Genomic DNA, 56,739 nt, shown 5'->3' with positions numbered 1-56,739 from the left:
AGTCGGTCATCACCCATCATCATCCTTGTGGCACCTGCAGGATGGGCAAGGATGCGAATGCCATCGTCGGTTCGGACTTGCGGCTAAAAGCGCTCGATAATCTATTTGTCGTGGATGCTTCAATCATGCCCAATCTTACGTCAGGTCCAATTCATGCTGCGGTTCTGGCAATCGCCGAGACATTCGCTCGGGCCGTAGCATGACGCCAGCTAAAGTATCCGTGTTGGTCAAGCCATGGATGCGGCCCATTTGCGTCCATCCCTGAGCAGGGCATTGGCCAGCAGGATGAGTTTTCGCATGATGGCTGTGATGGCGACCTTTGAGGCTTTGCCGCCGGCTTTCAGCAGATCGTACTTTGCCTTGAAGTCAGGGTTGAAGCGCATGGCGACGAGAGCTTGCATGTAGAGCGCTTGTCGGACGTTGGCGCGGCCGCCGCGAATGAAGGCGCGTCCGGTCCACCGCCCGGATTGCCGTGCGACGGGGACGAGACCGGCCAGCGAAGCGGCCTGGCCGTTCCAAGCATGCCGAGCTCTGGCATGTCGATGAGGAGCGCGAAGGCGGTTATGGCCGAGACGCCCGTGATCGAGACGAGGATGTCGAAGCAGCGGGCAAGGTCGGGATCGGCCTTGATGCCAGGGTCCATAGTGGGCACCAAAAGCATGTCTGGTTGGGTCGATCAGAAGCTTCCAATTGCAGGCGCGGATTGGTATCGCCGTAGCGCCGTTCAATCCCCCGGCTTCAAGTACGCATCGGCAGGCCGGGTGCCGAATTCCCAGGGTTTCTGCTCGCCTGCGAGCATCACGCCCATGCCAGTCACGTCGATCAGGTTCACTGTCTCGCCATAGATGAGAATCCCGAGCAGAACAGCGGCGACGGGCGAGCCGAAAGCCTAACGCGGGCGAAGCCCCGATGTCGCGCAGCAGGCGCATGTAGAACGTATAGCCCACTAGCGAGCCAGACAGCACGAGGAACAGCCACCCGGTCGAGGCTTTACAGCCTCATCTGTCGGCCAGTGCTGCGGCGGCACCGAGCTCGATCACAAGGGAAGTAAGCATCAGGGCCACCCCACCGATCAGCGTAGTTGAGCCTGCAACCAGTTCAGCTGGGTAGTGCTGGAGTATTGGAGCCGCGCCAATACGGAGCCCGCCGCATAAAAGACGATTGCTGGTATGCGGCTCCTGGGCGGGCGCCCCCGCCTCCACTTCGTCAATACAGTCGATGCCAAACGTGATCGTTGGGCGAGATCTTCTTGCGAACTACTTTGATCTGATCGCCCGGAGTGAGCGCACGCAGCTCATCGATCCGGCAGTCGTTGACGACCTTCGCAGAGCCGCGTCACGACATCCGCAGGCGGCGGAAGCCGCGCTTGACCGCGCCAAGACATTCCGCGAGGCATTGTTCTGTGTGCTCCAGTCAGAAGCGGCAGGCTCGGAGCCGCCGGAGCACGAGAGAGAACTCTTTCGAGCATCTGTGGCCAAGGCGTTGACCCAGCGGACACTCGTATGGAGGGCTCAGAATGGGCGTGGCATTGGCTGGAGATCCAGTGAACTGGACACTGTCCTCCATCGTGTCGCTTGGGAATACGGAACTGCTCGATACCTTTCCGCCGATGGAGCTTTTTCAGTTCCATTCGAAATTCGGAACAAATACTCCCTGTCGGAGAAGAGCAACCGCCCGCAATTTGAGAAGTTCATCGCGTCGCATCCGGCGTGGCGGCAGGTGCATTCTTATGTGAAAAGCGACGACTTCGTGTTTTCGGTTTCTTGGGCGTACCAGTGATTTCAAACAATTTGAGCAGACCTATCGTTAGATATCGATAAGCGATCGAGGAATGTGGCCCTATCTACGAAGACGCACGGCCTTCCCGGATGGCGGAAAAATAGGCGTCCGTACCCACCTGCCCCCCTTTCATCGCGATTTCGAGGCCGTCTATTTCAGGCAGGCTCGAATGTGTCGTGCAGAGCGGCGAACCGGGCGACTCGGGCAACGGCATACGAAGCGTCAGGGCATCGATGCCGAGTTGGCCGAGTGCGTGGCTCGAGGTATCGCCGCCTGCGATCACCGCCCGTTTCAGCTTCTGCCGGACGACGAGTTGTCTCAGGATGTCGCCGAGCGCAAGGCCGATCCGATTGCGCGCACCTTCATCCCTGTCGATTTCCGCACCGCGATCGGCCTCCGGACCGAGCGCGGTATAGAGCAGGGCACTGCGGCCGGACGACAGCGCGGCAAGGCCGGCGGCGACCGCGCGATCCGTCGCCTGTTCGCCCATGAACAACAAATCGATCGGATCGACCGGGATCGTTTGGAACCCGTCGGAGCCAGCATGCTGGATCTGCCTTTCCGTCGTCGGCGAGACGCTGCCGGACACCACCGCCAGCCTGTCCACCGGGCCCGGTTCTGGAAACAGGGCCGTTCCCGATACCGTGCCGTCTGCCTTCCACGCCTCGATCAGCGCGTATTCGACGCCCGAGGAACCCACCATGAAGCCGCTTCGTCTCGCCGCGCGCCACAAGGCTGCGCCGGCCGCCTTCTGCGTATAGGCGTCCGCGACATCGAGCAGAAGGATGCCAGGTTTGTCCAGCGCCGCCTCGATCCTGTCGGCGGCATCAGGTTGGGCAAGCGCGACCAGATCGATAAGCCGCGACGGCAGATCGGTCTGCTTGCCGAGATGCCGCAACAGGTCGGCCTCCTGCATCGGGGTCACCGGATGCCGGCTCATCACCGGATGCCGGTCGATGCGGAATATCTCGCAACGGTAAGCGGCGAAGAGATTGCCGAAGGCCGTGTAACGCTTGAGTTGCGGCGCGCCGACGACGAGGGGCACGCCCGCCCGGCCGAAAACGCCACGGCCGATCTCGATGGCGCGGCCGATGCTGCCGATCGTCGGGCTGGAATCGAAGGTCGAGCAGACCTTGTAGTGGGTGACCGTGCTGCCCAGCGTCTTCAGCCAGCCAAAGGCCGGCGTGAGATTGGCATCCATCCAGGCCGGCGGCTCGCTGCGGCTGGTTCCGGCTAGACCCATGGCACGGCAGTTCCCGAAACGCGCCAGAAGCCCGGCATCGGGGATTTTCGTGAACAGCACGGTCGGCACGCCGCCAAGCGACAGGGCTTCCATGACGTCGGTCGAGCCGGTCAGGTCGTCGCCGTAGTAGCTGAGGAGAAGGCGCTCCGACATCGCTTAAAATCAGGCCGCGTTCGGGTTTGCGCCGAATTTCTTCAGCGACTGGGCGAGTTCGGGATGGGTGCGGGCATAGTCGGCAAGCTCGATGCCCTCGACCGTCGCCTGCCACGCCTGCTGCACGGCGCGCACGCCGGCCGCCGGACCGCCGGGATGGCTGACGATGCCGCCGCCGCAGAGATACATGAGATCGACGGTGCGGCCGGTGCGGCGATAGGTTTCCGGCGCCTGGCCGCCCCATTGGCCTGACCCCGCCACCGGCAGCGGGCAGTCGTCAGGCGAAAACAGCGGCGTGGAGACTGCTTTGAAGGATTCCACGAAGGACTCGTCCGGCTCCCAGTATTTGACGCCGATGCCGTTGATCTGGAACTGATCGACGCCGAGCAGCCGCCAGAATTGCTGGTAGACTGAAAAATCCATACCGAGCCCGGGATGGCGGGTCAAAATATCCCAGCCGTTGCGGTGCGCGTGCAGGACGAGGTGCGAGCGCTTGCGCAGGAACGCCATGCCGCCCATGCCGATCGAGTTGATGTTGATGACGGCGCAGTTGCCGCCCGCTTTCACGACGAGATCGTGGTTGCGCATCATCTCGTCGGGATCGGCATGCGAGATGCCGAAAGCGTACATCACCTTCCTGCCGGTCTTCTGCTCATGATCGAGGATCAGGGGCATGATCGCATTCACCCGCTCGCCAAGCGGCGAATAGGCCGGGCTCATCAGCTTCTCGTCGTCCTTGATGAAATCGACGCCGGACTTCACGAGTTCACCGACCATTTCCGCAGTCTCATGCGGCCGCAGGCCAAGCGCGGGCTTGACGATGGTGCCGATGATCGGCCGGCCGTCGACGCCGGTCAGCGCGCGGCTGCCGGATATGCCAAATTGCGGCCCCGGATGCGCGCCGCGAAACGTGTCCGGCAGCTTCAGGCCGACGATGCGGATGCCGGTCAGTTCCTTGATCGAATAGGCGCCGCCTATGGCGATCGTCATCAGGGCGGACAGGTCCGTGCCGACCGCGTCCAGCGGGAAGGCGATGTCGGCCTCGGCGCGATGAAACGGACCGCCTTCCGCCGGAAACGATGCTGTCGCCGACGTTTCGAGAGGACGCACGGCGAGCACCCGCGCCGCGACCCGCGCCTTCAATTCCTCGGTTTCACCCGGCAGCGCGACGAACGTTCCGGTCGACTGGTCGCTGGCGATCTTGGCGGCCAGCGCCTCGACGCTGCCCGGCGTTTCGATCCGGTAGGTTACGATGATCTGCTGGTCGGCCATCTCGTCGCGGCTTTCAATTGCGAGCTAACTGGTATAATGAGTATCTCACTGAAGCAAGTGGAATGTGGCTCGCCGGCCCTAGTCGGACTGTCGGTTTGATGATGAGATTGAGCTTCGCCACCGCCTGAGTCTGCAAGGTGCCCATGACCGCTTCCGAACCCATCGTGCGGCGCAAACTCTCCGACGAAGTTTTTTCGCGGCTGGAGCGCATGATCACCAGCGGCGAACTCGGACCAGGCGACGACCTGCCTTCGGAGCGTGAACTGATGGAGCGCTTCGGCGTCGGCCGGCCGGCAATCCGCGAGGCGATGCAGGCGCTTGCCAATCTGGGCCTCGTCGCCATTTCGCACGGGGAACGCGCAAAAGTGCTCCAGGTCAGCGCGCGGTCGCTGCTGCGCCAGGTCGATCTGCCGGCGAAGATCATGCTGTCCTCCTCCACGGACTCGCTGGAGCACCTGAAAAGCGCCCGCATCTTTTTCGAGCGCGGCATGGTGCGCGAGGCGGCGGAGAAGGCGACCGCCGAGGAAATCGCCGGCCTGCATTCGATCCTAGACCACCAGCGCGCCAAGCAGGGCGATTCCGACGCATTCATCGCCGCCGACATGGCGTTCCACACTCGGATCGCGGCGATTTCAGGCAATCCGATCTACGCCGCCGTCAGCGAGGCGATGCTTGGCTGGCTGAAGGAATATCACACCGAGGTGCTGATCTGGACCGGCAAGGAGAATTTTACCCTCGATGAGCATGAGGAGATCATCGAGCGGATCACGGCCCATGATCCGGACGGTGCCGAAAAAGCGATGATCAAGCATCTCGAGCGCTCGCGCGCACTCTATACGCAAAGGGCCGCCGTAGGCGCGGCATAGAGGCTGATTGCATCCGGCTCACGCCAGCAGGGTGCGTATGTCCACCGGCTGCCGTGTGGAAGCCCCTTCATAAGCGGCCTCGACAAGCGCAAATGTCTTCAAATTGTCCGCGCCGGACGTGTCGGGCTCGCGCCCGCTGCGCAGGCAATCTGCCCAGTGCTGCTGGATCGCCGCGACGCTCTCCTGGATGTTGTGCCAGGGCCGCGACGCCCAATCGAGAAGCGGCGGCGAAACGTCGGCGACGGACGTACCGCTCCTGCCGGTAACGGTCAGCCGGTAGCCCTGGGCAAGGCGGATCGTGCCTTCACTGCCGTCGATCTCGACCAGCGTCTCCGGGAACGGTTCGACCCCCAGCTTCGTCGCATAGCTGCAGTCGACCACCGAAGTGCCGCCGGATTCGTGGTCCAGCAGCATGGTCGCCACATCCTCTCCGGCGATGGTGGGGTTGACCCGGGTCGTGCGCGCGGTCAGCGACGCCACGTCGCCCAGCAGGAAGCGTGCAATGTCCAGAATATGGATGCCGAGATCCTCGATGATGAAACGCTTGCCCTTCGCCAGATAGGGCTGGCCGGAAAACACGTCGAAGCCGGAGCGGAACGAGATGCGGCCGAAGAACGGTATCCCGATCTCGCCACTGTCCAGCACGCGCTTCACCGCCTGGATCGGCGATTGCCAGCGGAAATTTTCGTGGATCATCAGCGGCACACCGGCCGCTTCGCACGCCGCCACCATCGCCTTGGCATCGTCGAGCGTCGGCGCGAAAGGTTTCTGGCAGATTACCGGTAGTTGGCGCGCGGCCGCCAGTTCGACCAGCGCGCGATGGCTGCCGACCGTCGTTGCGATGTCGACGAAGTCGAGCTTTTCCTTCGCCAGCATCTCGGCGGCGTCGGAGTAGCGTTGCTCCACGCCGAATTGTTCACCGACGATCCTCAGCCGTTCAGGATCGCGGTCGCAGATGGCCGTGATCGAAACGCCGTCGGCATCGCGCCAGCCAAACATCTGGTTGACGGCGAAGAAGCCGCAGCCGATCAGCCCGCCCTTCAGCTCCGCCATAATCAGCCGGCCTTGGCCATCTGCATCAGCGTCACGCGCTGCTGCAGCTTGCGTTGCGCCTGGTCGACCACGACCGCGACGATGATCACCAGCCCCTTGATGACCATCTGCCAGAACGAACTCACGCCCATCATCACCAGCCCATCGGACAATATGCCGATGACGAAGGCGCCGACGATGGTGCCGCCGATCGCGCCGCGTCCGCCCGACATCGAGGTGCCGCCCAGCACCGCCGCCGCGATGGCGTTCAGCTCGAAGGTCTCTCCGGTCGCCGGATGCGAGGCCATCAGTTCGGACGAGATGATCAGCCCGACGATGCCCGCGCAGAAGCCGGAGAACATGTAGACGAACATCTTTACCATGTTCACGCGCACGCCGGAGATGCGCGCCGCGCGCTCGTTGCCGCCGACCGCGTAGATGTGGCGGCCGAGCGGAGTGTATTTGGCGAGATAGGCGGCGGCCAGCGCCACCACGATCAGCAGCCACACAGAAACGGGCAGGCCGAGGATGCGGCCCGCGCCGAGATAGCCGTAGCCGGTATTGCCGAGGTCGGGATTGCCGACGAGGTTCGGGAAGGTGCGCCCGTCCGAGGAGAGCAGCGCCGCGCCGCGGGCGACATAGAGCGTGCCCAGCGTGGCGATGAAAGGCGCCACGTTGAGTTTGGTTATCAGCAATCCGTTTATCGCGCCGATGAGGATGCCGACGAGCAGCGTGATCAGGATGATCTCGGGCACGTTGAAATAGACGGTGTAGCCGATCTGCAGATCGATGCCGTTGAGAACTAGGAATCCCGCCACCATCGCGCAGAGTCCGACGATGGACCCCACCGAAAGATCGATTCCGCCGGTGATGATCACGAAGGTCATGCCCATGGCAAGGAACGCATTCAAGGCCACGTGCTTCGACATAAGGATCAGGTTCGCGGTCGACAGGAAGCTCGGCACCGCGAGCGAGAAGAACAGGATGACCGCGATCAGCGCGATGAAGGTGCGCGCCTTCATCAGCGTCAGCAGGATCGAGCCACTGCCCGGCGCGCCGGCTCCCGCGCGTGCTGCCGCCTCAGACATGGGTTTTCCTCTCCGATTTTCCCGACGGTCCGTGGCCCAGCGCGGAAGCGGCGACGATCGCCGCCTCAGTCGCATCAGCGCGTTCGAACATGCCCGTCAGTTTTCCGTTGCTCATCACCGCGATGCGGTCGGACAGCGCCATCACCTCGTCGAGGTCGGAGGTGGCGAACAGGATGCCTAACCCCTCGCGCGACAGTTTTCGCATCGTGCGGAACACGTCGGCCTTGGCGCCGACGTCGATGCCGCGGCTGGGCTCGTCCATAAGCAGCACCTTGGGGCCGGTCAGCAGCGCCTTGCCGATCACCACCTTCTGCTGGTTGCCGCCGGACAGCGACGAAACCTCGTTGTCCGGGTCGGCGACCTTGATCGACAGTTCGCGCACCATGCCGCGCACGGCCTCGCGCTCCGCCTTGCCGTCGATGTGGAAAAGCCGCGCAAATTTTTTCAGGCTCGACATCGTGAGATTGCTCGCGACCGACAGGATCGTCACCAGTCCCTCCCGCTGCCGGTCCTCCGGGATGAGCGCCAGGCCACGCCGAATGCGCCCGGTCGTGTCGCGCTCGCGAACCTGCTTGCCGTCGAGATAGATCTTGCCCGTCGAATGTCCGTGCCTGCCCATGATGCAGTCGAACAATTCGCTGCGGCCGGCGCCCATCAGCCCATAGATGCCAAGAATCTCCCCCGCTCTCAACGACAGCGAGACATGGTCGACCGCCAGTCCGCCGGTCGCGCGCGGCAGGCTGATCTCCTCGGCGCGAAACACTTCCGCACCGGGCTTATGGTCGTCCGCCTTGGCGAAATCCTTGGCGTCCGAGCCGATCATCTGCCGCACGATCCACTGAGTGTCGACGTTCTTCATCTCTTCCTGCCCGGTGATGCGGCCGTCGCGCAGCACCGTGATGTAGTCGCCTATGCGGATCAGTTCTTCCAGCCGATGCGAGATGTAGACGATGGCGACGCCCTCAGCCTTCAGATCGGCAATCACCTTGAACAGGATCTCCACCTCGGCGGCGCTAAGTGCCGAAGTCGGTTCGTCCATGATCAGCACGCGGGCGTCGAGCGACACGGCCTTGGCGATCTCGACCAGTTGCTGCTGGCCGATCATCAGGTCCTCGACCATCATATCGGGCCGGATGCCCGCCTGCAGCCGGTCGAGGAACGCGCCGGAGCGGCGCTGCTGCTCGGCGTGATCGATCTTGCCCAGCCGGTTGGTCACCTCGCGGGTGGCAAAAATGTTCTCAGCCACCGAAAGATTGCCGAACAGGTTGAGTTCCTGGAACACCATGCCGATGCCGCGCGCCACCGCGTCGCCCGACGAGCCGAACGACACTTCCTCGCCGTCGAGCAGGATGCGCCCGCTAGTCGGCTTCTCGACGCCGGCGATTATCTTCATCATGGTCGACTTACCGGCGCCGTTCTCGCCGACCAGCACGTTGACCGCGCCGCGCCGCACGTCGAAGCTGGCGTTCTTCAGCGCAATCGTGCCGGAATAGACTTTCGAGACGTCCTCCAGCCTGATGATCACATCGTTCGCGGCTGTAGTCATGGGGCCGGTCCGATCTCGGCTTCGGCCGGCGTCAGCAACGGCAGGTCGCTCCCGCTTGCCGGTACATAGGCGCCCAGCAGCTTGGCCGTGCGGCCGTCAAGTGCTTCGCGCGGCAGCTTCGACAGGACCCTCCTGTCGGAATAGGTGTTGAACGCCTTGCCGTATTGGGCGAAGTCGATCTGGTTGGTGAATTCGTTGAAGTTCACGAAGTCGAGCACGTCGCGCAGCGCGGTGCCGCGCAGTGCCGGCCCGATCTGGGCGCGCAGGTCGGCCTTGCCGTCGCCGTCGACATCCACGTCGATCGAGCCGGCGCGGGACTGCGTGTTGGAGGCGACGATCTTGCCTTCGGCTCGCGCCGCATAGGTCCAGGGCGAGTTGGCCTGCTTTTTCGGATTGCCGTATTTGTCGCCGGCGGCCTTGGCGTCGGATTTCGCCAGCGCATTGACCTCAGCGAAGGGACCCGCCTTCTGGCTGAGATAGGGGATCACCTTCGCGGTCCAGATGTCCTCGACCATCTTGTCCGGATTGAAGGTGTTGGCCGCCGCCGCGCGATCTTCCTCGGTCGGCGTCGGCAATATCTTGCAGCCGGCGAGCAGCGCCAGCGTTGCTGCGAGGGAAATGGCAATTGGGCGTGCGGCCATAGCAGTTATGTCTTGCCAGTGTTCGTAGCCGCGTATCGGCAATTGATCACCCCCTCCGGCCCTGTCGGGCCACCTCCCCCATCGAGGGGGAGGAGGTCAGCGAGTCCGGCGGGTGGGGTGAGGTCCACTCCGTCGCAGTATGCGATGCGTCGCTCAGTTGGTCAGCGCAAACGTCTCAAGCTTGGCCGCATTGTCGCCGTTGACCAGCACGCAGTCCATGAGCTGCTTCTCTTCGGCGGGACCCTTGCCGGTCTTGATCCAGGCATCCGCCTGCTCGACCGCCATCTGCGCCTGCGCATAGGCCGGCTGCAGCACGGTAGCCTTGATGCCGCCCGCCTTGATCGAGTCGCGGACGTCGTTGGAGCCGTCGAAGCCGACGACGATCACGTCCTTGCGGCCGGCGGCCTCGAGCGCCGCCCAGGCGCCCATCGCCATTGTGTCGTTGCCGGAGATGACGCCTTTGATGTCGGGGTTGGCCTGGAGGATCGATTCCATCTTGGAGAACGCTTCCGTCTGGCTCCAGTTGGCCGACTGCTGGGCGACCATCTTCAGATCCGGGTACTCGTCGATCACGTCATGGTAGCCTTTTGAGCGGATGCCGGCGTTGGTGTCGGACTCCTTGCCGACCAGCTCGACATAATTGCCCTTCTCGCCCATCAGCTTGACGAACTCCTGCGCGCCGAGCTGGGCGCCCTGGTAGTTGTTCGACACGATCTGTGCGGCTGCGACGCCGGTGGCGTTGATCTCGCGGTCGATCAGGAAGGAGGGGATGCCGGCGTCCTTGGCCTTCTGCACGGCGGCGACGGTCGCGTCCGCTCCGGCATTGTCGAGCACGATGGCTTTCGCGCCGCGGCCGATGGCAGTGTCGATCAGTTCCGACTGCTTGTTGGCGTCGTCGTCATGCACGAGCACGAGCGCCTCATAGCCCAGTTCCTTGGCCTTGGCCGCCGCACCGTCGGCCTCTGCCTTGAAGAACGGGTTGTCATGCGACGGCGTGATGATGGCGATCAGGTCGGCGGCGTAGGCCGGAGCCGCGACGCCCATTGCAAGCATGCCGGCGAACGCGGCAAGCGTCAGTCTGCGATTGATCTTCATATTGAGTCCTCCCGTTGAAAAAATTGGTCCGATCGATTGTATGAGGGCAGTCCGCCCGGCGATCAGGTGATGCGCCGGATGCTTTCGGCGATTTCCTGCGGCTCGAAGATCTTCTTCCAGTCGTCGCGCATCAGGACAGGCTTGCCGAATTCGATGGCCTTGTTGCAGGCGTCCGAGAAGGCGCCTTCGCGCTCACCGAAGATGACCGAGGCAAGCACGTTGATGTGGCCGAGCAGGAAGTCGAGCGCAGCCTGCCGGTCGACGCCGCGCCTGACCACCTCGTCGACGCCCTCGCGCATGACCTCGAGCAGCGAGGCGCACATGGTCTCGGCCAGCGCCGGCTCCAGCATGGCGAGCTGCTCGACGGTGACGCGATGCGAGCGCATGACCGGCGCCCAGATCGTCCTGGCGATGGCTTCGCCCTTGGCGTAGTCGGCTTCCGGCCCCTGCATCAGGGCGCTGACAATGTGTTGCTTGGCCTTGATGCCGCCGAAATAATCTTTCTTCGCCTCCATGTCCGTTTCGTCGTTGAACAGCGGCGGATGGCACGGATGCGTGATGAAATAGGTGAGGTCCGGACGATCAGGCAGGTGGCCGGCAGCGGGTGCGGCGGCGTCAAGCACGATCACCATGGTGCCCGATTTCAGTTGCTTCTCGATACCTGCGGCGACCTTGCCGATATGCGTGTCCGGCACGGCGAGGACGACAACCTCGGCCCCGCGGAGCGCCTCCTCGACGGACACGGTGTCCAAGCCGAGGCCCGTCTTCAGCCGCTCGCGGCCGGCCTCGCTCACCTCGACATGGCGGACAGCGTAGGGAGATCCGCGAAAATTGCTGGACAGGCGGTATCCCATTTTGCCGCCAGCGCCAAACAGCGCAACCGTTGTCATAGACCGCTCCGAAAAACCGTGCAGAACCCACCTCTTCTAACTGGTATAATGAGTATGTCAGCATAGCGCAAGGCCGATTGGGAGTGTCTGATAGGGCATTTGCGTCGGAGAGACGATTTGGCGGACGATCGCAGAGGCGATCCAATGTCCAGCAGGCGTTGCCTGGCGTAAAACCACACGGCAAATGAGGGGATGATGAACGCCGCCCCCGAACGGAATCATGAAACGATCCAGATTGTCTTCGCGCTGTTCCGTTCAGCCATGCCTTGACGGCCCGGCCGACGGCCGGGCGAAGGGCTGATCTTCATGTCTGTCCGCCAAACCGGCGTCGGCGCGACCGGCAGGCGACGTTGCGCGTCATGACGTGTCGGAGCGCGGGCTATCCAGCACGAACAAAGCCAGCGCATGGACGTGGGCGAGGATTTCGTCGATCTCGCGGATGTTGCGGGGATGGGTCGCGACGGGGTCGTAGCGGGAAAGTCGGCCGCCGGGCGGACGTCCGGTTCGCAGCGGAGAGATGCGCCAGAACCGGCCGGAGGCGGGTTTTTCCCGCGCGGCGGCGTCGCGCCGCGCTTTCCACCGGGCGAAGCGTTTTGCCTGGGCCGGCAGGTCGTCGAGCGCCCGGCCGAGCGCCTCCAGACGCAAGGACAGCCGCGCCGCATCGATCGGATCGTACGCCGATGGCGGCGGCGGGAGGGAAAACGGCTCGGCCACGCCAGGGACCGAGATGCGCGGGGCGGCGTGCGCGGGCACATGGCGGCACCGGTGGCGGAACGGACGCGGCAGCGGATCGAGCAGCGGCAGGCAGATCGTGCGTGGGCGGGCGGCACGGATGGCGGCGGCTCGCCTCGCGGCGGCGGCGCGGGCAAGATCGGCACGCGGCACAACGATGGCGATGCCGAGCCCGCGCAACAGGGGCTCCGCGGTCTTGGGCTTCTGCTTGCGTTGCGGCGGCAAAGCCACCACGATCCCGCGCGCTGCCACGATGATCAGCCGCCGCGCCGCCGCTTCGGCCGGACGCAGCAGCCTGAGTATGGCGCAGTGGAGATGGCGCGGGAGAGTAGGCCCGCCGCTCATCGCGGCCATGGCGACGAGCATGGCGAGCAAGCGCTTCAGCGCCTGGCGCTTTTCCTCGATTGCCGCAAACCAGTCCACCGCCGCCTCCTTTCCTGCACGCGCGGCGCCATTATCGTTCCGGCGGGAGAAGCGGGGGAGGATGTTGAGGAAAATTATCCTGCCAGATACTGACAACAGGTGCGCCTGTTTTCAGCCGATCACGTCCAACGGCGTCGCCGACATCACGGCCGACGTGGCGCTCGTCCCCCACTCTGTGGCATGGTCGGGATCGCCGCACTCCGAAATCGGACGGCTTGAATGCATCGGAATCGTTGCCGCGATCTCGGGAAGGACGAGCCCGCTCTTCGGTCGAGGGAACAGGACGATCCATGATGTCGTCCTGGCTGCCCAACAATCCCTCAGCCCCGCGCAACCAAGGCGCGGAGCGGTGGGAGGCTACCGGATGTTACATCGCGGCGACGCAGCCGTCACAGCACGAGATCGTCGACGGTTATGGTGGGAGAGCCGGCCAGCGAAATCTGGAAGTCGACGGACTTGTCGCCGTCCAGGTCGCCGTAAAGGTTGGCGCCGTTGAACCGCAATTCGCCGGCAATACCTTTGAAAGCGGCCGTGCCGATATAGGAAAAGGCCTGATCGCCGGCCAGATTGACGTTTGCGTCGATGGCGGCGAGGTTGATCGTGTCGTCGCCATGCGTGAAGTCCGTGATGTTGTCGCAGTTCGCGCCCACCGGACTGTCGATGGCGCTCGTGTAGAGGAAGACGTCGTCACCGAGGCCGCCGGCCAGGCCGTCGCGGCCAGCCCCGCCGATCAGCGTGTCGTTTCCGTCGCGGCCGAACAGCGTGTCATTGCCATCATTGCCCGAAAGCGTGTCGCCCCCGGCGCCACCATAGACCGTGTCGGTGCCGCCCTGGCCAGTGACGTTCTGGCCAGTCGCCACATTGGTCAGGTTTATGACGTCGGTGCCCGATGTGCCGCGGATCTCGTCGATGCCCGTAATGCTGGCGTTTGTCAGGTTCGTGGTGCCGGCGTTGGACAGGAACAGCCTGTCGGGATTGCTGCCGGCGCTGATCGTCTCGAAGGCATCTAGCTGCGCGGTCGTCAGCGTCACGTCGTTGGCATTCAGCCACAATTGCTCGACGCTGACGATCTTCGCCGCGGTGATATCGACGGCGCCGACGGCACCGAGGGTGGAGAAATCGAGCCTGTCGAGATCGTTGCCGCCGTTGAGCGTCTCCGCGAGGCCGCCGATGTCCGATATCTGGTCGATCTGAAAAACGTCGTATCCCACGCCACCGTTCAGCAGGTCGGCGCCCTGCCCGCCGAGAATCGTGTCGTCGCCGTCGCCGCCAATGATCGTGTCCGTGCCGATATCGCCCCACAGCCTGTCGGCGCCGTATCCACCGGTGAGCGTGTCGTCGCCGGCCCGTCCGTCGATGAACTGCGCATTGGCGACACCGGCGATGGTGATCACGTCATTGCCGGAAGAACCACGGAATTCATCGATGCCGGTGATGGTGGCATTCGTCAGGTCGGCCGTGCCGGCCGCGGCCAGGATCAGACGGTCGGGATTGCTGCCGGCGGAAAGCGTGGTGAATGCCCCGAGTTGCGCCGCGGTCAGCGTAACGTCATTAAAATTCAGCGACAGCATTTCGACGCTGCTGATCGTCGCCTTCGTCAGGTCGACCGCGCCCTGCGCATTGAGCGTGGCGAAATCCAGTTGGTCGGTATCCGTGCCGCCGCTGAGCGTCTCGGCCAGGCCGGAAATGTCGGCCACGAACGACACGCGGAAAATGTCGTTGCCGGCCGACCCGCCCATCACGTCGAGGCCCACGCCGCCGTTGAGGATGTCGTTGCCGTCTTCGCCGTAGAGCTTGTCGTTGCCGGTCTCGCCGGTGAGCGAATCATTGCCGGCACCGGCTTTCACCACGTCGGCATCCGCGCCGCTGTTGATCGTATCGTTGCCTTCACTGCCGGTCACGGTGTCGGCGCCGGCGAGCGTGTTGACGGTCTGTCCGTTGGCCACGCCCGTGAAGATGAAATTGTCGACGCCCGAGGTTCCGCGAAATTCGTCGATCCCGAATATGGACGCGCCGGTGAGGTCGACCGTGCCTGCCGCCGACAGGAACAGCCGGTCGGGATTGCTGCCCGCGGAGATGGTATCGAAGGCGCCGAGCTGAGCCGCCGTCAAGGTAACGTCGTTGGAATTGAGAAACAGACGCTCCACGCCGGTGATCGTCGCCTTGGACAGGTTGACCGCACCGAATGCGCCTCGCGCCGAAAAGTCCATGGTGTCGATGTCGTTGCCGCCGTCGATGGTTTCGGCCAGGCCGCTGATGTCGGAAACGCCCTCGAAGAAGAAATTGTCGTTGCCGATCCCGCCGGTAAGTTTGTCGGCACCCTGACCGCCGAGGATGGTGTCATTGCCGTCGCCGCCGTCGATCGTGTCGTTGCCGGCATTACCTTCGGCATAGTCGTCGCCCGTGCCGGCGGTGATCACGTCGTCGCCGCCGCGGCCGTAGATGGCATCGGCCCCGGCTCCGGCGTTGATCGTGTCGGCGCTGTCGGTGACGGTGTTGAATTCCGTTCCACCCACGCTGACGCCGTCCCCGGCCTTGTGGATGGTGTCGTTGAATGCAGTTCCATTGATGATTGCCATGTCGATCGCTCCCAAGCCAGTTGGCACGCCGGAGCCGCCCGGTATCACGAATACCTAGGCGCCCGATCGTAGCTGGATGGGATGATGGCAGGCCCGGACCGTCCGCGCCCCCCGCAAACGAGGGTGGCAACTAAAAATTGTCAACCAAATCCGCAGACGGTGATGCTGTTTGCAAAAGCGGAGCTCTGGGGACTGCCAGGCGGTTTGCGGCCGCCCCGCTGGCTCGGCCTATTTTGCAGCCTCGGCGCCTTTCTCCTCCGCCACGGCATTTGCCGCGCGGTTCGCCTCGATCCGTTCATGCGCCATCTTGTCGACGGCGGCCCGCAATTCGGGGTGGCGCGCCATGAACTGCGTGAAATCCCGCCGCTCGAGGAACTGAAAATCGCAGAAGTCGACGGCGATGACGTCGGCGGTGCGCCGGGAGCCGCTGAGCAGCGCCATCTCGCCGAAGAAAGAGCCGGCCTCAAGCCGGATGGCGCGCCCGCCGACGCGCACGTCGACCGCGCCGGAGGAAATGAAATACATGCCGTCGGCGCGATCGCCGGTGCGGATCACCCGCTCGCCGGGCGAGGCGGATGCCGGCCTGAACAGCAGCAGCAGTTCCTCCTGGTCGTCGGGCGGCACCAGCGACAGCAGCGGGAAGGTCGCCAGCAGTTCCTGGATCCGTACATGGCGCGCTTCGTCGCGCGCTTCCTGAATGGCCCGGATGCGCGCGAGTTCCTGCACCAGCACGTCGTGATTGGCCCGCCCGTAGCCGGCGGCCACGCTCGGCCAGCGAAGGCGGACCCATTTCTGCAATTCGCCGGTGATATAGAAGACAAGCGGGTTGAACGTGATCGACAGCAGGGCGCCGGCAAGGACAAGGTCTTTGCCCTCGCTTGGCATCAGGCCGAGGCCGAGGCCCAGCGCGGCGAGAATGAAGGAGAATTCGCCGATCTGCGCCAGGCTGCCTGCCACCATGAGCCCCATGCTGACCGGGTATCTCAGCAGGATGACGATCAGGAAGCCGATCACCGACTTGCCAACCATGATGAGCGCAAGCACGCCAAGCACATCCAGCGGATCCTCGACGATGACCGAGGGATCGAACAGCATGCCGACGGAGACGAAGAACAGCACCGAGAACGCATCCTGCAGCGGCAGGGATTCGGCCGCCGCCTTATGGCTGAGATGCGATTCGCCGAGCACGAGACCGGCGAAGAAGGCGCCCAGCGCGAAGGATACGCCGAACACCTGAGCCGAGCCATAAGCGATGCCGACCGCCAGCGCCAGCACCGACAGGGTGAACAGTTCGCGCGAGCCGGTGCGCGCTACCTTGGTGAGCACCCACGGCACCACTTTCGGACCGAGGAAGATCGCCAGCGCGGCGAACACCGCGACCTTGGCCAGGGTCAGCGCCAGCGTTAGCAACAGCGAGGAGCCGCCCGCCTCCGCGCCGTGCGCGGCCGACGTGTCGGCGCCCAGCACCTCCGCCAACGCCGGCAGCAGCACCAGCGCCAGAACCATGGCGAGGTCCTCGACGATCAGCCACCCGACGGCGACGCGCCCGCTCGGCGTGTTGACGAGATTGCGTTCCTCGAGCGCCTTGAGCAGCACCACGGTGCTGGCGACGGACAGGCTGAGCCCCAGCACGATGCCAGCACCGAGGCTCCAGCCCCAGATCGAGGCAATCCCGACGCCGAGCAACGTGGCGAGCACGATCTGGCCGATCGCACCGGGAATGGCGACACCACGCACCGCTAGCAGGTCGGAGGCGGAAAAATGCAGGCCGACACCGAACATCAGCAGGATGATGCCCATTTCCGCCAGTTGGGAGGCGAGCCCGCTGTCGGCAACGAAGCCGGGGGTGAACGGGCCGATCATGATGCCGGCGACGAGATAGCCAACCAGCGGCGGCAGCCTCAGGCGGTCGGCGAGATAGCCGCAGATCGAGGCGAGCACAAAGCACACAGCTATCGTGGCGATCAGCGTGAAATCTTGATGCAAACCGTGTCCCCTGTTCCGGTTTTCGCGCGGCTTATCTGTCAAATGCCGGGAAAGTGCTGCAATCGCAAGCCCACGATCCATTTTCGAAGCCGCCAAATTCAGGCGCCGGGGAGATCTCAAGCGTCCGAGGTCGCGGCGTTATCGTGGCGGCGGCTTGACATTCGCGTGTTCGCGCCCGACTTCTCGCGGGCCGAATGGAGACCGCAGCATGCTCGAGCCCCGACGATCGACGATCGACGCGGGAGAAGTCGAACGCTTCTCCGCGCTTTCCGCCGAATGGTGGAACCCGAACGGCAAGTTCCGGCCGCTGCACAAATTCAATCCGGTGCGCCTTTCCTACATCCGCGACCAGGTGGCGGCGCGGTTCGGCCGTGACATCCATGCCGCGCGGCCGTTCGAGGGCCTGCGCTTCCTCGATATTGGCTGCGGCGGCGGCCTTCTGTGCGAACCCATGGCGCGGCTTGGCGCGGAGATGGTCGGCGCCGACGCTTCGGCCACCAACATCGAGGTGGCGAAGCTGCATGCGGCCGAATCGGGGGTGACGGTCGACTATCGCGCCGCGCCCGCCGAGGATCTGGCCGACGCAGGGGAGAAATTCGACGTCATCCTCAACATGGAAGTGGTCGAGCACGTTTCGGATGTCGGCCTTTATCTCACACGCTGCGCCGAGATGGTGAGGCCCGGCGGCGTCATGTTCGTGGCCACAATCAACCGCACGCTGAAGGCGCTGGGACTAGCAATTATCGGCGCCGAATACGTGCTGCGCTGGCTGCCGCGCGGCACCCACCAGTATGGCCGGCTGGTACGCCCCGACGAACTGGAAAAGGCCCTGTCCGAAGCCGGCATGACGGTCGTCGACCGCACCGGTGTCGTCTACCACCCGCTTGCCGACCGCTGGCAGCGATCGAAGGACATGGACGTCAACTACATGGTAATGGCCGAAAAGCCCTCCGTCGCGTGACCGCGGGACCTACATCGCCTCGATGACCACCCGCCGGTTGAGCGCGCGTCCTTCCGGCGTCCCGTTGTCGGCAACCGGGTGATCCTCGCCGTCGCCGCCCGGCTGGAGCAGCGAAGCGTCGAACAGCTTTTCCCTGACGAAAAAATCCGCGACAGCCTGCGCGCGCTGACGGGAGAGACGCTTGTTGTAGCCGCCGCCGCCGACATTGTCGGTGTGGCCGGTGATGTAGATCTTGTGGTCGGGCTGAAGCCTCTGCTTGATGTAGGCGGCGGCCTCGCGCAATCTCTGCTCCGAGCCCGGCTTGAGCCGGAAACTGTCGAAGGCGAACAGTTCCTCGCTGGGGACCCGGAAACCGATGGTGGCCGTGGCCGTGGCAGGGCCGATCCGCTCCGGCGAACCCTCGACGCGAAGATGCTTCGGCGCCTTGGCGGAGATGCCGTTGGCCGTCGATATGCTGGCCTGTTCCGAATGATAGCCCGGATGCTCGTCGAGCCGCCGCACCAGCGGCACGATTTCTTCGTAGGAAATGCGGCGCTTGGAACCCGGATCGCTGTCGAGATTGAACTGCTTTGCCAGCCTGATCGCCGTTTTCACGACGCCGTAGCCGGCTGGAATTGTGGGATTGGGATCCTTCAGCAGGAGATAGACGGCCTGCGCCAGATAGGCCGCCGACTCGTTGGCCTTAGCGGTCATCTTCACATATTCCATGTCCTTGATGGCGTGTGTGCATTCGTGGACGAGAATCGATTTGTTGAAGAGGTCAGGCGGCGAACTGGCCTTCTGCGTCGTGAGCGTATCCGTCTCGGAGTTGTAGGTAGCAAGCCCCTCATCGTCTCCAGTCTCGACCAGAATCTGGTCGTCGCGGATGAGTTCGAAAATCTTGCGGTAGGCCTCGCCGCGGATGTGAAGCCCGTCGACGGAGAAATCCATCTTGTTGAGGACCGAATCCCCGACCGCTGTCAGCACGTCCATTTGACCGAGTGGCATTTTAGCTTTCCTTGCTACGGCTCGCGGGCTCGCGCCCGCTCGGCAATGGACGTGAGGATTCGAGCACTTATTTTATGTCAATGGCCACACAACATGTGGAAGGTCACAAGTTACACCCTTCACGAGGAGAGGAACATTGCCCGCTATAGGTCCAGTTACAATATATGACTTGGACCAGTTACGACAGGTTGCAATTCAAATCCATGTTCTGTCGGCTGATCCTCAAGCAATAACAACTTATCGAGTGTATTGATCGTATCGATACAAGTGCATGCAGAAAAAGCTAGTTGCCAATTTCGGGCGCAAGATACCTGTTTGCGGGCAGCAGGGAGGTACGGATCGGTAAGCCGGTTACAAAGGCTTTCGTGGGCGCAACACAAGCGTCGCATCGACTTCCGACGGGCGCATAAGCCACGGCGAGTGAACGAGCGACGCGGTCGCGTTTCGCGACAGGTTGCAAATCTTCAAGACCGGCGTAACCGGTGGCGGCATGATGGCGCGGCATGAAACCAACCCCGCGCGGGACAAGATAATGACAGCCGACGATTTCCGCCGCATCGCGCTCTCCTTGCCGGAGACCGAGGAAAAATCGCATTTCGGCAAGCCGGATTTTCGCGTGCGCAATCGCATTTTCGCCAGCCTGCCGCCGGGCGGCCGCGCGGTGCTGAAGCTGACACCGGAAGAGCAGGCCGTGCTTGCCGAAGCGGAGCCGGAGATCTTCCGGCCGGTCAAGGGCGGCTGGGGCCGTCAGGGCTGGACTGAGGTGACTTTATCGGCGGCCGACGAAACCACCCTGCGCAGCGCCTGCCTCATGGCCTGGCGCAACGCTGCGCCGGTATCGCTCCGAAAACGTCAGGCGTCCGCCGGCGAGCCGCCGTAAGCTAGGGAAAACTCAGTTTCGATCGTCAGGGAAAACCGGGATCGGCATGAACTCGACACCGTCATCCACCAGGCCCTTGGCCTCCTCGGGCGTCGCCTCGCCATAGATGCCGCGGGCCTCGGTCTCGCCGAAATGGATTTTTCGCGCCTCATCGGCGAACTTGTCGCCGACGTAATCGGCGTTCTCGCGCATCTTCTCCGACAGCGCCTTGAGCTGCGCCATCGCCTGCTTCTGCGCCTCGCCCATCGCCAGCGCAATTTTTTCCTTCTTGCGGCCCGTCGAGACGGAGGGCGCCATCAGCGCCTTCTCGACCTTTTTCGAGCCGCATGCGGGGCATTCGACGAAACCGCGCTTCTTCTGGGTGTCGAAATCGTCATTGTTGCGGAACCATGCCTCGAATTCATGGTCGTGGTCGCAATGCAGGGAAAAACGGATCAAGATGCGGCTCTCCGCAGCGCTGGCTTCAGCCGCGCCACATGGTTGACGGCGAACTCGCGGGCGTTCTTCAGATTGGGGATTTTTTTGCGCGCCTGCGCCGAAAGCGCGGTGTCGATCTCGGCGATGACGACGCCCGGCTCGTCATGGTCGGCCTCGGCGATGATCCTGCCCCATGGATCGACGATCAGCGAATGGCCATAGGTTTCGCGGCCGTCCTCATGCTTCCCGCCCTGCGCGGCGGCGACGACGAAGGCGCCGTTCTCGATGGCGCGGGCGCGCAGCAATATGTGCCAGTGCGCCTCACCGGTCTGGCGCGTGAAGGCGGCCGGCACCGTCAGCACATCCGCACCGGCAAGCGCCTCGGCACGGAAGAGTTGGGGGAAACGCAGGTCGTAGCAAACGGCGAAGCCCAGCCGTGCGATGTCCAGATCGGCGATGGTCGCGCTTGCACCCGCCTCGTAGGCCGCGGATTCGCGCCAGCTCTCGCCGTTGTCGAGGTCGACGTCGAACATGTGGATCTTGTCGTAGGATGCAAGCAGCTTACCGTCCGGGCCGAACAGCAGCGCGCGGTTGGCGAGTTTTCCGTCGGTGCGCAGGATCGCCGTCGAACCGATATGCAGATAGATGCCGAGTTCGGAGGCCAGCCGCGCCGCCGTCGCCACCACCACGTCCTTCTCCTCGGTGGTGAAGGCGGTCGCCCGCGCATCCTTGTCGCGCACCAGCGCGCCGGTCATCTCGGGCGTCTGCACGTAGGTTGCGCCTTTTGCGGCGGCTTCGCGCACCATCGCTTCCATGTCGGCGGCGTTGCGGCGGGGCTCGGTGCCCGACCGCATCTGAATCGCGGCGGCCTTGAAGATGCTCATCAAAAATCTCCTCAGTTCAACGTGCCGGTCGCAAGCAGGCCGTCGAGTCGGCCCTGCGCGTCCAGCGCATAAAGATCGTCGCAGCCGCCGACATGCACGTCGCCGACGAAGATCTGCGGGAAGGTGGAACGGCCATGGGCGCGGGAAATCATCTCGGAGCGCAGTTCCGGCGCAAAGCTCGCATCGTGCTCCGTATAGGTCACGCCTTTGCGCTCCAGCAGGCTCTTCGCCGCGACGCAGTATCCGCACATCATGCGTGTATAGATCGTGACGTCGACCATTCCGTCATACCCTCGTTACGTCAGTATATAGTCGCTCACTCTTCCGGCAGGAAGTCCCCCGGCAGAACCCGCGCGAAGGTCAGCACGTCGACGGCGGAAGCGCCGCCCTTGCGCAGCGCCCGCGTCACCGCCGAAACCGTCGCCCCCGTCGTATAGACATCGTCGATCAGCAGCACGCGCCGGTCGCGCAGCCTGGCCCTGGCCGCGGCCGGCACGGCGAAGGCGGCGCGCACATTGTCCTCGCGCTCCTTGTGCCCAAGCCCGACCTGCTGCTGTGTGACCTTGACCCGCAGCACCGCCAGCGGATCGAACGGCACGCCGGTCATGCGGCTGACGGTGCGCGCCAGTTCCGCCGACTGGTTGAAACGCCTGCGGAAGAAACGCCAGCGGTGCAGCGGCACCGGAACGATCAGGTCGGCATCGGGAAACAGCTCGAAGCCGGCCCGCACCATCCACTCGGCCATCCACGGCGCGAGGTCGGTGCGGTCGTTGTATTTCAGCCGCTGCACCATCTGCCGTGCCACGCCGGTATAGGCGACGGCGGCGCGCGCCCGCGCAAAAGGCGGCGGATTGGCGATCGCCTCAGCCGAAAGGAAATTCTCGCCCATGTCGTGGGTAAACGGCGTGCCCATCACCGGGCACCAGGGACGGTCGAGCAGGCGCAGCTTCGGCCAGCACACGCCGCACAGCGAACCCGGCTGGCTGACCTGCCGCCCGCAGCCGGCGCAGACCGGCGGAAACAGTACGCGCGCCGGCGTCTTCAACGCTGCCGCCGCGAATTCCTTGATCTCAGCGCCCCAATCCGCCATGTGAGTGGCTCCCAAGGCGGGAAAATAGCAGAAGCGCGGCAAGCCGTCGCGTCTGGTGCGATTGAGACCATGCAGCCGATTTTCGACACAGCCCTGTCCTTGCAGCACAAGCGCCGCGCCCTGGCCCACCCTGTCGCCGGCGCGGACTTTTTGATGCGGCGCGTCGCCGAAGACCTTGCCGACCGCCTTGCCACCGTCGAGCGCCGTTTTCCCGATGCGGCCACGCTGTTCTGCGTAACCCCCGATGCCCGGCAGACCATCGCGGCCAGCGGCAAGGCGGAAACGATCACCAGGGTTGAGGCTGATACTGCTTTCCTCGGCGACGACGTCGGCAAAGTGACGCCGCCCGAGACAGTTCCCTTGCCACCCGAAAACCTCGACCTCGCCGTCTCGCTGCTGTCGCTGCAGGAGGCCAACGACATACCGGGCGTGCTGATCCAGATTTGCCGCGCCTTGCGTCCGGACGGGCTGTTCCTCGGCGCCATGGCCGGCGGCGGCACGCTGGCCGAGTTGCGCGAAAGCCTTCTCGCCGCCGAAAGCGAGATTTATGGCGGCGCCAGTCCGCGTGTCTTCCCCTTCGCCGATGTCCGCGATGTCGGCGCGCTGCTGCAGCGGGCCGGCTTCGCGCTTCCCGTCGCCGATGTCGAGACGGCCACAGTGCGCTATTCCGATATGTTTGCGCTGATGCGCGACCTCAGGGCCATGGGTGCCACAAACACGCTTGCGGCGCGCTCGCGCCGTCCCGCGACCCGCGCTTTGTTCCTGCGCGCCGCCGAGATTTATGCGGATCGGTTCTCCGATCCTGACGGAAAAATCAGGGCTACCTTCTCGATCATCTGGATGTCGGGCTGGGCGCCGTCACCGACGCAGCGGAAGCCGCTGAAGCCCGGCTCGGCAAAGATCTCGCTGGCGGAAGCGCTGCGTGAAAGCTGACGCGCGGCCATAAAACTTGCCGCGGAACCGCGTGCCGGCAGAAACCCTATTTGAGCAAAACCTTGTTGATCTCGCTGTTGTTGTCGCCCCACAGGAACTCAAGCTGATCGGCAAAGGTGCCCACCCCGCCAACGATGGCGAGGGAGATGAGCGCAATGATCAACCCATATTCGATCGCGGTGGCGCCATCCTCATCCTTCAGAAATCGACGGATCAACTTGCTCATCGGCCCTCGCCCTCTGTCTTTTACCCTAGAGAGAAGAGATTAAGGAAGGTTAACGCCGCAGCATTAACGCCCGATGAAATGCCAGTGCCAATTTGCACCGAACCCCGGCGCGGCGTTCAATGCCTGTCTCAGCAATCGCCGCTGCGCGTTCCATTGTCGCGCAGGATGCAGACCGAATTCGGCGTCGGTTGCAGCACGCTCCTGCGGATTGTGTAGGTGCCGGTGTAGCCGATCGAACCGGTCGACATCATGTCGAGGCCGGGCGACATGTCGCCTTGAGCGATATGGCCGTTGAGGCGGTTGTCAAGAATCTGCGAGACGACCAAGGCGATCGCAACGGCGGCCGATCCGAAAAGCAGCGCGATGCGCAGCGCGCCGCTACCCGCCGCCTCGATCCTCGATCGCCGGCGATGGATGTCGTCGAAGTCCCGATCGTCCCAAGCCATTCTTCGCCTTTGCCGCCTGCCGAATCGGCCTGCCCGGTGCCGATTGCAAACCTCATTCGCGCATATTCGATTAAACTTTTTCTTAATTTTCCCTGCCTGCTGCGTGGGCGGGTTCAAAGCAGGTCGATGAGGAACGGGATCAGCGGTTCGTCGGCAGGCGGCATCGGATAATCGCGCATGTTTTTCGGCCGCACCCATTTCAGCACCTGCCCTTCCTTCGGCGTCGGGATGCCTGAGAAACGCCGGCAGACGAAAAGCGGCATCAGAAGGTGGAAAGTCTCATAGGTGTGGCTGGCAAATGTAAGCGGCGCGAGGCAGGCGGTCTGCGTCTCCACGCCGATCTCTTCCTGCAACTCGCGGATCAGCGTTTCTTCCGGCGTCTCGCCGGGTTCCACTTTGCCGCCCGGAAATTCCCAGAGGCCGGCGAGCGCCTTGCCCTCGGGCCGCTGCGACAGCAGCACACGTCCGTCGGCGTCCACCAGCGCGCAGGCCGATACCAGCAGGATGCGTTTCCCCGGCTTCGCTTCCGAGGCGTTCAAGGCTGGATATCCGACGGCTGCCGATAGTGGTAGCGATAGAGTTCGCAAAACCCGATGCTCTCGTAGAGTTTCCGCGCCGGCGCATTGGCCGCCTCGACCTGCAGCCACGCGGTGTGCGCGCCGCGCAGCCGCGCCCATTTCAGCGCCGAAAGCACGATTCTCCGGCCATGACCCTTGCCGCGCTCGGCCGCTGCCGTGGCGATTTCGAACAGTCCCGCCAGATCGCCGTCATGCACGCAGACAGCGGTCGCCAGCGGCTTGCCGTCCTGCTCCAACACGAACAGCCCGGCCTCCGGCTCGACGGCCTCGATCACGCCAGCCAGCCCCTGCCCGAGCGCGGCCTCCTCACCACGCACGGCGACGGCCGCGCCGACGAAGCGGCCGACATCCTTCATCGGTATCTGGTCCATCGCCTCATCGACCGCCGCGTCGCTGAGGGGCAGCCGCATCACGAGGGATTCATCGAAACGCGACCAGTGCATGTGGTCGAGATGCTCGGAAATGGCCGTGGCCGCCAGCGGCGAAAGGCGCATCGTTAGCGGCCGTCCCGCCGCGCCGAACCGCCAGGCGGCGCGCTCCAGCCGCGCCGCGATGTCCAACGTATCGCCGGGATCGAGCGGATTGACGGAATTCAGCCGTTTCGCCGGATGGCCGTTGGTCAGCCGGATTGCCCACGCGCCGTCATAATGCACGGAACCGGCCGGCCAGGCGCGAAACCCCGCAGCCTCGAAGCGGCGCACCGTCGTCAGTTCCGGCATGGGGACAATGCCCATCGCCTCGGTCTCAGCTTCTGTAGTCGCCATTGATCGCGACATATTCCTTGGTGAGGTCGCAGGTCCAGACCGTCGCCTTGCCGCGCCCCAGCCCGATGTCGGCGCGGATCGCGATGTCGTCGCGCTTCATGTAGGCCGAGGTCGCGGCTTCCGAATAGTTGGGATCACGCTCGCCCTCGAAGGCGAGGCGGTTGTCGCCGAACCAGATCGCCAGGCGGTCGCGGTCGGCGGGTTCGCCGGCCTTGCCGACGGCCATGACGACGCGGCCCCAGTTTGCGTCCTCGCCGGCCACCGCCGTCTTCACCAGCGGCGAATTGGCGATGGACAGTGCTATGCGCTTGGCCGAGCGCGCCGATTTCGCTCCGGTCACTGTCACCTCCACCTGCTTGCGCGCGCCCTCGCCATCGCGCACCACCTGCAGCGCAAGTTGCTTCAACAGGCGGTTCAGGGCTCGTTTGAACTGGGCGAGCCGCGCATCGCCCACATCCGAGATGCGTGGCGCGCCGCGTTTTTCCGCGGCACCCGTGGCGAACAGCATCAGCGTGTCGCTGGTCGAGGTGTCACTGTCGACCGTAACCGCATTGAAGGTCGAGCCGACGCCCTTCGACAGTAGCGCTTGCAGCACGGGCGCATCGATCGCCGCATCCGTCGCCACGAAGGACAGCATCGTCGCCATATCCGGAGCGATCATGCCGGCGCCCTTGGCGATGCCGTTGATGACGACGTCGGCCTCGCCGATCTTCACCGTCGCCGTCGCGACCTTCGGATAGGTGTCCGTGGTCATGATCGCCTTTGCCGCTTCCGTCCAACGGTCGGACTTGGCCTCCTTGGCCATGTCGGCGAGCAGATGCGAGAAACGGCCAGCGTCCAGCGGTTCGCCGATCACGCCGGTCGAAGCCAGAAACACCTCGCCTGGGGTCGCGCCGACAGCCTTGGCCGCTGCCTCGCCGGTCATGCGCGTCGTCTCACGGCCTTTCTTGCCGGTGAAGGCGTTGGCGTTGCCGGAATTCACGACCAGCATCCGCGCCTTGCCGTCGCCAAGGTTTTGCCGGCAGAAGTCGACCGCCGCCGACGGGCATTTCGAGCGCGTGAATACCCCTGCCGCCGTCGTCCCCTCGTCGAACACCATCGCCAGCAGGTCGGTACGGCCCTTGTATTTGATGCCGGCCTCAGCCGTGGCGATGCGGACGCCCTCGACGGCCGGCATTTTCGGATATTTTTTGGGGGCGAGCGGGGAGACGGTAGCGGACATCGAGGCCTCGTGGCGGAACGCTTGCTTGACGGCGCTCCGTTTGCCCGATGCGTCGGGGCCGCGCAAGGCGTTTTCACCACCCGGCGCGTTTCCTGCAAGGTCCAAAAGAAAACGCCGCGCATCGAAAGTGCGCGGCGCGGGATGCCGAAATCGCTGGATTTGCGCAGTCGCTCGGAGAGCCGCGCCGATCCGGTCAGTTGATCGCGGCTGCTTGCTCGATCACGACCTGGTCGGCCACGCGGCTGATTTCGACCATGATCGGCGGCATCCCTACTTCCCGGGGTGTGGACAATTTGATGGCCTGTCCTGAGGCAAGGACAGCTTCGAAGCGAACCGGCGCACCGCTCTCGGCCGCCGCCAAGGTCGCCACGACATGAAAGCCGGCAGGCTCGACCGTATAGTAGGCAACACCGCTCATCGTGCCGAGATCGATGCTGCGTGCAGCCATCGGCTTCAACTCGCCAGCAGTCGCATGGCCGCCGAACGTAAAGGCGACCAACGCCGCCATCGCGAAATATCTGGTCATCGTTTCTCCCTCCTGGGTTCGGGCCGCGCGAGACCGTCGCAAGACCAGAGCCCCGCCGGTTCATCTGCGGCATTTGTTGAGCCGGAGAAGATCCAGTGGCGTTACATCCGCCTCTTTTCTCCCGCCGATGCGAAAGTTCTAGAGGCGCAATGTTTCAGGAGAATGTCCCGGTTTTGTGGTTTTGTTTCTGAAAGCAGGGGAAGGATTTCACAAATTGCGCAGAAAGCCACAAAAACTGCGCTCCAGTCCAAGAAGCCGGCCGTTTCCAGGCGGTTTGTCGGCACCGCCCGTTACATCCGAACGATGCCGCCGTAACAATCGATGGCCTATTTCTCCGACTGCTCGATCGCGTCCACGCCTTTCTTGAGGTCCGGGTCGGTCACCTCGATCTTGCCGTCGGCGCGCAGCTGCTTGACCAGCGCGAAATATTTCTCGCGCAGCAGCAGCGAGCGGAACTGTTCCTTCACCTGCTCGAAGGCCGGCGGCTGCTTGGCGCGCTTGTCCTCGACCAGAATGATATGCCAGCCGAACTGGGACTGCACTGGTTGCTTCGTATAGGAGCCAGGCTCCAGCGCGAACGCCGCAGTCTCGAATTCCGGTACCATCTGCCCCGGGCCGAACCAGCCGAGGTCGCCGCCCTGCGCGCCCGAACCCGGATCGCTCGACTTCTCCTTGGCGATGTCTTCGAACTTGGCGCCGCCGTCGAGCTGCTTGATGACGGCCTCCGCCTCTTCCTTGGTCTTCACCAGGATGTGGCGGGCATGTACCTCATTGACCGGCGGCGTATTGGCCATCTCGGTGTCGTAGCGTTTGCGGACATCCTCGTCGGTGATCGTCGCGGCGACTTCCTTCTCGATCACTTCGCCATGCAGTGCACGCTGTTCGAGGAAAGCCATACGCCGCTTGTACTCGTCGGACTTGTCGAAGCCCTTGGCTCGTGCCTCGTCCGCAAGCAGCCTGATCTCGATGACCGCGGAGAGCGCGGCGGCGCGCTTCTGCTCCTCGGGCAGGCGAGCGAACTGCTGATCGAGGTCCTGGATGGCCTGCTGCAGATCGGCTTCGGTGACCGGCTGGCCGTCCACCGTTGCAATCACCTTATTGGGATCGACCGCGGCCGCCTTGCTGGGTTCTGCGGCGGTTTCCTGTGCCAGCGCGACGCCGGAAACGGTCAGCAGCATCGCCGCAAGCCCAAGGCTGGCGAGCTGGGCGCGGCGGGAACGGAACTTCATGACTATTCTCCGGTGGGAAGGCTTTTCGCGGCGGTTGTTGCGGAATGTGGCCGGATTTGCTGGCACTTCAAGCGGTGCCGCGCGTTGACATCGAAAGTGCCCCCTCTTATCTGTCCTTTGTCTTGGCGTCCAGAAAGAATTCCGGGCGCCCTCTTCCGTTGCGATACGCTCAGGTCCGGACTGCCGTCCGCCAGCGAAGGCGTCGGAATACCGTGTTTTTGAAAGGGCCATGGATGGTCAGTCTCGGCGGTCTCGCCCGTAAGATCTTCGGTTCCTCGAACGATCGCCGCGTCAAGGCGACGCGGCCTCGGGTGGAATCCATCAATGGCCTCGAAAATGAGATGCGGGCGCTTTCCGACGACCAACTGCGCGCCCGCACGGAACAGTTCCGCGCCGATCTCGCCAACGGCGCCAGTCTCGACGACATCCTGGTCCCGGCCTTCGCCACGGCGCGCGAGGCGTCGCGGCGCGTCCTCGGCATGCGCCCCTTCGATGTGCAGCTTGTCGGCGGCATGGTGCTTCACAACGGAGGCATAGCCGAGATGCGCACCGGCGAAGGCAAGACGCTGGTCGCCACGCTTCCCGTCTATCTCAATGCGCTGGCCGGCAAGGGCGTGCACGTCGTCACCGTCAACGACTATCTCGCCAAGCGCGACTCCGAATGGATGGGCCGCGTCTACGGCTTCCTCGGGCTGACCACCGGCGTCATTGTCCACGGCCTCTCCGACGAACAGCGCCGCGCCGCCTACGCCTGCGACGTCACCTACGCCACCAACAACGAGCTTGGCTTCGACTATCTCAGAGACAATATGAAATACGAGCGCGCCCAGATGGTGCAGCGCGGCCACAACTACGCCATCGTCGACGAGGTCGACTCCATCCTGATCGACGAGGCGCGCACGCCGCTGATCATCTCCGGTCCGCTCGAAGACCGCTCCGACATGTATAATACGGTGGATGCGTTGATCGTGACGCTGGTGCCGGAAGACTATGAGATCGACGAGAAGCAGCGCACCGCGATCTTCACCGAAGGCGGAACCGAAAAGGTCGAGGACCTTTTGCAGGCGCGGGGCCTGCTCAAGGGCGAGTCGCTCTACGACGTCGAAAACGTCGCCATGGTCCACCATGTCAACAATGCGCTGAAGGCGCACCGCCTGTTTCAGAAGGACAAGGACTACATCGTTCGCAACGGCGAGATCGTCATCATCGATGAGTTCACCGGCCGCATGATGCCCGGCCGCCGCTACTCCGAGGGCCTGCACCAGGCCCTCGAGGCCAAGGAACATGTGCAGATCCAGCCGGAAAACCAGACACTGGCCTCCGTCACCTTTCAGAACTATTTCCGCATGTACAAGAAGCTGGCCGGCATGACCGGCACGGCAGCGACGGAGGCGGAAGAGTTCGGCAACATCTACGGGCTGGAAGTCACCGAGGTGCCAACCAACAAGCCGGTGCAGCGCAAGGACGAGGATGACGAGGTCTACCGGACCGTCGAGGAGAAATACAAGGCGATCATCCGCGACATCCGCGAAGCCTCCGACAAGGGCCAGCCGATCCTGGTTGGCACCACCTCCATCGAGAAATCAGAGCATCTGGCGGATCGCCTTCGCAAGGAAGGCATCAAGGATTTCCAGGTGCTGAATGCCCGCTACCACGAACAGGAGGCTGGTATCGTCGCCCAGGCCGGCCGGCCGGGTGCCATCACGATTGCCACCAACATGGCCGGCCGCGGCACCGACATCCAGCTCGGCGGCAATGCCGACATGCGCATTGCCGAGGAACTCGGCGCGATGGAGCATGGCCCAGAGCGCGAGGCGCGCGAGGCCTCGATTCGCGCCGACATCGAACGGCTGAAGGAGAAGGCAATCGGCGCCGGCGGCCTTTATGTGCTGGCCACCGAACGCCATGAAAGCCGCCGCATCGACAACCAGTTGCGCGGCCGTTCCGGCCGTCAGGGCGACCCTGGCCGTTCCAAATTCTACCTGTCGCTCCAGGACGATTTGATGCGCATCTTCGGCTCCGACCGCATGGATGGGATGCTGCAGAAACTCGGTCTCAAGGAAGACGAGGCGATCATCCATCCCTGGATCAACAAGGCGCTGGAAAAGGCGCAGAAGAAGGTCGAGGCCCGCAACTTCGACATCCGCAAGAACCTGCTGAAATACGATGACGTGCAGAACGACCAGCGCAAGGTGGTGTTCGAGCAGCGCCTGTCGCTGATGGACGGCGAGAACCTGTCCGAGACGGTCGCGGAGATGCGCCAGGATGTCATCGACGACCTCGTCGCCAAGTGCATCCCCGAGAACGCCTATGCCGAGCAGTGGGACGCCGCCGGCCTGAAGGCCGGCCTGCAGCAGTTCGTCAATCTCGACCTACCCATCGAGGAATGGGTGAAGGAGGAAGGCATCGACGAAGAAGTCATCCGCGAGCGCGTCAGCAAGGTTGCCAATGACGCCGCCACCGAGCGTGCCGAGCGCTTCGGCCCCGAGGTGATGACCTATGTAGAGCGCTCCTTCCTTCTCCAGACCCTCGACCATCTGTGGCGCGAGCACTTGGTCAACCTCGACCATTTGCGCTCGGTCGTCGGCTTCCGCGGGTACGCCCAGCGCGACCCCCTGAACGAGTACAAATCAGAGAGTTTCGAGCTCTTCCAGGCGTTGCTCGGCAACCTCAGGCAGTCGGTGACGGCGCAACTGATGCGCGTCGAACTGGTGCGGGAGGCGGCTGATGCTCCTCCGCCGGAGGCGCCGGAGACGTTTGGCCAGCACATCGACGCCACCACCGGCGAGGACGACTTCAATGAAGGCTTCGGCGACGCCGAAGTCATGACCCGCGTCGCCGTCGAGCGCGTCGTCGCCCCCGAAGACCGCGACCCGTCAAAGCCCTCGACATGGGGCAAGGTCGGCCGCAACGAGGCCTGCCCCTGCGGCTCCGGCAAGAAATTCAAGCACTGCCACGGCGCGTTCGCCTGAGCACCATAAAATAAGGCCACCTCCCTCGATCGAGGGAGATGGCCGGCGGGACAAAGGGCCGTGGTCCCGCAAGACACTCAATTCGGTCGGCGGGCAACGGTCAAATAGCTCTGCCGCAACCCGCCTTTGCCGATGACAAATCCCAGCCCCCGCCCGGCGCCGCCACCAACGATCGCGAAAATATCCTACGATTGCACGACGGTCATACCCCATATGGGTTAGTCGCCCGGGGAAGCCGGCGTTTCCCGACTGGAGGCACCTCCGCCTGTAAACAGCGGACTGCGGCGTTATGAACGGATCAGGCGTTCGGCGGGATCAGTTGCACCAGCAGCCGTGCCAGGTCCGCCTGCCGATTGCAGCCGGTCTTCTGCAGTACGCTCTTCACCTGGTTGCGCACCGTTTCCACACTTTTGGCATCGGCCAGCGCGATCTGCTCCGCCGTCCTGCCGGCTGAAATCCGCGCCGCGATCCCGGCCTCGGTCACGGAAAGATCGAACAGCGCCTGCAAGAGCGAAGTCGCCTGCGTCGGCGCATCCGAGGCCCTGGTCAGCACCAGGATCGCCGCGGCTCGCGTGAACAGGTCGTGCGCAGCCAGGCGGATCGGCACGACATGCAGCACCGCCGGCGCGCCGCCTGCAGCATCGATCAACGGCAGCGAGCATACGCCCTGCCCGGTGGCGATCATGCCGAGCGCTTCGTAGAGCTGCCGGTCGGCGCGGCGGTCCTTGAGCGCGATGCGCTCCGCCCCGCGCGTCGTCCAGAACGATCGTTCGGTGTCGAAGCCGGCATTGGCCACGATCACGATGCCGGACTGATCGACGGCACAGGCGGCCAGTCCGAGAGCCGACAGGGTTTCGACGGCGTTCCTCGCCTGCTCGAAGCGGAGCCGAGCCGAGACCAGCGCCGATCGCGCCAGATGCGGCCGCAGGACATCGAGCCGGTCGGCGATTTCCCGCCGAACGGCGCCATCAGTGAAGCGACCCTCGCAATGCACGACGATGCTGTCGCCGGTCTGTGGCACGATATGGGTGCCGACACCGAACCCATATCCGCGCGGTATCAGGAAGTCTTTGTACACCGGCTCTGCATCTATCTCCGCCTGGGTCAGGATGTCGTAGTCGGTGATGAAGCCTGGATAGGGTCTGGCCAGCAATCTCGCTGTCCGCGTGTTATTGGCAAACCGGTCGAAATGCGCCCTGACCAACTCATCGGCCTCCAGCGACGAGACGGCCCAGCGGGCCTCGCCATTGCGCACGGATGCAACCGCGGCCCAGGCGGTGCCGGAGAGTTGGACAAGCCCGGCGAGAACGCCCGGCCACAGCTCTGGGACCACCGAAGCCTCGTAGATGCGGTCTACAAGGGTCTCATGCATGGCCGACACCACCGCCTGGCAGCGGGGTCGGGATCACGCTTTTGGAGACCGGCGGGATCAGTTGCGCCAGCAGCCGCGCCAAATCCACCTGCCGCCGGCAACCGGTCTTCTGCAGCACACTTTTCAACTGGTTGCGCACCGTATCGACGCTCTTGCCGTCGACAAGCGCGATCTGCTCGGTCGTCCGGCCGGCCGATATACGTGCGGCGATGCTGGCCTCGGTCGCCGAAAGATCGAACAGTGCCTGAAGCAGCGACGTGGCCTGGGTCGGCGATTGGGAGGCCTTGGTCAACACCAGGATTGCAGCCGCACGCATGAACAAATCATGCGCCGCGCGCCGGATCGGCACGACATGCAGCACCGCCGGCGCACCGCTGGACGACCCTATCAGCGGCAGCGAGCGCACCCCCTGCCCCGTGCCGATGACGTCCAGCGCATCGTAAAGCTGCCGGTCGGCGCGGCGGTCCGACAATGCGATGCGCTCCGCGCCGCGCGTCGTCCAATACGACTGTTCGGCGTCGAAATCGCGATTGGCGACTAGCACCGTCCCGCCCTGACTGACCGCGCAGGCGGCGAGGCCGATGCCGGAGAGCGTTTCCACGGCCGTTCTCGCCCTTTCAAAGGCAAGCCGCGCCGAGATCAGCGCCGAGCGCGCCAGATGTGGCCGCAAATCATCCAGCCGCCGCACGACGTCAGCCCCGTAGGGCCCATCACCAAAATCGCCCTCGCCATGGAAGATGATCGTATCGCCGGTGGGCACCTGGATCGCGGTCGCGATACCGCGTCCGTAGCCGGCGGGGATCAGATAGTCGGCAAACAGCGGTTCGCTGAGGATCTCGGCTTCCGAAAACACGTCGCGGTCGGTCATGAAGCCCGCACGTTGCGCCGCCAGCAGCCGGCCGGATCGCTTGAGGGCGCCTTCGTAGCGATAGTGTTCCTCGGCCAATTGTTCGGCCCGGGCCGATGAGCCGATCCATTTGAAGCTTTCGCCGTTGGTGGCGACCATCACCGCTTCCAGGCTCTCGGCGATGACAGCAAAATCCCGCAGCACATCCGGCCAGAATTCCGGAAGCACAGAAGCCTCATAGATGCGATCCGCAAGCCCCTCCTGCGGCGAACCACCGAAAACGTGAGTCGTCACAAATCTCCCTACCTCCCGCACGAGAGTAGCAGAAAGCGGGAAAAGTCAAAAGGCGGCAACGGCCGGCCGGCTTACGCCATTCGAGGAATCGCAGCGTCGTCGGCCCGCCCTACACCCGATGGAACAGGTTTTTCACCCGGTTGCGCAGGATGCGCGCCATGTTGCGCGTCTCGCGGTAGAGATGCAGTTGCGAGGCGGCCTGACGGACCAGGCGATCCGAATTCGGAGTCATGCCGATCACCACCGTGCCTATCTGGCGCCGCTCGGTCCACAGCCGGCTCATCACCGGGTGGTCGGGCACCGCGCAGGAATCGGTGGCATCGATGTTCGGATCGTCGAGATGCTGCTTGGTCACCTCGATCATCAGCAGCGTGCCGGGCGACAGCGCCGCATGAGTTTCGTCATAGGCGGTCTTCCAGGTGTAGGCGATGCCGGCCTCGACGAAGACGATCAGTGCCGCGATCGGCTCGCCGTCCAGCGTCAGAAGGTGCACCCGGCACATGTCCTGCTCGGCTAGGCGGTGCACCGCCTCGCGCGCGAAGGCGGCGCGGAACCGATCGATCGCCATGGCGGTTCGCTGGCGGCCCTTCCAGCCGGACGCCTCCAGCGTCAGGAAGGCCTCGAGGCCGTTGCGGATGTCGTCCTCGCCACGGGCGACGACATGCTCGAGCCTCCCCTTCTCGCCCAGCCGCCGCTTCATGCGCCGGAATTCGCGATAGTGGTGGGACCGCAGGGAAGCCTTCAGATAGGCCTCGCCGTCGAGTTCGCTTTCAAGGAAGGGCCTAAATTGCGGCGATGTCGTTTCGATCGGCAGACCGCGCGCGTCTGCGACAGAGGTCAGCATCGTGGCGACCGCCCCATCAAGGCGAATTTCCGGCAGCACCAGCACCTTCGGCAGCTTAAGATGCGGCCTGGACAGCATGTCGAAGAAATCACCGACTACGCCTTGAGGATCGTCGCGGTCGAGCAGCGGCGTGCCGAGCGGGCCAAACGGGCTCGACCAGGTGCGCATGATCGACACGCCGAGCGGCACGCCGGGTTTTTCTATGGAAAACGGTACGAGCAAGCGCAACCGCGACTTCTCCTCGTCGCCATCGCGGATGACGGCGAGCCGCACCTCGCGGTCCTCCAGGCGTGGCATGGCGGGCGCCAGGAAGCGCGGATTGAAGAAGACGTTGGGCTCCAGCGTGCGCTTGCACAGATAATCCAGTTCCTCGACCAGGTCGAAGCCCGCGGAAGCCGCATAAATGGAGAGCCGCCGCACCGGACGCCGGTTCTCGATCAGTTCCTCATGTGCCGGCTTGCGCACGGCACCGGCGAGGCCGGCCAGACCCGAGATCATCGTGCCGGCCGGTCCGCCGCTTATCTCGTCGATCAGCGGTTGGGCTGCCATCAGCGAACTCCCCTGGCGGCCGGTGGCGGCATGAAGATGACCATGACGATGCCGAGTTTGCGCCAGGCGGTGAAGGAAAGTGCTGCGGCTTCGAACACGATCGAGCTTGCCGTGGCGACGGCAGCCCCCCACAGGCCGAGCCGGGGTATCAGCAGCACGCTGAGGCCGACATTCAGCGCCAGCGTCAGCGCATAGACCAGGGCGCAGACATTCTGATGGCCGCTCATGGTCAGCAGGCTCTCGCAGGGGCCGACCGAAGCGCGCGCCACAACGCCGGCCACCAGCAGGAAGAGCAGCGGATAGCCGGCCTCGAAGCCCGGGCCGAACAAGGACAGCATCGGTTCGCCAAGCACCAGCACGACCACCGCCATCAGCACGGAGGGCCAGAAGGTCCAGGTAACCGTCTCGCGCGCGAAAACGGCAAGCTTCTCACGGTCGCTGTGGGTGAACTGGGCGTAGCGTTGGGCGGCGCCGGCCTTCACGGCGAAGTAGACGAAATGCACCAGCGCTAGCGTCTTCACCGTGGCGAAGTAGATGGCTACGTCGTCGGGCTGCATATACATGCCGACCATCAGCACGTCGGCATTGGTGAGCAGGTAGAAGAAGCTCTCGACCAGGAAGATTGGCAACGATACGGCGAGCCACGCTTTCAGACGGATATTTCGCGGTCCGGGCGGCAGCTTGCGGTCGACATGCGCGGTGATGCTGATCAACTGCGCCAGGGTCGTCGCATAGGTCGCAAGGACGGTGACGCAAATCGCCACCGTGGCATTGGCTGGAAATCCGAATGCAAGCGCCAGCACCATGAAGACCAGGATGAGGATCGGGCGCGTCAGATAGGTCGGCGCAAGGGCTGCGATCGCCCAGGAATGGGCGCGAGCCATGCCTTGAATCAGGTCGGACAAGGCGACCATCGGCAGGCAGAACATGCCGAGCATGAAAGGCACCACGTAGTAGGGCTCCACGCGGTCCGACAGCAGCCACAGCGCGAGCATGGCGGCAAGCATGATCGCCGTGGAGACGATGAGCACGAACAGGCGGCTGGCCAGGAGTATGCCGCGCAACTCGGCCATCATGTTCTTTTCGCGGAATTCCGGGATGAAACGGATGACCGTCGTGTGGAAACCGAAGCCGGAAATGCTGCCGGCAATCGTCATCGTCGTCCAAACCAGGACGAAGATGCCATATTCGAAGCTGCCCATCCAACGGGCGAGCAACACCTGGCTGACGAAGGCGATGGCCGCGCTTACGACACGGATGGCGAAGGCGATGATCGACATGCGGCCGGCTTCGCCGCGTTCGCCCGGATCGAAGATGATGGCGTCGATGCGCTCGACGAATGGCCGCAACCGAAGCGCGAGGCGCTCGGGCAGAAGCCTTTCGGCCGTCGTTGCCGCGGAAAAGCGCACGCGATACTGTCTCCGGGTCCCGCCAGTCGTTCCGGTCTAGCCGTTACATGTTAAGAAACGGTTGGGTGGGCTGTTCCGCAACCCTCTGGAAACACAAGAGCGTGATCGATCCCCGCGAACGTGCGAAGATGCGGAAGGCTCATTCGATCGGCCCGAAGATGATAGCGTATCTGGAGAAGATCGGCATAGAGCGGCTGGCCGATCTGAAAGGCGCCGATCCGCATCTGGTTGCCATGCGCATCGACGTCGCGCTTGAGCGGCGGCACATCAACCGCCTCGGCGTGTTGGCGCTGGCAAACCCGATCGAACTCGCCAATCGCGGGACCGACGTTCCGGGCCCCGACGCCTGAGTCGGCAACCCCGTAACGTGAGCCTCAACCCCGCAACGCCTCGGCCACCGGCTGACGGTAAATCATCGCGGCGGGAATGAGCGCCAGCAGCAGTCCCAGCCCGAGCAGCGCCCCGACCAATGCCAGTTCGGTGAGGCCGAGCGTTGCCTGCATGGCCATGCCGGTCTCACTCGACACGAGGCGCGTGACGGCGCCGGCGAAAGCCCAGCCGAGCGGTAGGCCGATCAGCGCGCCGGCGGCGATCAGGCCGGCGACATAGAGCCAGACCGTGGCGAAGACGAAGCCGCGCGGCGCGCCCAGCGCTCTCAGCACGGCGAAGCGCTGGCGCTGCAGGTCGAGCAAAGCGAGGATGCCTGCCAGGATGGCGGCGACCACCAGCACCTGCGCGGCCAGCGTCAGCGCCGCCATGATGCGGGCGACATTGCCCATCACCGCGTAGAGGTCGACCAGCACCTCGGCCGGGAAGAAGGCGGTGGAGGCAATGGTGCGGTAGCGGTCGCGCAGGCCATAGGCGGCGGCGAGGTTTTCCGGCTTGACGACAATCGCCGGCACGCCCGGCAGTTTTTCCGCGTCGAAGGGCGGTCCGATGCGGATGTCGCCGTCGGCGTGGCCCGTGCCGAGGCCGTGGACGGACCAGCTGTATTCGATCGGAACGACGATGGCGCGGTCCCAGGGCGTGCCGGTCGGCTTCATGCGGCCGACGACGGTGACGGCCTGGTGATGATGCCCGGCTTCGCCGCGATCACGGCCGTCCGGCTCTTCGTGCGCCCCTTCGCCCTCATGATCATGCGATTCCTCGCCTTCATGGGAGTGCGCCTCCTGGACATGACCGTTGGCCTCGTGGCCGTGCCCGGCTTCCTCGCCGTGTCCGCCTTCGCCCTTATGCGCGTGGTGGTCATGCTCATGCGCTTCCGCCGCATCGTCGGCATTGCCGCCGGCGCCGTCGGCGTTGCCGTGGCTGATCGAAAGCTCCTCGCCCACCGCATGCGGCGACAGCGCGCCAACCACCGCCTCGTTGATAACAGTGAAGGCGCGGCCCTCGGCGAGGCCGCCGGAAAGGTGGTCCACGAAACCGGCCGTCGTGCCGACCACCGGATCGCCGCCCTGGCTGTCGCCGAAACCGATGGGCGCCGCGAAATCGGCGCGCTCGCCGGCAAGCACGCTGGCGGTCATCTCGGGCGAAAGAAGCTCGACGGCGGTAGGATCGAGATAGACGACGGAAAGCAGCACGTCCGTCTGGCTGCCGGGCGCCGCGACGATCAGGTCGAAGCGGTCGGCGGCGCGCGCGCTGCCCAGCCGCAAGGCGCGCTCCTGCGCGCTGATGGCGACGCCCAGCGCCACGGCTAGCGCGATCAGCCCGACGAACAGCAGCGCGGTGAAGCGGTTGCGCGACAGCGACGCCCAGACGATCGGCAGCGGATTCATTCCGCGGGCTCCACCGCTTTGGGCGCTACGATCCCGCCATGGTCGAGCGCGATTACGCGCGACGCGACGGCCAGCAACGCCGGGTCGTGAGTGGCGACGACCACGGTCTTGCGCTCCACCTCTGCCAGATCCCGCAGCGCCGCGACAACCCGCGCGCCCGACCCGCCGTCGAGGCTAGCAGTGGGCTCGTCGGCAAAAACCACCTTCGGATCGAACAGCAAGGCGCGGGCGATTGCCACGCGCTGCCGTTCGCCGCGCGACAGCAGTGAGACGCGCTTGCGGTAGCGCGGCACGCCGAAGCGGTCCAGCAGCGCCCCAGCGCGGTCGTGCAGCCCTTTCACGGAAACGCTAGAGAACCAGCCCGGCGTGAGCACGTTGTCGAGCGGGCTCAATTCCTCGATCAGGTGGAAATTCTGGAAGACAAAACCGGCGTTCTGCCGCCGCCAGCGGTCGCGCGCGCTTTCGCCCATCGCGGCCAGATTTGCACCAGCCCAGGCGACGCTGCCGGCAGACGGCACGAGCAGCCCGCTGAGCAGATAGAGCAGCGTCGATTTTCCCGAGCCGGACGGCCCGGCGAGCGCCAGCAGTTCGCCCTCCAGCCGCAGATGCGGGATGTCGACGATGGTCTGGATTTCGCGCCTGCCGGTGCGCACATCGAAACGCAGGCTGCTAGCCTCCCCGGCAAGCCCCAGCATCGAAAACTCAGAGCTTTTCGTAACGCACGCCCATCAGGCGCACGTAGCTGACGAAACCCGTCTCGGCATCGGTCTTGAAGCCGGTCTCGAGACGCCCCTGGACACGAATCAGGTCCGTGTAGCGCACCACCCTCAAGGAACCCTGCGCATGGGCGAGCACGATGTCGTCCGGCCACTGCGCCTCTGTCTCGCAGAAGGGGCAGGTCGACATCGGAAGCTTGGTCAAAACGAAGAAGTCGATCTCCAGCTTCAGCGGCGGCGCCATGTATCCGATCATTTCGACCTCGGCGCCTTCCAGCGACTTCGCCTTGTCGGTGAGGTCGTTGCCCCTGACATAAAGTTCGCGGAACTTAAGGGTCGGAACCCCGGCTGCGGCGCGCGCGCCCGTCGCAAGCGGCAATGCGGCGGTGAGGGCCATCGCGGAAAACATGTCGCGTCGGTTCATTTCCCTCTGCCCTTCCCACGCATAGCGCTTCGGATGCAAAAAAGCAGTCGGCGCCGGCTTGGACCAGCGCCGATATCAGTGTTCAAAGGCGAGCGAAGCCAATCAGTTGGAAGCCTGCTTCTGCGGCTTGGCGGCCATGTCGGTCGCCTTAGCCATGACGTGGTAGATAAGATTCTGCTCGACGATGCCCTGGAACAGGTGAGCCCACGGGCCCTGCGCCAGAATGGCGACGTCGTCGCCGGCATGAGTTTCGCTCTCGCCGAGCGGCACTAGCGCCTGCTGCAGGAAGTCCGGGTCCTGGGTGTCGACATTGGTGAGATCCGGGCGCGCTTGGTCAAGCTTGGCACCGGGGCCGTTCATGTAACCGAGCGTGGTGTAGGGCTTCTTGTCATCTCCGGTGCCGGCGATGCCGAGGATCGGGTTGTTGCGCTTGGGATAGCCGGCGATCGAGAAGACGTGGCTGTGGTCGGCGGTGACGATGATCAGCGTCTCCTCCGGGTTGACTTTGTCATAGGCGGCCTTGACCGCGTCCGACAGGGCGACGGTGTCCTGCAGCGCGCGATAAGCGTTGCCGGCGTGGTGGGCGTGATCGATGCGGCCAGCCTCGACCATCAGCACGTAGCCTTCGCCGTTGGTGGACAGCACGTCGATCGCCTTGGAGGTCATCTCGGCCAGCGACGGCTCGCCGCCCTTGTCCTTCTCGCGGTCGGTCTCGTACTGCATGTGGCTGCGCTCGAACAGGCCGAAGAGATGGCCGGTCTTGGCCGGGTCGACGGCGTCGAACTCGGCCTTGTTCCAGACATAGGCGCCGTCATTGTATTTGGCCTGCCACTCCTTGACGAGGTCGCGGCCATCGGTGCGGGCGCCGGTCTTGTCGGCGGCTTCCGGATCGGCCTGATCCTTCAGCATGAAGTTGGAGCGGCCGCCGCCGAGGATGACCTCAAAACCGTTGCCGGCCGGCCAGTCGATCAACTGCGCGGCGATGTCCTTGCAGCCGCCGGCCTTGTCGGCGTCGCTGAGTTGCGAGTCGTTCTCGATATCGCGATTGGCTGATTTGGCATAGGTCGACGCAGGCGTCGCATGGGTGATGCGGGCGGTCGAGACGACCCCGGTCGACATCCCCGCTGCTTCCGCCTGCTCGAAGATGGTGGTGGCTTCGGCGCCCTTCACGCTGGCGCAATCCTTGTATTTGACCGCCTGGGTGACGCCGAGCGTGCCGTTGACCGACTTGACGCCGGTGACCATGGCGGTCGCGGTCGGGGCCGAGTCGGCGACCTGCGAGTCATGCGTATAGGTCTTGGACAGCGCCACATAGGGCATCAGGGTCTCGAACGACAGCGAATTGCTCTCGCCGTCGACGCCCTTCTTCTGGCCGTCGAAGATGCGGGCCGCGGTGATGGTGGGGATCGACATGCCGTCGCCGACGAACAGGATCACGTTCTTGGCCTTGCCGGTGTTCGGCTTGACCGCCATGATCTTGTCCAGTGCCGCCTGGGCGGCGACGTAATCGCTGTCCTGCACCTGTTTGACGGGGGACTGCGCGAAGGCCGGTGCGGCAAGGGCCAGCATCGACACGCCTGCAATAGCTGCTCGGGCGAGCTTTTTCATAAAACGCCTCTCTCCAAAAGTTAGCCGTTCTCTACGGCCTTTCTGCATTCCGCTTCGTCCTTATGGCGCTTGCATAACAGGCATGTGTCACGTTCCGGAAATGTGATCGCCGCTCTCAAGATTGCTGCCGTTCCCGATATGACGCGAGCCAGGCGGCCACACGCGGCCACCGTTCGATCGGACAACAAATTGAGAGGATCGTGCATTGACCCTCGCGGCAAGCGGGACATCTAATATGTCACCGAGCGGTACGCAGATTACGGAGGCTCAAGCCATGATCAATTTCACCCTCAACGGCAGCAAGAAGACCTTCGACGGCGACCCCGACACGCCGCTGCTCTGGGTCATCCGCGACTTCGAGAAACTCACCGGCACCAAATATGGCTGCGGGGTCGCCCAATGCGGCGCCTGCACCGTGCATCTCGACGGCTCGACGCGCCGCTCCTGCATCACGCCGATCTCGACGGTCGACGGCTCCGAGGTGATCACCATCGAGGGGATTTCCGGCACGGAGGCCGATGCGGTGCACAAGGCCTGGCTGGCGCTCGACGTGCCGCAATGCGGCTATTGCCAGTCCGGCCAGATCATGTCGGCGGTAGCGCTGCTGCAACTGACGCCGAAGCCGACCGACGAGGACATTGACGGGGCGATGGCCGGCAATATCTGCCGCTGCGCCACCTACCAGCGCATCCGGCAGGCGATCAAGGATGCCGCCGGCACGATGGAGGGCTGAGCCATGACCTTCCAGTCAATCACCACCAACCGCCGCGCCTTCCTGCAGGGAGCCGGCCTCGTCATCGGCATCGCCGTCGCGCCGAAAGCCTTCGCGGCGAGCGTCTCGCAAGGCGTGCCCGCCGGCGGCGGCTCCGGCCTGCCGCAGATGAACGCCTTCGTGAAGGTAGGCACCGACGACACGGTGACCATCCTGTCGAAGCACATCGAATTCGGCCAAGGGCCGTTCACCGGCCTCGCCACCCTTATCGCCGAGGAACTCGACGCCGACTGGAGCCAGATGCGCGCCGTGCATTCTCCCGCCGACGACAAAATCTACGCCAACCTGATGTTCGGCCTGCAAGGCACCGGCGGCTCGACGGCCATCGCCAATTCCTACGAGCAGTACCGGGCCGCCGGCGCCACCGCCCGCGCCATGCTGGTGGCCGCCGCCGCCGAGGAATGGGGCGTGCCCGCCGCCGAGATCACTGTCTCCAAGGGGCGCATCAGGCATGCCGCCAGCGGCAAGGAGAGCGGCTTCGGCGCGCTGGCCGACAAGGCTGCGCAGCAGACACCGCCCACCGAACCGAAGCTCAAAGACCCCAAGGACTTTCTGCTGATCGGCCACGACCTGCCGAAGCTCGACACGGTGGAAAAGTCGACGGGCAAGGCGATCTACACGCTCGATGTTCTCGCCGAAAACATGCTGGTCGCGGTCGTCGCGCATGCCGACCATTTCGGTGGGACGGTAAAATCCTTCGACGATGCCGAGGCGCGAGCGGTGCCGGGCGTGGTCGACGTCAAGCAGGTGCCACAGGGCGTCGCCGTCTATGCCGACAACACGTTTGCCGCGCTCAAGGGCCGTGCCGCGCTGAAAATCGAATGGGACCTGTCGAAGGCGGAAACCCGCTCCAGCAGCGAGCTCGCCGCCGACTTTGCGAAAAAGTTCGGGGAGAAAGGGCTCGATGCCGCCAACAAGGGCGATGTCGGCAAGGCCTTCTCCGAGCCGGGCGTGCAGACGCTGGAAGCCGAGATCGTCTTCCCCTTCCTCGCCCATGCACCGATGGAGCCGCTGGACGCCGCCTTCGTGATGGCCGACGACGGCGTGCTCGACGTCTATACCGGCGCGCAGTTCCCCGGCATGGACCACATGACCGCAGCGCGGATCCTCGGCCTCGATCCGTCGAAGGTGCGGCTGAACACCCAGCTTGCCGGCGGCAGTTTTGGCCGTCGCGCCCAGTTTGGCTCGCCCTACATGCAAGAGGCGGCCGAGGTCTACAAGGCGAGCGGCGGCACGCGCCCGCTGAAGCACATGTGGACACGCGAGGACGACATCCGCGGCGGCTTCTACCGCCCCATGTATCTCCACCGCATGAAGGGCGCCGTCGATGCCGATGGCAAGATCGTCGCCTGGGACCAGACCATCATCGGCCAGTCGATCATGGGCAAGGCCTCGACCGACATTGACGAGACCTCCGTGGAAGGCGCCTCGACGCTACCCTACGCGATCGGCAACCTGCGGGTGATCTCGCACAATGTGGCGCTGAACATTCCGCCGCTGTGGTGGCGCTCCGTCGGCCACACCCACACCGGCTTCGCCGTGGAAACCTTCCTCGACGAGCTGATGCAGAAGGTCGGCAAGGACCCGGTCGAGGGCCGGCTGGCGATGCTGGCCGAGCAGCCGCGCCACGCCGGCACGCTGCGAAAAGTCGCCGAGATGGCCGACTGGGGCTCGGCGGTTCCCGAAGGCCGCGAGCGCGGCGTGGCCGTCGTCCAGAGCTTCGGCACCTATGTCTCGCAGATCGTCGAGGTGTCGCGCGGCGACGGCGAACTGCCGCGTGTCCACAAGGTCTGGTGCGCCGTCGATTGCGGCCAGCCGATCAACCCGAACGTCATCAGGGCGCAGATGGAGGGCGGCGTCGGCTATGGCCTGGGCGCCGTGCTGTTCGACGAGGTGACGCTGGGCAAGGGCGGCAAGATCATGCAGTCCAACTTCCACGACTACCGCTCGATCCGCATCAACGAGATGCCGCATGTCGAGGTGGAGGTGATCGCATCGACCGAGAAGCCGACCGGCGTCGGCGAACCCGGCGTCCCGCCGATCGGCCCGGCCGTCGCCAATGCCTGGCGGCGCCTGACCGGAGCGCCGGTGCGCAGACTGCCCATCCTCCCCGGCGGAGTGTCGTGATCATCATGCGCGCATCAAGACTGACAATCATCGCCGGCATCGTGGCGGGTTTCGCCGCGATCGGACTGGCGGCCGACATATCGATGGCTGAGGACAAGCCGGCGGCTACGCTGAAGCCCGCGAGCGAGTTCGAATCCATCACCGACAAGTCGGCGCGCGCAGTCGCGCTGTTCGAGGAAGCCGGAAAGGTCATCCAGCATCCGCGCTGTGTGAACTGCCATCCGGCCGGCGACCACCCGCTGCAGGGCATGAGCATGCATCCGCACCAGCCGCCGGTGTCGCGCGGCGACAGCGACATCGGTATGCCCGGCATGATGTGCGGCACCTGTCACGGCCCGGCCAATGTCGACGTCGTCGCCCAGGCCGAGACGATCAAGAGCATTCCGGGCAACCCGGCCTGGCATGTCGCGCCGATCGAGATGGCGTGGCAGGGCAAGACGCTCGGCCAGATCTGCGAGCAGATCAAGGACCCCGAGCGCAATGGCGGCAAGAGCATGGACGAGATCGTCGAGCACATGGCGCATGACGACCTTGTCGGCTGGGGCTGGAACCCCGGCGCCGGCCGCGAACCCGTGCCCGGCACGCAGGAAGTGTTCGGCGAACTGATCCGGCGCTGGGCGGCCGACGGAGCGGCCTGCCCGAAGTCGTAGGATTATCGACAGGCTTTTCCCCGGCGTGGCTCGGCACCGGGGATAGACAGTCATTGACCCTATCCGTTCAGGCTATCGTGAAGTCCGCATAGGTCAGCGCCAGCCCAACGGCGAGCTTGGCGAACTGGACGCCGGCCGAGCCGCCGAGACCGTCGGCGTCGTAGAACAGTTTTCCGGTGTCTGTCTCGTAGATGATGTGGTCATTGGAATCCTGCGCCAGCCCGGTTGTGTTGGCGCGGAAGTAACCCGACAGCATCACGCCGGTGTTCAGCTTGGTGAAGATGGCGTCCGAGAGGAGAAAGCGGTCGTCGGCGACATTGAAGTCGAGGATCGTGTCGACGTTCGCCGCCCCGAGTTTCGTGTTGAACACGAACGTGTCCTTCCCGCCAAGCCCGCGCAGCGTGTCGTTGCCCTCGCGCCCCTCCAGCCGGTTGTCGCCGGCATTGCCGGTGATGTCCTGCGCAAACTCGTTGCCGGTGAGATCGATGCCCGATTTGCCCGACGAGCCGTTGGTCGTCAGAAGCTCGACATGCACGCCTGCCCCGAGCTTGTAGTCGACAGCCGCCATCACCCGGTCGGCGGTGCCCTGGCTTGCCATCTCCTGGATCACGTCGCCGGCGTTGTAGACCCGGTAGGTGTCGTTGCCGCCAAGACCGATCATCGTATCGGCCTTGCCGACGCCGCCGTCGCTGAGGATGTTAGCGCCGGCATTGCCAGTGATGTTCTGATGCAAGGCGTTTCCGGTCAGGTCGATGGCCGAGGTGCCCGACGCCTTGGTGGTGGCCAAAGCCTCAATGTACTGGCCGGCGCCGAGCGAATAATCGACTGCCGCAAGCACCCTGTCGGCACCGCCGGTCGAGCCTTCGACCACCAGGGTCGAGGCCGAATAGACGAGATAGGTGTCGTTGCCGCCAAGCCCCTTCAGCGTGTCGCCCGCGCCGCCGCCGTCCTTCAGCGTGTTGCGGCCGGCATTGCCGATGATCTCCTGTTGAAGCGCATTGCCGGTGAGGTCTATGGCGGTTGTCGCGGTGGATGAGACCGTGGTCAGCCTCTCCACCTCGCAGCCGGCTGCCAGCGCATAACTCACCCGCGCCATCACCCGGTCGGCGATGCCGCCGTTTGCGGCCTCGACAACCACGTCCAGCGCGTTATCGACAATGAAAGTATCGTTATCTAGCCCGCCTTCCATCCGGTCGATGCCGACACCGCCGTCCAGCGTGTCGACGCCCGCGTCGCCATAGAGCATGTCGTCGCCGCCCATGCCCTTCAGCGTGTCGCCGCTGTCGCGCCCGCGCATGTCGTCGATCAGCGCATCGCCGGTCATCGTGTCGGCGGTATTGTCGCCGACGCTGACCCGCACCATCGCGTCGATCTGGATGGAGACATGCCAGTCGTCGGGATCGGTATTACCGTCCTCGATAGCGCTGTTCTCGTCCGTCCAGGCGGTTACAAAATTGCCATTCTCCAACACTGCAACCGATGAATTTAACTGTCGTCCCGCCTGGATTTCAATGGGCATCAGTTCCTTGAGCCGCTGCATGCTGGCAGGATCGAAGAGCGAGGCCCGGATATTGTATGAACTCGGGCCCGTGTCCGTGTGTGTGAGAAGCAGATAGCCATTTGGCAGGACGGTAAGCGCAACGTCGCGGTCTTCGATGTTGTCCGCATCCGCCCGGACCTTGCCTCGGAAGCTGCCGTTCTGGTCGAAGAAGGCGACGCTCATGTCGGTGACGCTGCCATATTCGTTGTCGAGATAGGCAATCGCGAAGCCTCCGTCCTGCAGCGCCACGACGTCCGGGGCGTCGTTCCTGGTGCCTGCCGTATCGAATGCGAACGGCGACAGCACCCTCTGGCCTGCCGTGTTCCAGATCTCGACCGACATGCCATATTGGCCGTTCCCATCCACTGTCTCGGCGGCGTAGGCCGCCACGATCGCGCCCTTGTTGGCGCCAGCCGTCAGCACGGCCACGGCCGGGTCGAGTTCATGGGTGGACTTGTTGTTGTTCAGCGCATGCACGCCGCCCTGCAAGACCCCGGCGGCGTCGTAGATGAGCAGGTCCGCGTCCAGATCCGTGGCACTTGACGTGTTCTGCCTTACCAGTGCGAACCCGCCTCCGGGCAGCGCGGCCACATCCCCGTAATAATCCTGGGAAACGGTGCTCGGCAGCTTCGTGTCTTCGTCCAGCAGGCGTCCGCTGTTCGGATCCACCTTCGCATAATGGATGCCCGGATCATTGTTGTCGTACCAGGTCACGAGCAGTGCGCCGGTCGTCAGCTGCGTCGCGGCGAGATCGTAGAGTGCTGCGCCCTCCACCGAGGTGTCGGCACTGGTCCAGTCCTCGCCGAAACGGCGGCTGCCGTCAGCGCCGTAGAAATCGACTAGAACCGAGTTCAGGCCGTCCGGCTCGTCGAGGGCTGACCACAAATAGGAAACGGCGAAGCCGCCATCGGCGAGCGCCACGACCTTCGGCTGATACTCGTGGGAAAAACGCGACATGACCGCCGAATAGGTCGCATCGAATTCCGAGACGACATTTCGGATTTCGTAGGAAACGCCAACCATTTGCTGTGTAATCTCCGAATGCCGCAGTCGCCGAGAACGCGAGGGCGTCGGCGGAACCGCGGCATCTACCATCCCAATCCCTCAATTCAGAGATGTAGATGCAAAGTCACCGGCGAAGCAAGCCCGTCTGTTTTGTTGGTCCTGCTTCAGTTCTTCTTGGAATTTTTCTCCAAGCCGGATGGAGGACTACGCTCCACCCCCAGATCGACCCCAGGAGCCGATTTGCGGAGTGAAAAGCCCTGCCCTTTGAGAGGGCACCAGCCGGGGAGGCTACGCCGGGCCGTTCAATCCTCGATCTCGTGCCGCGCCCGGTCGCGAAATATCCGTCGTATCACCTTTCCGGTCGTCGTCAGCGGCATCGAATCCACGAACGCCACCTCGCGCGGATATTCATGCGCCGACAGCCGTTCGCGCACGAAATTCTTGATCTCGGCGGCAAGCTCGTCGCTCGGCGAAAACCCGTCGCGCAGCACCACATAGGCTTTGACGATCTCGGTGCGCAGCGCATCGGGTTTGCCGACCGCCGCTGCCAGCGCAATCGCCGGGTGGCCGGTCAAACAGTCCTCGATCTCGCCGGGGCCGATCCGGAACCCCGCCGAGGTGATGACGTCGTCGTCGCGCCCGAAGAAGGAGACGTAGCCGTCCTGGTCGGTTATCCCCTGGTCGCCGGTGGTCATCCAGTCGCCGATGAATTTCTGGCGCGTCGCCACCTCGTTCTGCCAGTAGCCCAAAAACATCACCGGGTCGGGCCGGCGCACCGCGATCTGGCCGATCTCGCCCGCCGGCATCTTTTGGCCCTCCGCGTCGATGATCGCCACTTCGTGTCCGGGCGACGGTTTGCCGATCGCCCCGCCCCGGCTGACGCCCAGCGCCGCGCAGGAGGACAGCACGATGTTGCATTCGGTCTGGCCATAAAACTCGTTGACGGTCAGGCCGAGTTCGTCCTTCGCCCATTCGTAGGTCTCGCGCCCCAGCGCCTCGCCGGCCGAGCCTACCGTGCGCAGCTTCAGGTCGAAACGCCGGCGGATGCCGCTCACCGATTTCAGCATCCTCAGCGCCGTCGGCGGGATAAAGGCGTTGCGCACGCCCATCTTTTCCACCAGCCCGAGTGCGGCCTCCGGATCGAATTTTTCGAATTTCCCGAACGCCACCGGGACGCCGAAATAAAGCGACGGCAGCAACAAATTGAGCAGCCCGCCGGCCCAGGCCCAGTCGGCCGGTGTCCAGGCAAGATCGCCCGGCTGAGGAAAGAACTCGTGATGGAATTGAACGCCCGGCAGGTGCCCGATCAGCACCCGATGCCCGTGCAACGCGCCTTTCGGCGGCCCGGTCGTGCCGGAGGTAAAAATCATCATCGACGGGTGATCGGGCGTGGTGTCCACGGCCTCGAAGACCGGCTCATGGTCGACCACCATCCGATGAAAGTCGAGCGTGTCCGTATCCGCCCCATCGGCGGAAACCACCAGCTCCAGGCCCGGCAGCCGCCCGCGAATGCCCTTCAGTTTGGCGACGCCTTTGGCGTTGGTCACCACCGCTTTCACGCCCGCCGTCTGCAGCCGATACTCCAGCGCCTCGACGCCGAACAGCAGCGCCAGCGGCACGGCGATGGCACCGAGCTTGTAGATCGCGACATGGGCGATCGCCGTCTCGAAACTCTGCGGCAGCAAGAGCGCCACCCGGTCGCCCCGGCCGACGCCTTGTCGCCCGAGCGCATTCGCCAGCGCGTTCGATTGGCGCGACAGTTCGCCGAAACTCATGCGGACCGGCTCGCCCTCCGCCCCGTATTCCAGCAGCGCCGTCCGGTCTGGCTCGCCCGCCGCCCAGCGGTCGGAGACCGCGACGCCGATGTTGAACCGATCCGGGAGCGCCCATCGGAAATTCCGGTAAAGCGCCTCGTAGCTGTCTGCCCGTTCCAGCATGTCGACTGGCTGCGACCTTCCTTTTGCGCCGCAAAGGCGGCTGCGGGCAGATACAAGACCTAGGGTGCGACGGTCAACTCAGCGCTGCTTCGGAGGTCCGCTGCACGGTGGGCCCATGCCAAGCCCCCGCTGGCGAGAAGCCCCGATGGGAATCCGAATGATCAGGCCCTTTCAGCGAGATAGTCGTAGACCACCTCGCCGAGCCCGAGGGTCAGGTCGCCGGTGAAGTGAACGGCGGAGACCACTTCCGATACCGGCAGCCGCGCGACGTCCGCCGCGACATGCCAGCGCAGATCCAGTGCGGACGGCGCGGTCCACGCTTCCTTCAGCGTCACATCGGTCAGGTAATAGCGCACCAGTTCGCAGATGCGCGGCGTGGCGTCGACATGCGGGATGATCTTGATCATGAAATTCGGCTCGGCGAGCGACTTAAGCAGCGGCGCGTGCTCGATCGCCTTGTGCTTGTAGCCCATCGTGGCAGTGGCACAGAGCACGCTGCCGAAATGCAGCGTTCCGACGACCACCTCGCCTTCATGCACGATCTTCGGTTTCGCCAGCTTCTTCGGAAAACCCCAGAGTTCGCGGCCGCCGGCGATCGGCGCGTCGTCGTCGAGATACATTGAATGCACATAGCCGCCACGCTGGCCGTTGAAACGCACGGGAATGACCTGACCGGTCTCGGTGTAATCGCCGAAACCGGTGGAATCCGGCATACGGATGAACTCATACTTCACCAGGGGTTCGTCGAATTCGAGCGGCGCCGGCACCACGGCCTCCAGCGCCTCGCGGGTCGTCCGGTAGGTTATGACAATGTATTCCCGGTTGAAGAAACGGTATGGCCCGGGCGGGTAGGAAGGGTTGGTGAGCGGCATCGCATAGGCGCGCTTCAGGACTTCGGCGATATCCACGCTGTTACCTCGATTGGTTGCGGAAGCCGCACCGCATCCATAAAGATGTTGCACGGCACCATGACAATGACGCGTCACTCTAAGCCGGCGGCGCCTGCATTTCCAAGGCTTGTCACCTAATGCACGCCTCGCCGCCGCACGATATCTGCTGCGCCGCACAAGCGCTTCGCTCTTTTCCTATCCATCCCGTCGATTGAGGAGTTCGTGGCGGTCGACGTAATCTCTGCTCTCGAAGTGTTCCCATGGTCGGACGCAGCCAGCTGGACGCGGGGACAATGCTGCCGGTCGACGGTGGCTGGACGGCGCAATAGCGGGCGTAGAGTCGAAGCTAAATGCTCTACCGGTATCATTCCGCCTGCCGGAAATACTGCCTGGACGACGGGCACGCCTGGCCATATCGATTGTATTTCGAATTCCAACAATTGCAGGTAGCAGCGCCAAGTGATAAATCCCGCAAGCATCTTGGGAGGGCTTCATGCTTGTCAGCGATTTCGTCTCCGGCGTTTCGCCGGAATTTACCTTGACCCGCAGCGGCGATCAGGTGACCGCCACGCTCTACTATGGGCTCACCGGCTATTATGACGAGGAACTCGGCTATTACCTCTGGGACGGCGACATCTACGGCAACATCGGCGTCTATGAAGATTACTTTTATCAGAACGCCGACCGCCCGATGGACTTGAGTTTCGTCGCGACGATTGCCGACGCGACGCCAACGACCGGAACCTATGCGATAAACGACTATATCGGCGGCGCAATACTCAATCACGAATTCACCGTGACGCTGTTTTCGTCAGCCGGTAATTTCGCCGGCACCGAGAAGGCGGACTACGTCTTCGGCTCCGCCGCGGGGGATACGTTCCGCTCGAATGGCAGCGGCGATATCTTCGAGGGCGGCGCCGGCAACGATCTCTATCGTATCTACAGCGCCGACGTGAAAATCGTCGAGATTGTGGGCGAAGGCGACGACAGCGTCGCCAGCGCGGTCTCCTACGTGCTCGGCTCCGGTGTTTCGGTCGAGCACCTCGCTACCAACGGCTCGATGGGCACCACGGCGATCAACCTGACCGGCAACGAACTCGCCCAGGAGATCAGAGGCAACGCCGGCAAGAACATCATCGACGGCCAGGGCGGCAACGACACGCTGAACGGCGGCAGCGGGATGGATTATTTCGTCTTTTCGACGGCCTTGGGCACCAACAATGTCGACACGATCATCAACTACAGCGTCGCTGCCGACACGATCCGGCTGGAGAACGCGATCTTCACCGCGCTGACCACCCTCGGCACACTGGCGGCGGCAGCGTTCAAGGATCTCGCCGACGGGCCGAAGGACGCCGACGACCGTATCGTCTACAACTCGACGACCGCCAATCTCTATTACGACGCCGATGGTTCGGGCAGCACCTTCGGCAATGTGAAATTCGCCAACATCGCCAATCTCGCGGACCTGACGGCGGCGGATTTCGTCGTCATCTGACCGTCAAAAACGGGGCAGTTCAGCGCGCCTTAGCGAACGCGCCGCGGAACGCCACGATCGCCAGCACCAGGCTGGCGATCGCATTCCAGCCGGCAAGCGACAGGCCGAGGATGCGCAGCGCCGCCTTGTCGCAGGACGGCGGCATGACGCTGTTGAGCGAATCCAGCACGCCGTTGCCACCGGTGTCGGATGGCGCAACCACCATGCCGCAATCGGTCGGGCCGGGCCAGAAACCCCATTCGACGCCGGAATGGTAGACGCCGAGGTATACCCCGTAAGCCATCAGCAAGCCGCCGGCGAGCAGAAGGCCACGCGTCACGACGGGCGGCACCCGCACAAGCGCCGCGAGGAAAGCGAGCAGCATCAGCGGCGCCCCGACGTAATAGGGGATGCGCTGTTCGTAGCAGAGCTTGCAGGGAATGTAGCCGCCCAGGTGCTGGAAACCGAGCGCCCCGCCCACCGTCGCAGCCATTGCGGCGGCGAGAAACAGTGCTGTCAGCGCCTGCGGGCGCGTGGTCGGAGCGGGTATGCTGGTCATTGGAAGGTCCGTTCGGCGAGACTTTAGAACACGTACCTGACCAAAATATAGAGCAGAATTAGGACGGCGGCCGCCGCTCCGGCCAGCAGACCCAGGCGTTTCTCAATGAAATGCCGGATCGATTCGCCGTAGCGTCGGAGCAGCCAAGCCAGGATCAGGAACCGCGCGCCGCGCGCCACGATCGCCGACACGATGAACCAGCCGAGCGGGAAGCTAATGACGCCGGCGAGGATGGTAACCACCTTGATGGGAGGCAAATGTGCCAAGCCGGACGTGACCAGCATCAGCAGGATAAATCCGCCGCCCGTTGATAGGCGCAACGCCTCGAACTCGTCGTATTTGCCGTAGAACTCCAGCACCGGTCGGGCAACGGTTTCGAAAGCATAGTGGCCGAGGAACCAGCCGGCTATGCCGCCCAGCACCGAGGCGGCGGTGGCCACCAGCGCGTAACGGTAGGCGCGGTCGGGCCGCGACAAAGCCATCGGCAAATAGAGCACGTCGGCCGGCACGAGGAAGACCGAGCTCTCGACGAAGGCGATGACCGCCAGCCACGCTTCCGCCGACTTGCGGGCGGCAAGCGACATGGTCCAGTCGTAAAGCTTTCGGAGCATCGGTGGTTCCGTCGTTGTTCCGGCCCGGCCGATATCCGCTCATGTGCGGGGCACCGCCCGAAGTTGGCGACACCCATACAATGCAATTCCTGTAAAAAGAATTGCCCGGCGGCGGCTGCGCCCGAAAGCCACTGGCACATCGCGACAGACGGAATCTGCCGCGAGCGCGAGCACCATCGGAGCCGCCCGCAATCGTCACCCGGACGGATACCCGCCCGTTTGGTTCAATCCACGCCTCGGGCGAAGGAAAGTCGATTGCCGGCTGTTCGCCGCGTCAAACTGTTGACGAGACCATGCCTCTCCGTATAGTCCGCTGCCGTTCACGCCCACATGCGGGCTGGGCCCCTGTGGCGGAATTGGTAGACGCGGCAGACTCAAAATCTGTTGCCTTCACGGGCGTGCTGGTTCGATCCCGGCCAGGGGCACCAAATCTTAACCTATCGACAATGGCGCAACGCGCGGGTTTCGTTACTCGAGCAGGGAAAATCCCCATCAGATTTCTTTCTGAAAACCATTTGACTAAATAATGTCCCGGTGCGAAGCTCTCCATCGGGGAGGCGCGGCGACGTGGCACTCAAGGGGACCAATCAGGAATCCGGGCGGCCGTACAACCGGCGCATTGTCTTGGAATCGATTCGACTTCACGCGCCCACCACACGCAGCGATATAGCAAATCGTGTCGGGCTTACCGTCCAGACCGTCTCCACCATCGTCCGGGAACTGGAAGACCAAGGCTACGTGCTGTCGATGCGCGAGGAGCCGAAGGGGCGCGGCGTGCCGCCGACGACGCTGCGCATCAACCCGAATGGCGGCTACGCGGTCGGCATCCATCTGACGCCGCTGGGGGTCGACGCAGCGCTGATCGATCTCAGCGGCAATGTCGTCGAAAGCCTGCATCGCGCAGCGCCCGGCGCCACGCCGGATCAGGCCTTTGGATTGATTGGTGATTTGGTGGCCGATCTGACGCGGCTGCGGCCGGGCGGCCGCATGCTCGGCGTCGGCATGGCACTGCCCGGCCCGTTCGGCGTGGAATCCATGAGTTTTGTCGGTCCGACCACCATGGCCGGCTGGAAGGATGTGGCACTGAGGCAACGCCTGGCCGACGCGACCGGCCTGCCCGCCTTTCTGGAAACCGACATGGCCGCCGCCGCTCTTGGCGAACAGCTCTACGGTCTGGGCACCGAATTCTCGGAATATTATTACCTCTATTTCGGCGTCGGGCTCGGAGGCGTCATGGTCCACGACGGCGCGGTGTTGCGTGGCGCCTGGGGCAATGCCGGGGAGATCGGCCACATTCCGGTGGTTCCCGATGGCGAGCCCTGCCCATGCGGCAATCGCGGCTGCCTTGAGCGCTATCTGTCCCTGGAGGCGCTCGGCCGCCGCAAGCTGGGTGAAGCGGCATGGGTGGCCGAGACCGCGCCGATCTTCCGAGGCGCCGTGACCATCATCGAGAACCTGTTCGATCCGCAGACGATCGTACTCGGAGGGCTGGCGCCGGCCAGCCTGCTCGAACGGCTTGCGACGATAGCATCGACGCTGCCCAATTCGGTCTCCGCGCGCCGGGAGCGCGCCGCGCCGCGCGTCATGGTCGCACGGGGCGGCGGGCATTCGGTACTGCGCGGCGCGGCGGCGCTCGTCGTGTCCGGCGTGCTGTCGCCGCGCTTCGGAAAAATGTTCGCCGAGGGCCGCGAGGACGCGCCGAACGGCAGGGAGATGGCGGCATGACCGAGCCTTTGCTGGTGCTTGAGGACATCCGCAAGAATTACGGCGCGATCGAAGCGCTGAAGGGCATCTCGTTTTCGATCGGCAAGGGCGAGGTTGTCGCGCTGCTCGGCGACAACGGCGCGGGAAAATCGACGCTGGTGAAGATCATTGCCGGCGGACTGGAGCCGACCTCCGGCCGCATGCTGTTCGAAGGCAAGGAGTTTCTGGCGAAGTCGCCGGCCGAGGCCAAGGACGCCGGGATCGAGACCGTCTACCAGGACCTGTCGCTCTGCACCAATGTCGACGTCGTCGCCAATTTTTTCATGGGCCGCGAGATAACGAGAAAGGTGCTCGGCGTGCCGGTGCTGGACGAGCGGGCGATGGAGCACGAGGTGGCCAAGGCGCTGGCCAATGCCGGCACCCGCATCCCGTCGCTCCGGACCAAGGTCGAGCATCTGTCGGGCGGCCAGCGCCAGGCGATCGAGCTCAACCGTTTCGTCCATTGGGGGGGCAAACTGGTGCTGCTCGACGAGCCTTTCGCCGCGCTCGGCGTCGAGCAGACGCGGCGCGGCCTCGACATGATCCGACAGGTGGCCCGGCAGGGCATCGGCGTCGTCATCATCACCCACATCATGCAGCAGGCCTTCCAGGTCGCCGACCGGATCGTCGTGATCCGCCAGGGCGTCGTGGCTGGCGATGTCGCACGTAGCAAAACCAGCCCCGACGCGGTGATCAACATGATCACCGGCGAAACGCTTGCCGGTGCCGGACCGGCTGGCTGACGGGGAACAAAGAGGGGTCCGGCTCAAAAGGAGCGAACGATATGAAACGAATAGTGTTAGCCGCATTCGGCGTCGTGGCATTGGCGATCGCCATGCTGACGCCGGCCTTCGCGCAGTCGAAAGGCACGGTCTATTATCTCGTGCCGACGCTGCTCGACGAGTTCCAGACCGGCTCGGTCAGCGCGCTCGAAATGTTCCTGAAGCAGACCGGCTACGAGATGAAGACGCTCAACGCCGACAACAAGACCGACGCGCAGCAGAGCCAGATGAACGACGTGATCGCGCTGAAGCCGGCTGCGATCATCCTTGCCGCCGTCGACTTCAACGCCCTGAAACCGTCGATCGAGGCGGCGATGGCGGCAGGCATTCCGGTGGTCGAGTTCGACCGCCAGATCACCTCGACGCCGTCGGCCTTCACCTCGGTGGCCGGTACGGTCGAGATTGGCTACGTCGCTGCCGAGCAGGCGGAAAAGCTGCTCAAGGCCAAGAACGGCTCGGTGAAGGGCAAGATCCTGCAGGTGCTGGGCGACCCCGGCGACCCCTACACGCTCGACATCCAGAAGGGTTTTGAGGAGAAGATGAAGGCGTTTCCGGACGTCACCATCGTCTCGCTGCCCGCCATGCAGTGGGCGGCTGATGCAGCCGGGACGATCGTCAACGACCAGTTGCTTGCCAATCCCGATATCGACCTGATCTTCAGCCACGCGGCGCATCTATCCGTCGCCGCCGTCGCCTCGCTGGAAGCCGCTGGCAAGAAACCGGGCGACATCATGATGATGAGTTCGAACGGCGCACCGGTCGGCCTCGACCTGATCCGAAAGGGCTGGCTGAACGTCGAGGTCGAGCAGCCGCTCTACGCGCAGGCGGCGGCGGTGGCGATGTTCATGGACAAGGTCGTCAACAAGCAGGAGATCAAGCCCGGCGAGTATGACGTGCTGCACCTGAAGTCGACGGTGACCAACGAAGCCTGGGGCCCGAACATCAAGATCCCGGGTGCGGCGATCGACAAGTCGAATGTCGACAACCCCGCCTTCTGGGGCAACATGAAGCCGCCGACGGATACGGTGAAATCGGTGGAGTAATCGGCGGGGACTAAGTTTCCATAAGTCTCTTGCCTGTCGTGTCTGCGGGGAACCTTGTCCCGCAAACGGCTGGGCAAATGCCTATGGACCTATCCGATACGGTCCGGCTTCGCCGGCTCGTATCGACACCACCCCCTTGTATCTGCACGAGAGTGATTTTGTGCGATTGCAGCGACTGAACCTCGAACCGGATGGCCATCCGGTTCGAGGTTTGGCGAAGTCGCCCGTACCCCCTTCGGCCACAACCGTCGGTGAGCCTGGGATCTTCGCCTTTGTCACGCACGACCGAATAGTCGCTTGGCTCCAATCGCACGCACAAGGCAGG

At 64.1% G+C, this 56,739-nt stretch carries 51 protein-coding genes, 1 tRNA gene and 1 pseudogene (1 of these 53 only partly in view); 16 read left to right on the top strand and 37 right to left on the bottom strand.

Annotated elements, in window-relative coordinates:
* Positions 1-203, top strand: the 3' end of a protein-coding gene (locus tag ABMA59_RS12100) for a GMC family oxidoreductase (RefSeq protein ID WP_349005617.1). Its footprint begins 1,345 nt before the window's first position; only the last 203 of its 1,548 coding nucleotides appear in the window; the start codon falls outside the window, past its left edge; it ends in the stop codon at positions 201-203.
* 24 nt (positions 204-227) lie between these two features.
* Here ABMA59_RS12100 and ABMA59_RS37190 read toward each other — a convergent pair.
* A pseudogene (locus tag ABMA59_RS37190) lies at positions 228-631 on the bottom strand (transposase); the annotation flags it as partial.
* A gap of 587 nt (positions 632-1,218) precedes the next feature.
* Between ABMA59_RS37190 and ABMA59_RS12085 the strand changes: the two are divergent.
* Positions 1,219-1,779 carry an ABATE domain-containing protein gene (locus ABMA59_RS12085; RefSeq protein WP_349005616.1) on the top strand — a complete coding sequence of 187 codons (561 nt, stop codon included), beginning with the start codon at positions 1,219-1,221 and terminating at the stop codon, positions 1,777-1,779.
* 64 nt (positions 1,780-1,843) lie between these two features.
* Here ABMA59_RS12085 and ABMA59_RS12080 read toward each other — a convergent pair whose 3' ends face one another.
* A complete protein-coding gene (locus ABMA59_RS12080) occupies positions 1,844-3,175 on the bottom strand; it encodes a four-carbon acid sugar kinase family protein (RefSeq protein ID WP_349005615.1) in 1,332 nt (443 codons plus the stop codon).
* A gap of 9 nt (positions 3,176-3,184) precedes the next feature.
* Positions 3,185-4,447 (bottom strand): 3-oxo-isoapionate-4-phosphate decarboxylase OiaX, encoded by a 1,263-nt coding sequence (gene oiaX / locus ABMA59_RS12075; RefSeq protein ID WP_349005614.1) that lies wholly within the window; start codon positions 4,445-4,447, stop codon positions 3,185-3,187.
* Positions 4,448-4,590: 143 nt separating this feature from the next.
* On the opposite strand from oiaX, the gene ABMA59_RS12070 reads away from it, so the two are divergent.
* Positions 4,591-5,313: a transcriptional regulator NanR gene (locus ABMA59_RS12070; protein WP_349005613.1), complete on the top strand. Its 723-nt coding sequence runs from the start codon at positions 4,591-4,593 to the stop codon at positions 5,311-5,313.
* A gap of 18 nt (positions 5,314-5,331) precedes the next feature.
* Here ABMA59_RS12070 and ABMA59_RS12065 read toward each other — a convergent pair whose 3' ends face one another.
* From ABMA59_RS12065 to ABMA59_RS12025, 9 genes are all read right to left on the bottom strand, one after another.
* Positions 5,332-6,366, bottom strand: coding sequence for a Gfo/Idh/MocA family protein (locus tag ABMA59_RS12065; RefSeq protein WP_349005612.1), 1,035 nt, complete (start codon positions 6,364-6,366; stop codon positions 5,332-5,334).
* Between the two features lie 2 nt (positions 6,367-6,368).
* Positions 6,369-7,433 (bottom strand): ABC transporter permease, encoded by a 1,065-nt coding sequence (locus ABMA59_RS12060; RefSeq protein ID WP_349005611.1) that lies wholly within the window; start codon positions 7,431-7,433, stop codon positions 6,369-6,371.
* The gene (locus tag ABMA59_RS12055) at positions 7,426-8,979 is read right to left on the bottom strand and encodes a sugar ABC transporter ATP-binding protein (RefSeq protein ID WP_349005610.1); all 1,554 of its coding nucleotides are present in this window, start codon (positions 8,977-8,979) and stop codon (positions 7,426-7,428) included. The genes ABMA59_RS12060 and ABMA59_RS12055 overlap by 8 nt, the downstream gene beginning before the upstream one ends.
* Positions 8,976-9,620 carry a DUF2291 family protein gene (locus ABMA59_RS12050; RefSeq protein ID WP_349005609.1) on the bottom strand — a complete coding sequence of 215 codons (645 nt, stop codon included), beginning with the start codon at positions 9,618-9,620 and terminating at the stop codon, positions 8,976-8,978. Before ABMA59_RS12050 ends, ABMA59_RS12055 begins: the two co-directional genes overlap by 4 nt.
* Before the next feature lie 153 nt (positions 9,621-9,773).
* Positions 9,774-10,715 carry a D-ribose ABC transporter substrate-binding protein gene (locus ABMA59_RS12045; protein ID WP_349005608.1) on the bottom strand — a complete coding sequence of 314 codons (942 nt, stop codon included), beginning with the start codon at positions 10,713-10,715 and terminating at the stop codon, positions 9,774-9,776.
* Positions 10,716-10,777: 62 nt separating this feature from the next.
* On the bottom strand, positions 10,778-11,605 hold the full coding sequence (locus tag ABMA59_RS12040; RefSeq protein ID WP_349005607.1) for a phosphogluconate dehydrogenase C-terminal domain-containing protein: 828 nt from the start codon (positions 11,603-11,605) through the stop codon (positions 10,778-10,780).
* Between the two features lie 357 nt (positions 11,606-11,962).
* Entirely contained in the window at positions 11,963-12,760 is a 798-nt protein-coding gene (locus ABMA59_RS12035) for a hypothetical protein (protein WP_349005606.1), read from the bottom strand.
* Between the two features lie 389 nt (positions 12,761-13,149).
* Positions 13,150-15,339 (bottom strand): calcium-binding protein, encoded by a 2,190-nt coding sequence (locus ABMA59_RS12030; protein ID WP_349005605.1) that lies wholly within the window; start codon positions 15,337-15,339, stop codon positions 13,150-13,152.
* Positions 15,340-15,567: 228 nt separating this feature from the next.
* Positions 15,568-17,325 (bottom strand): cation:proton antiporter domain-containing protein, encoded by a 1,758-nt coding sequence (locus tag ABMA59_RS12025; protein ID WP_349005603.1) that lies wholly within the window; start codon positions 17,323-17,325, stop codon positions 15,568-15,570.
* A gap of 208 nt (positions 17,326-17,533) precedes the next feature.
* On the opposite strand from ABMA59_RS12025, the gene ubiG reads away from it, so the two are divergent.
* Positions 17,534-18,286: a bifunctional 2-polyprenyl-6-hydroxyphenol methylase/3-demethylubiquinol 3-O-methyltransferase UbiG gene (gene ubiG / locus ABMA59_RS12020; RefSeq protein ID WP_349005602.1), complete on the top strand. Its 753-nt coding sequence runs from the start codon at positions 17,534-17,536 to the stop codon at positions 18,284-18,286.
* 9 nt (positions 18,287-18,295) lie between these two features.
* Here ubiG and ABMA59_RS12015 read toward each other — a convergent pair whose 3' ends face one another.
* On the bottom strand, positions 18,296-19,273 hold the full coding sequence (locus ABMA59_RS12015) for an OmpA family protein (protein ID WP_349005601.1): 978 nt from the start codon (positions 19,271-19,273) through the stop codon (positions 18,296-18,298).
* 532 nt (positions 19,274-19,805) lie between these two features.
* Between ABMA59_RS12015 and ABMA59_RS12010 the strand changes: the two genes are divergently transcribed.
* Positions 19,806-20,153, top strand: coding sequence for an MmcQ/YjbR family DNA-binding protein (locus tag ABMA59_RS12010; protein WP_349005600.1), 348 nt, complete (start codon positions 19,806-19,808; stop codon positions 20,151-20,153).
* A gap of 12 nt (positions 20,154-20,165) precedes the next feature.
* On the opposite strand, the gene ABMA59_RS12005 is transcribed toward ABMA59_RS12010, so the two are convergent.
* The 4 genes from ABMA59_RS12005 to ABMA59_RS11990 are packed head-to-tail and all read right to left on the bottom strand — an operon-like array spanning position 20,166 to position 22,544.
* Positions 20,166-20,591 (bottom strand): DUF1178 family protein, encoded by a 426-nt coding sequence (locus ABMA59_RS12005; protein ID WP_349005599.1) that lies wholly within the window; start codon positions 20,589-20,591, stop codon positions 20,166-20,168.
* Positions 20,588-21,454 (bottom strand): carbon-nitrogen hydrolase family protein, encoded by an 867-nt coding sequence (locus ABMA59_RS12000; protein WP_349005598.1) that lies wholly within the window; start codon positions 21,452-21,454, stop codon positions 20,588-20,590. The genes ABMA59_RS12005 and ABMA59_RS12000 overlap by 4 nt, the downstream gene beginning before the upstream one ends.
* A gap of 11 nt (positions 21,455-21,465) precedes the next feature.
* Complete coding sequence (gene grxC, locus ABMA59_RS11995) at positions 21,466-21,735, bottom strand: glutaredoxin 3 (protein WP_349005597.1); 270 nt, start codon at positions 21,733-21,735, stop codon at positions 21,466-21,468.
* A gap of 35 nt (positions 21,736-21,770) precedes the next feature.
* Positions 21,771-22,544: a ComF family protein gene (locus ABMA59_RS11990; protein WP_349005596.1), complete on the bottom strand. Its 774-nt coding sequence runs from the start codon at positions 22,542-22,544 to the stop codon at positions 21,771-21,773.
* Positions 22,545-22,613: 69 nt separating this feature from the next.
* Here ABMA59_RS11990 and ABMA59_RS11985 point away from each other — a divergent pair, with 69 nt between their 5' ends.
* On the top strand, positions 22,614-23,477 hold the full coding sequence (locus ABMA59_RS11985; RefSeq protein ID WP_349005595.1) for a methyltransferase domain-containing protein: 864 nt from the start codon (positions 22,614-22,616) through the stop codon (positions 23,475-23,477).
* A 46-nt stretch (positions 23,478-23,523) separates the two neighbouring features.
* On the opposite strand, the gene ABMA59_RS11980 is transcribed toward ABMA59_RS11985, so the two are convergent.
* The 7 genes from ABMA59_RS11980 to ABMA59_RS11950 form a co-directional block, all read right to left on the bottom strand.
* On the bottom strand, positions 23,524-23,703 hold the full coding sequence (locus ABMA59_RS11980) for a Flp family type IVb pilin (RefSeq protein WP_349005594.1): 180 nt from the start codon (positions 23,701-23,703) through the stop codon (positions 23,524-23,526).
* 128 nt (positions 23,704-23,831) lie between these two features.
* The gene (locus ABMA59_RS11975) at positions 23,832-24,149 is read right to left on the bottom strand and encodes a hypothetical protein (protein WP_349005593.1); all 318 of its coding nucleotides are present in this window, start codon (positions 24,147-24,149) and stop codon (positions 23,832-23,834) included.
* Positions 24,150-24,262: 113 nt separating this feature from the next.
* A complete protein-coding gene (locus tag ABMA59_RS11970) occupies positions 24,263-24,688 on the bottom strand; it encodes a (deoxy)nucleoside triphosphate pyrophosphohydrolase (protein ID WP_349005592.1) in 426 nt (141 codons plus the stop codon).
* A complete protein-coding gene (locus tag ABMA59_RS11965; RefSeq protein ID WP_425475907.1) occupies positions 24,685-25,491 on the bottom strand; it encodes a GNAT family N-acetyltransferase in 807 nt (268 codons plus the stop codon). The genes ABMA59_RS11970 and ABMA59_RS11965 overlap by 4 nt, the downstream gene beginning before the upstream one ends.
* Positions 25,472-26,713, bottom strand: a complete 1,242-nt coding sequence (argJ, locus tag ABMA59_RS11960; RefSeq protein WP_349005591.1) for a bifunctional glutamate N-acetyltransferase/amino-acid acetyltransferase ArgJ — start codon at positions 26,711-26,713, stop codon at positions 25,472-25,474. The genes ABMA59_RS11965 and argJ overlap by 20 nt, the downstream gene beginning before the upstream one ends.
* 193 nt (positions 26,714-26,906) lie before the next feature.
* Positions 26,907-27,239: a hypothetical protein gene (locus tag ABMA59_RS11955; protein ID WP_349005590.1), complete on the bottom strand. Its 333-nt coding sequence runs from the start codon at positions 27,237-27,239 to the stop codon at positions 26,907-26,909.
* Between the two features lie 326 nt (positions 27,240-27,565).
* Positions 27,566-28,468, bottom strand: coding sequence for a peptidylprolyl isomerase (locus ABMA59_RS11950; RefSeq protein WP_349005589.1), 903 nt, complete (start codon positions 28,466-28,468; stop codon positions 27,566-27,568).
* A gap of 233 nt (positions 28,469-28,701) precedes the next feature.
* On the opposite strand from ABMA59_RS11950, the gene secA reads away from it, so the two are divergent.
* On the top strand, positions 28,702-31,440 hold the full coding sequence (gene secA, locus ABMA59_RS11945) for a preprotein translocase subunit SecA (protein ID WP_349005588.1): 2,739 nt from the start codon (positions 28,702-28,704) through the stop codon (positions 31,438-31,440).
* Positions 31,441-31,738: 298 nt separating this feature from the next.
* Here secA and ABMA59_RS11940 read toward each other — a convergent pair whose 3' ends face one another.
* The 4 genes from ABMA59_RS11940 to ABMA59_RS11925 form a co-directional block, all read right to left on the bottom strand.
* Positions 31,739-32,812: a helix-turn-helix transcriptional regulator gene (locus ABMA59_RS11940; RefSeq protein WP_349005587.1), complete on the bottom strand. Its 1,074-nt coding sequence runs from the start codon at positions 32,810-32,812 to the stop codon at positions 31,739-31,741.
* Positions 32,805-33,953, bottom strand: coding sequence for a helix-turn-helix transcriptional regulator (locus ABMA59_RS11935; RefSeq protein WP_349005586.1), 1,149 nt, complete (start codon positions 33,951-33,953; stop codon positions 32,805-32,807). Before ABMA59_RS11935 ends, ABMA59_RS11940 begins: the two co-directional genes overlap by 8 nt.
* A gap of 109 nt (positions 33,954-34,062) precedes the next feature.
* Complete coding sequence (locus ABMA59_RS11930; RefSeq protein WP_349005585.1) at positions 34,063-35,346, bottom strand: GNAT family N-acetyltransferase; 1,284 nt, start codon at positions 35,344-35,346, stop codon at positions 34,063-34,065.
* Entirely contained in the window at positions 35,346-36,755 is a 1,410-nt protein-coding gene (locus tag ABMA59_RS11925) for a lipopolysaccharide biosynthesis protein (RefSeq protein ID WP_349005584.1), read from the bottom strand. The genes ABMA59_RS11930 and ABMA59_RS11925 overlap by 1 nt, the downstream gene beginning before the upstream one ends.
* Before the next feature lie 101 nt (positions 36,756-36,856).
* Between ABMA59_RS11925 and ABMA59_RS11920 the strand changes: the two genes are divergently transcribed.
* Complete coding sequence (locus tag ABMA59_RS11920; RefSeq protein WP_349005583.1) at positions 36,857-37,105, top strand: hypothetical protein; 249 nt, start codon at positions 36,857-36,859, stop codon at positions 37,103-37,105.
* A 24-nt stretch (positions 37,106-37,129) separates the two neighbouring features.
* Here the strand turns inward: ABMA59_RS11920 and ABMA59_RS11915 are convergent, their stop codons facing one another.
* The 4 genes from ABMA59_RS11915 to ABMA59_RS11900 form a co-directional block, all read right to left on the bottom strand.
* Entirely contained in the window at positions 37,130-38,530 is a 1,401-nt protein-coding gene (locus tag ABMA59_RS11915; RefSeq protein ID WP_349005582.1) for an ABC transporter permease, read from the bottom strand.
* On the bottom strand, positions 38,527-39,225 hold the full coding sequence (locus ABMA59_RS11910) for an ABC transporter ATP-binding protein (protein WP_349005581.1): 699 nt from the start codon (positions 39,223-39,225) through the stop codon (positions 38,527-38,529). Before ABMA59_RS11910 ends, ABMA59_RS11915 begins: the two co-directional genes overlap by 4 nt.
* 7 nt (positions 39,226-39,232) lie before the next feature.
* Positions 39,233-39,670, bottom strand: coding sequence for a hypothetical protein (locus ABMA59_RS11905; protein WP_349005580.1), 438 nt, complete (start codon positions 39,668-39,670; stop codon positions 39,233-39,235).
* Positions 39,671-39,772: 102 nt separating this feature from the next.
* Complete coding sequence (locus tag ABMA59_RS11900) at positions 39,773-41,278, bottom strand: alkaline phosphatase family protein (protein WP_349005579.1); 1,506 nt, start codon at positions 41,276-41,278, stop codon at positions 39,773-39,775.
* A gap of 274 nt (positions 41,279-41,552) precedes the next feature.
* Between ABMA59_RS11900 and ABMA59_RS11895 the strand changes: the two genes are divergently transcribed.
* From ABMA59_RS11895 to ABMA59_RS11885, 3 genes are read left to right on the top strand one after another with little or no spacing between them, the layout of a single operon-like run.
* Positions 41,553-42,011 (top strand): (2Fe-2S)-binding protein, encoded by a 459-nt coding sequence (locus tag ABMA59_RS11895; RefSeq protein ID WP_349005578.1) that lies wholly within the window; start codon positions 41,553-41,555, stop codon positions 42,009-42,011.
* 3 nt (positions 42,012-42,014) lie between these two features.
* Entirely contained in the window at positions 42,015-44,177 is a 2,163-nt protein-coding gene (locus ABMA59_RS11890) for a xanthine dehydrogenase family protein molybdopterin-binding subunit (RefSeq protein WP_349005577.1), read from the top strand.
* A gap of 5 nt (positions 44,178-44,182) precedes the next feature.
* Positions 44,183-44,827, top strand: a complete 645-nt coding sequence (locus ABMA59_RS11885; protein WP_349005576.1) for an Isoquinoline 1-oxidoreductase subunit — start codon at positions 44,183-44,185, stop codon at positions 44,825-44,827.
* 67 nt (positions 44,828-44,894) lie between these two features.
* Here the strand turns inward: ABMA59_RS11885 and ABMA59_RS11880 are convergent, their stop codons facing one another.
* The 3 genes from ABMA59_RS11880 to ABMA59_RS11870 all read right to left on the bottom strand — a co-directional run bounded on the left by ABMA59_RS11880 (position 44,895) and on the right by ABMA59_RS11870 (position 50,217).
* On the bottom strand, positions 44,895-47,390 hold the full coding sequence (locus ABMA59_RS11880; RefSeq protein ID WP_349005575.1) for a calcium-binding protein: 2,496 nt from the start codon (positions 47,388-47,390) through the stop codon (positions 44,895-44,897).
* Positions 47,391-47,674: 284 nt separating this feature from the next.
* Complete coding sequence (locus ABMA59_RS11875; RefSeq protein ID WP_349005574.1) at positions 47,675-49,309, bottom strand: AMP-binding protein; 1,635 nt, start codon at positions 49,307-49,309, stop codon at positions 47,675-47,677.
* A gap of 161 nt (positions 49,310-49,470) precedes the next feature.
* On the bottom strand, positions 49,471-50,217 hold the full coding sequence (locus tag ABMA59_RS11870) for an acetoacetate decarboxylase (protein ID WP_349005573.1): 747 nt from the start codon (positions 50,215-50,217) through the stop codon (positions 49,471-49,473).
* A 475-nt stretch (positions 50,218-50,692) separates the two neighbouring features.
* On the opposite strand from ABMA59_RS11870, the gene ABMA59_RS11865 reads away from it, so the two are divergent.
* Positions 50,693-51,697 (top strand): calcium-binding protein, encoded by a 1,005-nt coding sequence (locus ABMA59_RS11865; protein ID WP_349005572.1) that lies wholly within the window; start codon positions 50,693-50,695, stop codon positions 51,695-51,697.
* Between the two features lie 19 nt (positions 51,698-51,716).
* On the opposite strand, the gene ABMA59_RS11860 is transcribed toward ABMA59_RS11865, so the two are convergent.
* Entirely contained in the window at positions 51,717-52,235 is a 519-nt protein-coding gene (locus tag ABMA59_RS11860) for a disulfide bond formation protein B (RefSeq protein WP_349005571.1), read from the bottom strand.
* Between the two features lie 23 nt (positions 52,236-52,258).
* On the bottom strand, positions 52,259-52,846 hold the full coding sequence (locus ABMA59_RS11855; RefSeq protein WP_349005570.1) for a YqaA family protein: 588 nt from the start codon (positions 52,844-52,846) through the stop codon (positions 52,259-52,261).
* A 341-nt stretch (positions 52,847-53,187) separates the two neighbouring features.
* Between ABMA59_RS11855 and ABMA59_RS11850 the strand changes: the two genes are divergently transcribed.
* From ABMA59_RS11850 to ABMA59_RS11835, 4 genes are all read left to right on the top strand, one after another.
* Positions 53,188-53,274 (top strand) — tRNA-Leu (locus tag ABMA59_RS11850).
* Between the two features lie 139 nt (positions 53,275-53,413).
* Positions 53,414-54,571, top strand: coding sequence for an ROK family transcriptional regulator (locus ABMA59_RS11845; RefSeq protein WP_349005569.1), 1,158 nt, complete (start codon positions 53,414-53,416; stop codon positions 54,569-54,571).
* Positions 54,568-55,332 carry an ATP-binding cassette domain-containing protein gene (locus ABMA59_RS11840; RefSeq protein WP_349005568.1) on the top strand — a complete coding sequence of 255 codons (765 nt, stop codon included), beginning with the start codon at positions 54,568-54,570 and terminating at the stop codon, positions 55,330-55,332. Before ABMA59_RS11845 ends, ABMA59_RS11840 begins: the two co-directional genes overlap by 4 nt.
* Before the next feature lie 41 nt (positions 55,333-55,373).
* Positions 55,374-56,414, top strand: a complete 1,041-nt coding sequence (locus tag ABMA59_RS11835) for a sugar ABC transporter substrate-binding protein (protein WP_349005567.1) — start codon at positions 55,374-55,376, stop codon at positions 56,412-56,414.
* The last annotated feature ends 325 nt before the right edge of the window (positions 56,415-56,739 follow it).

It is taken from the genome of Mesorhizobium yinganensis (genome assembly GCF_040081985.1).
Classification (GTDB): Bacteria; Pseudomonadota; Alphaproteobacteria; order Rhizobiales; family Rhizobiaceae; genus Kumtagia; species Kumtagia yinganensis.
This window is presented reverse-complemented; position numbering and strand designations above follow the sequence as displayed.

What these genes read in the sequence shown, in the direction of transcription:
- ABMA59_RS12080 (WP_349005615.1), bottom strand. Translation starts at nt 3,175, where the DNA reads ATGTCGGAGCGCCTTCTCCTCAGCTACTACGGCGACGACCTGACCGGC.
- ABMA59_RS11910 (WP_349005581.1), bottom strand. Translation starts at nt 39,225, where the DNA reads ATGCTGGGGCTTGCCGGGGAGGCTAGCAGCCTGCGTTTCGATGTGCGC.
- ABMA59_RS11990 (WP_349005596.1), bottom strand. Translation starts at nt 22,544, where the DNA reads ATGGCGGATTGGGGCGCTGAGATCAAGGAATTCGCGGCGGCAGCGTTG.
- ABMA59_RS12070 (WP_349005613.1), top strand. Translation starts at nt 4,591, where the DNA reads ATGACCGCTTCCGAACCCATCGTGCGGCGCAAACTCTCCGACGAAGTT.
- ABMA59_RS12010 (WP_349005600.1), top strand. Translation starts at nt 19,806, where the DNA reads ATGACAGCCGACGATTTCCGCCGCATCGCGCTCTCCTTGCCGGAGACC.
- ABMA59_RS11835 (WP_349005567.1), top strand. Translation starts at nt 55,374, where the DNA reads ATGAAACGAATAGTGTTAGCCGCATTCGGCGTCGTGGCATTGGCGATC.
- ABMA59_RS11900 (WP_349005579.1), bottom strand. Translation starts at nt 41,278, where the DNA reads ATGAAAAAGCTCGCCCGAGCAGCTATTGCAGGCGTGTCGATGCTGGCC.
- ABMA59_RS11890 (WP_349005577.1), top strand. Translation starts at nt 42,015, where the DNA reads ATGACCTTCCAGTCAATCACCACCAACCGCCGCGCCTTCCTGCAGGGA.
- ABMA59_RS12030 (WP_349005605.1), bottom strand. Translation starts at nt 15,339, where the DNA reads ATGGCAATCATCAATGGAACTGCATTCAACGACACCATCCACAAGGCC.
- ABMA59_RS11875 (WP_349005574.1), bottom strand. Translation starts at nt 49,309, where the DNA reads ATGCTGGAACGGGCAGACAGCTACGAGGCGCTTTACCGGAATTTCCGA.
- ABMA59_RS11865 (WP_349005572.1), top strand. Translation starts at nt 50,693, where the DNA reads ATGCTTGTCAGCGATTTCGTCTCCGGCGTTTCGCCGGAATTTACCTTG.
- ABMA59_RS11905 (WP_349005580.1), bottom strand. Translation starts at nt 39,670, where the DNA reads ATGAACCGACGCGACATGTTTTCCGCGATGGCCCTCACCGCCGCATTG.
- ABMA59_RS11940 (WP_349005587.1), bottom strand. Translation starts at nt 32,812, where the DNA reads ATGCATGAGACCCTTGTAGACCGCATCTACGAGGCTTCGGTGGTCCCA.
- grxC (WP_349005597.1), bottom strand. Translation starts at nt 21,735, where the DNA reads ATGGTCGACGTCACGATCTATACACGCATGATGTGCGGATACTGCGTC.
- argJ (WP_349005591.1), bottom strand. Translation starts at nt 26,713, where the DNA reads ATGTCCGCTACCGTCTCCCCGCTCGCCCCCAAAAAATATCCGAAAATG.
- ABMA59_RS12085 (WP_349005616.1), top strand. Translation starts at nt 1,219, where the DNA reads ATGCCAAACGTGATCGTTGGGCGAGATCTTCTTGCGAACTACTTTGAT.
- ABMA59_RS12045 (WP_349005608.1), bottom strand. Translation starts at nt 10,715, where the DNA reads ATGAAGATCAATCGCAGACTGACGCTTGCCGCGTTCGCCGGCATGCTT.
- ubiG (WP_349005602.1), top strand. Translation starts at nt 17,534, where the DNA reads ATGCTCGAGCCCCGACGATCGACGATCGACGCGGGAGAAGTCGAACGC.
- secA (WP_349005588.1), top strand. Translation starts at nt 28,702, where the DNA reads ATGGTCAGTCTCGGCGGTCTCGCCCGTAAGATCTTCGGTTCCTCGAAC.
- ABMA59_RS11980 (WP_349005594.1), bottom strand. Translation starts at nt 23,703, where the DNA reads ATGAGCAAGTTGATCCGTCGATTTCTGAAGGATGAGGATGGCGCCACC.
- ABMA59_RS11955 (WP_349005590.1), bottom strand. Translation starts at nt 27,239, where the DNA reads ATGACCAGATATTTCGCGATGGCGGCGTTGGTCGCCTTTACGTTCGGC.
- oiaX (WP_349005614.1), bottom strand. Translation starts at nt 4,447, where the DNA reads ATGGCCGACCAGCAGATCATCGTAACCTACCGGATCGAAACGCCGGGC.
- ABMA59_RS12015 (WP_349005601.1), bottom strand. Translation starts at nt 19,273, where the DNA reads ATGCCACTCGGTCAAATGGACGTGCTGACAGCGGTCGGGGATTCGGTC.
- ABMA59_RS11915 (WP_349005582.1), bottom strand. Translation starts at nt 38,530, where the DNA reads ATGAATCCGCTGCCGATCGTCTGGGCGTCGCTGTCGCGCAACCGCTTC.
- ABMA59_RS11985 (WP_349005595.1), top strand. Translation starts at nt 22,614, where the DNA reads ATGCAGCCGATTTTCGACACAGCCCTGTCCTTGCAGCACAAGCGCCGC.
- ABMA59_RS11975 (WP_349005593.1), bottom strand. Translation starts at nt 24,149, where the DNA reads ATGGCTTGGGACGATCGGGACTTCGACGACATCCATCGCCGGCGATCG.
- ABMA59_RS11885 (WP_349005576.1), top strand. Translation starts at nt 44,183, where the DNA reads ATGCGCGCATCAAGACTGACAATCATCGCCGGCATCGTGGCGGGTTTC.
- ABMA59_RS11950 (WP_349005589.1), bottom strand. Translation starts at nt 28,468, where the DNA reads ATGAAGTTCCGTTCCCGCCGCGCCCAGCTCGCCAGCCTTGGGCTTGCG.
- ABMA59_RS11855 (WP_349005570.1), bottom strand. Translation starts at nt 52,846, where the DNA reads ATGCTCCGAAAGCTTTACGACTGGACCATGTCGCTTGCCGCCCGCAAG.
- ABMA59_RS12000 (WP_349005598.1), bottom strand. Translation starts at nt 21,454, where the DNA reads ATGAGCATCTTCAAGGCCGCCGCGATTCAGATGCGGTCGGGCACCGAG.
- ABMA59_RS12060 (WP_349005611.1), bottom strand. Translation starts at nt 7,433, where the DNA reads ATGTCTGAGGCGGCAGCACGCGCGGGAGCCGGCGCGCCGGGCAGTGGC.
- ABMA59_RS11860 (WP_349005571.1), bottom strand. Translation starts at nt 52,235, where the DNA reads ATGACCAGCATACCCGCTCCGACCACGCGCCCGCAGGCGCTGACAGCA.
- ABMA59_RS11930 (WP_349005585.1), bottom strand. Translation starts at nt 35,346, where the DNA reads ATGGCAGCCCAACCGCTGATCGACGAGATAAGCGGCGGACCGGCCGGC.
- ABMA59_RS11965 (WP_425475907.1), bottom strand. Translation starts at nt 25,491, where the DNA reads ATGGCGACTACAGAAGCTGAGACCGAGGCGATGGGCATTGTCCCCATG.
- ABMA59_RS12065 (WP_349005612.1), bottom strand. Translation starts at nt 6,366, where the DNA reads ATGGCGGAGCTGAAGGGCGGGCTGATCGGCTGCGGCTTCTTCGCCGTC.
- ABMA59_RS11895 (WP_349005578.1), top strand. Translation starts at nt 41,553, where the DNA reads ATGATCAATTTCACCCTCAACGGCAGCAAGAAGACCTTCGACGGCGAC.
- ABMA59_RS11880 (WP_349005575.1), bottom strand. Translation starts at nt 47,390, where the DNA reads ATGGTTGGCGTTTCCTACGAAATCCGAAATGTCGTCTCGGAATTCGAT.
- ABMA59_RS12055 (WP_349005610.1), bottom strand. Translation starts at nt 8,979, where the DNA reads ATGACTACAGCCGCGAACGATGTGATCATCAGGCTGGAGGACGTCTCG.
- ABMA59_RS12040 (WP_349005607.1), bottom strand. Translation starts at nt 11,605, where the DNA reads ATGACAACGGTTGCGCTGTTTGGCGCTGGCGGCAAAATGGGATACCGC.
- ABMA59_RS12050 (WP_349005609.1), bottom strand. Translation starts at nt 9,620, where the DNA reads ATGGCCGCACGCCCAATTGCCATTTCCCTCGCAGCAACGCTGGCGCTG.
- ABMA59_RS11840 (WP_349005568.1), top strand. Translation starts at nt 54,568, where the DNA reads ATGACCGAGCCTTTGCTGGTGCTTGAGGACATCCGCAAGAATTACGGC.